This window comes from Serratia proteamaculans (genome assembly GCF_004684015.1).
GTDB lineage: Bacteria > Pseudomonadota > Gammaproteobacteria > Enterobacterales > Enterobacteriaceae > Serratia > Serratia proteamaculans_F.
The window spans coordinates 287,561-343,687 of the sequence record NZ_SRIA01000019.1 but is presented as its reverse complement, the minus strand read 5'-3'; the positions used below and the strand labels follow the sequence as shown (position 1 = coordinate 343,687).

At 55.9% G+C, this 56,127-nt stretch carries 57 protein-coding genes (2 of these 57 only partly in view); 43 read left to right on the top strand and 14 right to left on the bottom strand.

The window, feature by feature from the left end:
• The 5 genes from aroC to E5C26_RS17240 form a co-directional block, all read left to right on the top strand.
• On the top strand, positions 1–700 hold the 3' portion of the coding sequence (aroC, locus tag E5C26_RS17260; RefSeq protein WP_135317406.1) for a chorismate synthase. 386 nt of this gene lie to the left of the window's left edge; only the last 700 of its 1,086 coding nucleotides appear in the window; its start codon lies beyond the left edge, outside the window; its stop codon occupies positions 698–700.
• Between the two features lie 5 nt (positions 701–705).
• The gene (gene mepA, locus E5C26_RS17255) at positions 706–1,533 is read left to right on the top strand and encodes a penicillin-insensitive murein endopeptidase (RefSeq protein WP_135317405.1); all 828 of its coding nucleotides are present in this window, start codon (positions 706–708) and stop codon (positions 1,531–1,533) included.
• Between the two features lie 3 nt (positions 1,534–1,536).
• Complete coding sequence (locus E5C26_RS17250; protein ID WP_135317404.1) at positions 1,537–2,337, top strand: sulfite exporter TauE/SafE family protein; 801 nt, start codon at positions 1,537–1,539, stop codon at positions 2,335–2,337.
• 64 nt (positions 2,338–2,401) lie between these two features.
• Complete coding sequence (locus E5C26_RS17245) at positions 2,402–2,959, top strand: elongation factor P hydroxylase (RefSeq protein WP_135317403.1); 558 nt, start codon at positions 2,402–2,404, stop codon at positions 2,957–2,959.
• A gap of 31 nt (positions 2,960–2,990) precedes the next feature.
• Positions 2,991–3,272, top strand: coding sequence for a YfcL family protein (locus tag E5C26_RS17240; RefSeq protein WP_135317402.1), 282 nt, complete (start codon positions 2,991–2,993; stop codon positions 3,270–3,272).
• 47 nt (positions 3,273–3,319) lie between these two features.
• Here E5C26_RS17240 and mnmC read toward each other — a convergent pair whose 3' ends face one another.
• A complete protein-coding gene (gene mnmC, locus E5C26_RS17235; RefSeq protein ID WP_135317401.1) occupies positions 3,320–5,341 on the bottom strand; it encodes a bifunctional tRNA (5-methylaminomethyl-2-thiouridine)(34)-methyltransferase MnmD/FAD-dependent 5-carboxymethylaminomethyl-2-thiouridine(34) oxidoreductase MnmC in 2,022 nt (673 codons plus the stop codon).
• A gap of 170 nt (positions 5,342–5,511) precedes the next feature.
• On the opposite strand from mnmC, the gene fabB reads away from it, so the two are divergent.
• The 7 genes from fabB to E5C26_RS17200 all read left to right on the top strand — a co-directional run bounded on the left by fabB (position 5,512) and on the right by E5C26_RS17200 (position 14,010).
• Positions 5,512–6,726 (top strand): beta-ketoacyl-ACP synthase I, encoded by a 1,215-nt coding sequence (gene fabB / locus E5C26_RS17230; RefSeq protein ID WP_012146081.1) that lies wholly within the window; start codon positions 5,512–5,514, stop codon positions 6,724–6,726.
• Between the two features lie 211 nt (positions 6,727–6,937).
• The gene (locus E5C26_RS17225) at positions 6,938–7,159 is read left to right on the top strand and encodes a hypothetical protein (RefSeq protein WP_004947462.1); all 222 of its coding nucleotides are present in this window, start codon (positions 6,938–6,940) and stop codon (positions 7,157–7,159) included.
• A 202-nt stretch (positions 7,160–7,361) separates the two neighbouring features.
• Positions 7,362–7,784: a hypothetical protein gene (locus E5C26_RS17220; RefSeq protein WP_135317400.1), complete on the top strand. Its 423-nt coding sequence runs from the start codon at positions 7,362–7,364 to the stop codon at positions 7,782–7,784.
• 68 nt (positions 7,785–7,852) lie between these two features.
• Complete coding sequence (locus E5C26_RS17215; protein WP_135317399.1) at positions 7,853–8,176, top strand: copper-binding protein; 324 nt, start codon at positions 7,853–7,855, stop codon at positions 8,174–8,176.
• Positions 8,177–8,186: 10 nt separating this feature from the next.
• Positions 8,187–9,443: a TolC family protein gene (locus E5C26_RS17210; protein ID WP_135317398.1), complete on the top strand. Its 1,257-nt coding sequence runs from the start codon at positions 8,187–8,189 to the stop codon at positions 9,441–9,443.
• Positions 9,443–10,894, top strand: coding sequence for an efflux RND transporter periplasmic adaptor subunit (locus E5C26_RS17205; RefSeq protein WP_135317397.1), 1,452 nt, complete (start codon positions 9,443–9,445; stop codon positions 10,892–10,894). The genes E5C26_RS17210 and E5C26_RS17205 overlap by 1 nt, the downstream gene beginning before the upstream one ends.
• Positions 10,891–14,010 carry an efflux RND transporter permease subunit gene (locus tag E5C26_RS17200; RefSeq protein ID WP_135317396.1) on the top strand — a complete coding sequence of 1,040 codons (3,120 nt, stop codon included), beginning with the start codon at positions 10,891–10,893 and terminating at the stop codon, positions 14,008–14,010. The genes E5C26_RS17205 and E5C26_RS17200 overlap by 4 nt, the downstream gene beginning before the upstream one ends.
• A 49-nt stretch (positions 14,011–14,059) precedes the next feature.
• Here the strand turns inward: E5C26_RS17200 and apbE are convergent, their stop codons facing one another.
• Positions 14,060–15,091, bottom strand: coding sequence for an FAD:protein FMN transferase ApbE (apbE, locus tag E5C26_RS17195; RefSeq protein WP_135317395.1), 1,032 nt, complete (start codon positions 15,089–15,091; stop codon positions 14,060–14,062).
• Between the two features lie 155 nt (positions 15,092–15,246).
• Here apbE and E5C26_RS17190 point away from each other — a divergent pair, with 155 nt between their 5' ends.
• Positions 15,247–16,359, top strand: coding sequence for an SLC13 family permease (locus E5C26_RS17190; RefSeq protein ID WP_135317394.1), 1,113 nt, complete (start codon positions 15,247–15,249; stop codon positions 16,357–16,359).
• A gap of 45 nt (positions 16,360–16,404) precedes the next feature.
• On the opposite strand, the gene pepT is transcribed toward E5C26_RS17190, so the two are convergent.
• Complete coding sequence (pepT, locus tag E5C26_RS17185; protein ID WP_135317393.1) at positions 16,405–17,637, bottom strand: peptidase T; 1,233 nt, start codon at positions 17,635–17,637, stop codon at positions 16,405–16,407.
• A gap of 214 nt (positions 17,638–17,851) precedes the next feature.
• Between pepT and E5C26_RS17180 the strand changes: the two genes are divergently transcribed.
• Entirely contained in the window at positions 17,852–18,748 is an 897-nt protein-coding gene (locus E5C26_RS17180) for an endonuclease/exonuclease/phosphatase family protein (protein WP_135317392.1), read from the top strand.
• Positions 18,749–18,773: 25 nt separating this feature from the next.
• Here the strand turns inward: E5C26_RS17180 and pdxR (E5C26_RS17175) are convergent, their stop codons facing one another.
• Positions 18,774–20,207 (bottom strand): MocR-like pyridoxine biosynthesis transcription factor PdxR, encoded by a 1,434-nt coding sequence (gene pdxR, locus E5C26_RS17175; RefSeq protein ID WP_409513910.1) that lies wholly within the window; start codon positions 20,205–20,207, stop codon positions 18,774–18,776.
• A 93-nt stretch (positions 20,208–20,300) separates the two neighbouring features.
• Between pdxR (E5C26_RS17175) and E5C26_RS17170 the strand changes: the two genes are divergently transcribed.
• Complete coding sequence (locus tag E5C26_RS17170) at positions 20,301–20,756, top strand: rhodanese-like domain-containing protein (protein WP_135317390.1); 456 nt, start codon at positions 20,301–20,303, stop codon at positions 20,754–20,756.
• Positions 20,757–20,760: 4 nt separating this feature from the next.
• Here the strand turns inward: E5C26_RS17170 and flk are convergent, their stop codons facing one another.
• Positions 20,761–21,789 carry a flagella biosynthesis regulator Flk gene (flk, locus tag E5C26_RS17165; RefSeq protein WP_135317389.1) on the bottom strand — a complete coding sequence of 343 codons (1,029 nt, stop codon included), beginning with the start codon at positions 21,787–21,789 and terminating at the stop codon, positions 20,761–20,763.
• Positions 21,790–21,968: 179 nt separating this feature from the next.
• Between flk and E5C26_RS17160 the strand changes: the two genes are divergently transcribed.
• The 4 genes from E5C26_RS17160 to E5C26_RS17145 are packed head-to-tail and all read left to right on the top strand — an operon-like array spanning position 21,969 to position 25,627.
• Positions 21,969–22,334, top strand: a complete 366-nt coding sequence (locus tag E5C26_RS17160; RefSeq protein WP_135317388.1) for a copper resistance protein — start codon at positions 21,969–21,971, stop codon at positions 22,332–22,334.
• Between the two features lie 50 nt (positions 22,335–22,384).
• On the top strand, positions 22,385–24,421 hold the full coding sequence (locus E5C26_RS17155) for a protein-disulfide reductase DsbD family protein (protein ID WP_135317387.1): 2,037 nt from the start codon (positions 22,385–22,387) through the stop codon (positions 24,419–24,421).
• Positions 24,418–25,134: a DsbA family protein gene (locus E5C26_RS17150; protein ID WP_135317386.1), complete on the top strand. Its 717-nt coding sequence runs from the start codon at positions 24,418–24,420 to the stop codon at positions 25,132–25,134. The genes E5C26_RS17155 and E5C26_RS17150 overlap by 4 nt, the downstream gene beginning before the upstream one ends.
• On the top strand, positions 25,127–25,627 hold the full coding sequence (locus E5C26_RS17145; protein ID WP_135317385.1) for a protein disulfide oxidoreductase: 501 nt from the start codon (positions 25,127–25,129) through the stop codon (positions 25,625–25,627). The genes E5C26_RS17150 and E5C26_RS17145 overlap by 8 nt, the downstream gene beginning before the upstream one ends.
• Before the next feature lie 8 nt (positions 25,628–25,635).
• Here E5C26_RS17145 and pdxR (E5C26_RS17140) read toward each other — a convergent pair whose 3' ends face one another.
• Positions 25,636–27,093, bottom strand: a complete 1,458-nt coding sequence (gene pdxR / locus E5C26_RS17140; protein ID WP_135317384.1) for a MocR-like pyridoxine biosynthesis transcription factor PdxR — start codon at positions 27,091–27,093, stop codon at positions 25,636–25,638.
• Positions 27,094–27,264: 171 nt separating this feature from the next.
• Here pdxR (E5C26_RS17140) and E5C26_RS17135 point away from each other — a divergent pair, with 171 nt between their 5' ends.
• Positions 27,265–28,260, top strand: a complete 996-nt coding sequence (locus tag E5C26_RS17135) for a DMT family transporter (RefSeq protein ID WP_135317383.1) — start codon at positions 27,265–27,267, stop codon at positions 28,258–28,260.
• A gap of 159 nt (positions 28,261–28,419) precedes the next feature.
• Complete coding sequence (locus E5C26_RS17130) at positions 28,420–29,049, top strand: CatB-related O-acetyltransferase (RefSeq protein ID WP_135317382.1); 630 nt, start codon at positions 28,420–28,422, stop codon at positions 29,047–29,049.
• A 33-nt stretch (positions 29,050–29,082) separates the two neighbouring features.
• Here the strand turns inward: E5C26_RS17130 and E5C26_RS17125 are convergent, their stop codons facing one another.
• From E5C26_RS17125 to E5C26_RS17115, 3 genes are read right to left on the bottom strand one after another with little or no spacing between them, the layout of a single operon-like run.
• Positions 29,083–30,600 (bottom strand): tripartite tricarboxylate transporter permease, encoded by a 1,518-nt coding sequence (locus E5C26_RS17125; protein WP_135317381.1) that lies wholly within the window; start codon positions 30,598–30,600, stop codon positions 29,083–29,085.
• Between the two features lie 11 nt (positions 30,601–30,611).
• Positions 30,612–31,043 (bottom strand): tripartite tricarboxylate transporter TctB family protein, encoded by a 432-nt coding sequence (locus tag E5C26_RS17120; RefSeq protein WP_135317380.1) that lies wholly within the window; start codon positions 31,041–31,043, stop codon positions 30,612–30,614.
• A 12-nt stretch (positions 31,044–31,055) separates the two neighbouring features.
• The gene (locus tag E5C26_RS17115) at positions 31,056–32,036 is read right to left on the bottom strand and encodes a Bug family tripartite tricarboxylate transporter substrate binding protein (RefSeq protein ID WP_135317379.1); all 981 of its coding nucleotides are present in this window, start codon (positions 32,034–32,036) and stop codon (positions 31,056–31,058) included.
• A gap of 299 nt (positions 32,037–32,335) precedes the next feature.
• On the opposite strand from E5C26_RS17115, the gene E5C26_RS17110 reads away from it, so the two are divergent.
• The 3 genes from E5C26_RS17110 (at position 32,336) to E5C26_RS17100 (ending at position 34,955) form a co-directional block, all read left to right on the top strand.
• Complete coding sequence (locus E5C26_RS17110; RefSeq protein WP_135317378.1) at positions 32,336–32,656, top strand: hypothetical protein; 321 nt, start codon at positions 32,336–32,338, stop codon at positions 32,654–32,656.
• 219 nt (positions 32,657–32,875) lie between these two features.
• A complete protein-coding gene (gene tctD, locus E5C26_RS17105; protein ID WP_017893510.1) occupies positions 32,876–33,550 on the top strand; it encodes a transcriptional regulator TctD in 675 nt (224 codons plus the stop codon).
• Complete coding sequence (locus tag E5C26_RS17100; protein ID WP_135317377.1) at positions 33,537–34,955, top strand: sensor histidine kinase; 1,419 nt, start codon at positions 33,537–33,539, stop codon at positions 34,953–34,955. Before tctD ends, E5C26_RS17100 begins: the two co-directional genes overlap by 14 nt.
• Before the next feature lie 157 nt (positions 34,956–35,112).
• Here E5C26_RS17100 and E5C26_RS17090 read toward each other — a convergent pair whose 3' ends face one another.
• A complete protein-coding gene (locus E5C26_RS17090; RefSeq protein WP_240776058.1) occupies positions 35,113–35,871 on the bottom strand; it encodes a hypothetical protein in 759 nt (252 codons plus the stop codon).
• Positions 35,872–35,990: 119 nt separating this feature from the next.
• A complete protein-coding gene (locus E5C26_RS17085) occupies positions 35,991–36,905 on the bottom strand; it encodes a DMT family transporter (protein WP_135317375.1) in 915 nt (304 codons plus the stop codon).
• Positions 36,906–37,022: 117 nt separating this feature from the next.
• On the opposite strand from E5C26_RS17085, the gene E5C26_RS17080 reads away from it, so the two are divergent.
• From E5C26_RS17080 to hisP, 15 genes are all read left to right on the top strand, one after another.
• A complete protein-coding gene (locus E5C26_RS17080) occupies positions 37,023–37,796 on the top strand; it encodes an AraC family transcriptional regulator (RefSeq protein WP_012146051.1) in 774 nt (257 codons plus the stop codon).
• 53 nt (positions 37,797–37,849) lie between these two features.
• On the top strand, positions 37,850–38,971 hold the full coding sequence (pdxB, locus tag E5C26_RS17075) for a 4-phosphoerythronate dehydrogenase PdxB (protein ID WP_135317374.1): 1,122 nt from the start codon (positions 37,850–37,852) through the stop codon (positions 38,969–38,971).
• Positions 38,972–39,058: 87 nt separating this feature from the next.
• On the top strand, positions 39,059–40,069 hold the full coding sequence (locus tag E5C26_RS17070; RefSeq protein WP_135317373.1) for an aspartate-semialdehyde dehydrogenase: 1,011 nt from the start codon (positions 39,059–39,061) through the stop codon (positions 40,067–40,069).
• Positions 40,069–40,890 (top strand): tRNA pseudouridine(38-40) synthase TruA, encoded by an 822-nt coding sequence (gene truA, locus E5C26_RS17065; protein ID WP_135317372.1) that lies wholly within the window; start codon positions 40,069–40,071, stop codon positions 40,888–40,890. Before E5C26_RS17070 ends, truA begins: the two co-directional genes overlap by 1 nt.
• 75 nt (positions 40,891–40,965) lie before the next feature.
• Positions 40,966–41,628 carry a DedA family protein gene (locus tag E5C26_RS17060; protein WP_135317371.1) on the top strand — a complete coding sequence of 221 codons (663 nt, stop codon included), beginning with the start codon at positions 40,966–40,968 and terminating at the stop codon, positions 41,626–41,628.
• Between the two features lie 230 nt (positions 41,629–41,858).
• Positions 41,859–42,767 carry an acetyl-CoA carboxylase, carboxyltransferase subunit beta gene (accD, locus tag E5C26_RS17055; RefSeq protein ID WP_135317370.1) on the top strand — a complete coding sequence of 303 codons (909 nt, stop codon included), beginning with the start codon at positions 41,859–41,861 and terminating at the stop codon, positions 42,765–42,767.
• Positions 42,768–42,918: 151 nt separating this feature from the next.
• Complete coding sequence (gene folC / locus E5C26_RS17050) at positions 42,919–44,181, top strand: bifunctional tetrahydrofolate synthase/dihydrofolate synthase (protein ID WP_135317369.1); 1,263 nt, start codon at positions 42,919–42,921, stop codon at positions 44,179–44,181.
• On the top strand, positions 44,182–44,931 hold the full coding sequence (gene dedD, locus E5C26_RS17045; protein ID WP_135317368.1) for a cell division protein DedD: 750 nt from the start codon (positions 44,182–44,184) through the stop codon (positions 44,929–44,931).
• 232 nt (positions 44,932–45,163) lie between these two features.
• Positions 45,164–45,664 (top strand): colicin V production protein, encoded by a 501-nt coding sequence (gene cvpA / locus E5C26_RS17040; protein WP_012146043.1) that lies wholly within the window; start codon positions 45,164–45,166, stop codon positions 45,662–45,664.
• Between the two features lie 21 nt (positions 45,665–45,685).
• Positions 45,686–47,203, top strand: coding sequence for an amidophosphoribosyltransferase (purF, locus tag E5C26_RS17035; RefSeq protein WP_135317367.1), 1,518 nt, complete (start codon positions 45,686–45,688; stop codon positions 47,201–47,203).
• A 131-nt stretch (positions 47,204–47,334) separates the two neighbouring features.
• Entirely contained in the window at positions 47,335–47,907 is a 573-nt protein-coding gene (locus E5C26_RS17030) for a UbiX family flavin prenyltransferase (RefSeq protein WP_012146041.1), read from the top strand.
• A 301-nt stretch (positions 47,908–48,208) separates the two neighbouring features.
• Positions 48,209–48,991: a histidine ABC transporter substrate-binding protein HisJ gene (hisJ, locus tag E5C26_RS17025; protein WP_135317366.1), complete on the top strand. Its 783-nt coding sequence runs from the start codon at positions 48,209–48,211 to the stop codon at positions 48,989–48,991.
• Between the two features lie 85 nt (positions 48,992–49,076).
• On the top strand, positions 49,077–49,763 hold the full coding sequence (locus E5C26_RS17020; protein WP_135317365.1) for a histidine ABC transporter permease HisQ: 687 nt from the start codon (positions 49,077–49,079) through the stop codon (positions 49,761–49,763).
• Positions 49,760–50,464 (top strand): ABC transporter permease, encoded by a 705-nt coding sequence (locus E5C26_RS17015; RefSeq protein ID WP_012146038.1) that lies wholly within the window; start codon positions 49,760–49,762, stop codon positions 50,462–50,464. The genes E5C26_RS17020 and E5C26_RS17015 overlap by 4 nt, the downstream gene beginning before the upstream one ends.
• A gap of 18 nt (positions 50,465–50,482) precedes the next feature.
• Positions 50,483–51,256 carry a histidine ABC transporter ATP-binding protein HisP gene (gene hisP / locus E5C26_RS17010; RefSeq protein ID WP_012146037.1) on the top strand — a complete coding sequence of 258 codons (774 nt, stop codon included), beginning with the start codon at positions 50,483–50,485 and terminating at the stop codon, positions 51,254–51,256.
• Positions 51,257–51,297: 41 nt separating this feature from the next.
• Here the strand turns inward: hisP and E5C26_RS17005 are convergent, their stop codons facing one another.
• The 3 genes from E5C26_RS17005 to yfcG all read right to left on the bottom strand — a co-directional run bounded on the left by E5C26_RS17005 (position 51,298) and on the right by yfcG (position 53,345).
• Positions 51,298–52,212, bottom strand: coding sequence for a TIGR01777 family oxidoreductase (locus E5C26_RS17005; RefSeq protein WP_135317364.1), 915 nt, complete (start codon positions 52,210–52,212; stop codon positions 51,298–51,300).
• A gap of 27 nt (positions 52,213–52,239) precedes the next feature.
• Positions 52,240–52,611: a dihydroneopterin triphosphate 2'-epimerase gene (gene folX / locus E5C26_RS17000; RefSeq protein ID WP_012146035.1), complete on the bottom strand. Its 372-nt coding sequence runs from the start codon at positions 52,609–52,611 to the stop codon at positions 52,240–52,242.
• A 104-nt stretch (positions 52,612–52,715) separates the two neighbouring features.
• Entirely contained in the window at positions 52,716–53,345 is a 630-nt protein-coding gene (yfcG, locus tag E5C26_RS16995; protein ID WP_135317363.1) for a GSH-dependent disulfide bond oxidoreductase, read from the bottom strand.
• A gap of 65 nt (positions 53,346–53,410) precedes the next feature.
• Between yfcG and E5C26_RS16990 the strand changes: the two genes are divergently transcribed.
• The 4 genes from E5C26_RS16990 to E5C26_RS16980 form a co-directional block, all read left to right on the top strand.
• A complete protein-coding gene (locus tag E5C26_RS16990) occupies positions 53,411–55,105 on the top strand; it encodes a recombinase zinc beta ribbon domain-containing protein (RefSeq protein WP_135317362.1) in 1,695 nt (564 codons plus the stop codon).
• Between the two features lie 266 nt (positions 55,106–55,371).
• Positions 55,372–55,659: a hypothetical protein gene (locus E5C26_RS16985; protein WP_135317361.1), complete on the top strand. Its 288-nt coding sequence runs from the start codon at positions 55,372–55,374 to the stop codon at positions 55,657–55,659.
• A 93-nt stretch (positions 55,660–55,752) separates the two neighbouring features.
• Positions 55,753–55,902 (top strand): ribbon-helix-helix domain-containing protein, encoded by a 150-nt coding sequence (locus tag E5C26_RS24655; RefSeq protein WP_167796667.1) that lies wholly within the window; start codon positions 55,753–55,755, stop codon positions 55,900–55,902.
• A 72-nt stretch (positions 55,903–55,974) separates the two neighbouring features.
• Positions 55,975–56,127, top strand: the beginning of a protein-coding gene (locus tag E5C26_RS16980) for a hypothetical protein (protein ID WP_135317360.1). 318 nt of this gene lie beyond the right edge of the window; the window shows 153 of its 471 coding nt (coding positions 1–153); it begins with the start codon at positions 55,975–55,977; its stop codon lies beyond the right edge, outside the window.

The window sequence follows — 56,127 nt, the reverse complement described above, 5'->3', positions numbered from 1 at the left end:
TGAAACCGCCATGCGCGTTGCGGCGGGGGCGATTGCCAAGAAATACCTGCAGCAGAAATTTGGCGTACAGGTGCGTGGCTACCTGGCGCAGATCGGCGACGTGGTCTGTGAGTTGAAAGACTGGGAGCAGGTCGAACAGAACCCGTTCTTCTGTCCTGATCCAGACAAGCTGGAAGCCCTGGACGAATTGATGCGCGCGCTGAAGAAAGAGGGCGACTCCATTGGCGCCAAGGTCAGCGTAGTGGCAGAAAACGTGCCGGTCGGCCTTGGCGAACCGGTGTTTGACCGCCTTGACGCGGATTTGGCGCATGCGCTGATGAGCATCAATGCGGTAAAAGGCGTGGAAATTGGCGACGGCTTTAGCGTTGTGACCAAGCGCGGCAGCGAAAACCGCGATGAAATCACCCCGCAAGGCTTCCAGAGCAACCATGCGGGCGGCATCCTCGGCGGTATCAGCAGCGGGCAGGCGGTGATCGCCCATCTGGCGCTGAAACCGACCTCCAGCATTATGGTGCCGGGCAAAACCATCAATCGCCAGGGCGAAGCGGTGGAGATGGTCACCCGTGGCCGCCATGACCCTTGCGTAGGCATCCGTGCAGTACCGATTGCCGAAGCAATGATGGCGATTGTGCTGATGGATCACCTGTTGCGCCAACGTGCGCAAAACGGTGATGTGGTTTCTAACGTTCCACGCTGGTAATCACCATGAAAAACTGGATGTTGGGCATCCTTGCCCTGATGGCTTCTGGCTCCGCCATGGCCTTGACGCCGTGGCAGAAAATCGGGAGTCCGGTGGCCGGTGCGCCGCAGGCGGTGGGCGGTTTTGCCAATGGTTGCATTATCGGTGCCCAGCCGCTGCCGCTGAACTCGCCGGATTATCAGGTGATGCGTCCCGATCAACGCCGCTACTTCGGTCACCCGGATCTGCTGGCGTTTATCCAGCGCCTGAGCAGCAAGGCGAGCCAAAAAAACCTCGGTACGGTATTGATCGGCGATATGGCGATGCCGGCCGGCGGGCGTTTTAGCAGCGGTCATGCCAGCCATCAATCCGGGCTGGATGTCGATATCTGGCTACAGTTGCCGCGTCAACGCTGGAGTGCGCAGCAACTACTGAAGCCGCAGCCGATCGATTTGGTTTCCAGTGACGGCAAGCAGGTGGTTGCACGTCAGTGGCAGCCACAGATTGAAACCTTGATTAAAGCGGCGGCGCAGGATCAGGACGTGACGCGTATCTTCGTCAATCCGGCGATCAAGCAGCGCCTGTGCCTGGATGCCGGTGCCGATCGTGACTGGTTACACAAGGTGCGGCCGTGGTTTGGGCATCGTGCGCACATGCATGTGCGCCTGCGTTGTCCGGCCGGTAGCCTGGAATGTAAAGAACAGGATACCCCACCGCCGGGTGACGGTTGCGGTGCCGAACTGGCAAGCTGGTTCGTCCCGCATCAGCCAAGTGCCAAGCCGGGTAAACCGGTGCCACCGCCATTACCGCCTACCTGTCAGGCTTTGCTGAATAACCATTTCGCTGCGGAATAATAAATGGATTGGTTCGTCGTTGGCCCCGAGATGCTCGGGGTTTTGTTTGCGGTGGCATTGTTGGCGGGCTTTATCGACTCGATTGCCGGTGGGGGCGGGTTGTTGACCGTACCGGCGCTGCTGGCAGTGGGGGTTCCCCCGGCGCAGGCGCTGGCGACCAATAAACTGCAGTCGGTGGGCGGTTCCTTATCCGCCAGCCTGTACTTCATCCGCCGACGAGCTGTTGATCTCAACGATCAAAAACTGACTATCCTGCTGGCGCTGATCGGCTCTGTCGCCGGGGCGATCCTGGTGCAGCACATGCGCGCCGATCTGCTGCGGCAAATGCTGCCGTTACTGGTGATCGGCATCGGCCTGTACTTCCTACTGACTCCGCGTCTGGGGGAAAGTGACCGACAGCGCCGTTTGGGCGCCTTGCCGTTCGGGTTGGTGGCCGGGGGCTGCGTGGGCTTTTACGACGGCTTCTTCGGCCCTGGTGCCGGTTCCTTCTATGCGCTGGCCTATGTGACGCTGTGTGGCTTTAACCTGGCCAAATCCACTGCCCACGCCAAGGTGCTGAACTTCACTTCCAATTTTGGCAGCCTGGTGTTGTTTATCATCGGCGGCAAGGTGGTGTGGAGCATCGGTCTGGTGATGTTGGTAGGGCAGGTGCTGGGGGCACGTCTCGGGGCGCATATGGTGATGACCCGTGGGCAAAAGCTGATCCGCCCGATGATCGTCATCGTTTCGCTGGTGATGAGCTGCAAGCTGTTGTACGACAATCACGGTACGGAAATTCAGCAGTGGCTGGCATTGCATATTTAGCATGCCAAGCGAGCGCTAAAGTGAAATAATTGCCGCTTTATTTTTGTGGTTATTGGATTTATTTATGTCAGACACACAGGCTACCCATCAATACGAACAGCTGATTGATATCTTCAATCAGTGCTTCAGTGATGATTACAACACCCGGCTGGTTAAAGGCGACGATGAGCCGATTTATTTGCCGGCCGACGACGAGTTGCCTTACCACCGCATTGTCTTTGCCCACGGCTATTACGCCAGCGGCATGCATGAGATTTCTCACTGGTGCATTGCCGGTGAACAGCGCCGCAAACTGGTCGACTTCGGTTACTGGTACTGCCCGGACGGGCGCGACGCACAGACGCAAAGCGAATTCGAAGCGGTGGAAATTAAACCGCAGTCGCTGGAGTGGATGTTCTGCGTGGCGGCCGGTTTCCCGTTCAATGTCAGCTGTGACAACCTGAACGGAGACTGCGAACCGGATCGCATTGCCTTCCAACGTAAGGTGCGCGAACGGGTACTGTTACTGTTGGAACAGGGAATACCCACAAGACCTGCGCGCTTTATTCAGGCGTTACAATCGTTTTACAATACGCCACCGCTGACGGCGGAGCTTTTCCCCTATCCGGAAGATCTCAACTGACCGTCAGTTTGTTATTTAATGAGGAAATTTGATGATCGCAGAATTCGAAGCGCGCATTTTGGCGCTGATTGATGACATGGTAGAGCACGCCAGCGATGATGAACTGTTTGCCGGTGGCTACCTGCGCGGTCATCTGACGCTGGCGGTTGCCGAAGTGGAAGAACAGGGCGATCACACCGCTGAAGCGTTGAAGGCACAAGTAGAAAATAGCCTGCATAAAGCCATTGCTGCCGGTGAGCTGTCGCCGCCAGACCAGGTGTTGGTGTATGGCATGTGGGAAAACCTGTACCAAACCGCACTGCCGACCGCCTGATCCGTTTAACCGGGCGCAGTTCATAACAGCGCCCGGTTACATTCGCCTTAAACCGCACGTCCCTTCAGCAGTTTTCTTACCCACATCCGGTTCGGATTCAATGCCGCCAACATTTCTGCGTCGCCCGGCAAGGGTTCGCCGAACAGCTGCGCCGCCAAAATTTCTGCCGCCAGTGGTGCCGAGCACAACCCACGTGAACCTAATGCGCCAATCACAAACAGATTTGGGTAGCCTGGCGCATCGGCGATAGCCTCGCCGCGTTGATGCTGGCGTTGCAGATGCTGATATTGCGTCAGCGTAGCCTGATAGTCTGGCACCGCGCCAATCATCGGCAGGTGATCGCGGGTGGCGCTGCGCACGCCGCAACGGGCCTGCTGACCACTGACATCAACCTGGGGTGGCCAGGCCTGGTCCGGCAGGCAACGCAGCAGGCGAGCACGATTGTCCTGCTGTTCTTCCTCGCGGTATTCGGTGGAGGTTTCGCCGCGCTGGTAGCTGGCACCGATACAGTGCTGTTGGTTGTTGGCATTGACCGGCGTCAGGTAGCCGTCGTAACACAGTACCTGCTTCAATTCGCTCAGCGCTGGGGTGGTGGGAATATGGGAGACTTGCCCGCGCACGGCATAAACCGGTAGCGCTTCACTGGGCGCCAGTTCACCAAGCCGGTGGCCGTTGGCCAGGATCACCGTCGCATGCTGTCGGGTTTCATCCTGGCCGAGACTGAGCTGCCAGCCGCTGTCGGTGGCGGTCAGGGCCTTGACGTCTGCCTCATAGTGACAGTTCAACCCCTGACGCTGTGCCTGGGCAATCGCATTGCGCGTCAGCTCGGCCGGGCACAGCCAGCCACCCTGTGGGTAGTTGATGCCGCCAAAACCGCTGTCGATGCCGCACAGGGCGCTGAGCGTGGCGCGATCGGCCGCCACGGCCAGTGACTGCGGCCATTCAACCGCCAGCATGTTGGCAATCTTCCCGGCACTTTTTTCATCATAGGCCAGTTGGCTGACGCCACACCACTGATGGTCAAACGCCACGCCCTGTTTGACCAGCGCGTCGTACTGGCGGCGGGCAAAAAGGAAAGCGGCGCTGAAGAAGTTTTCCAGTGCATCACCGCGGCCGTTTAACAACGGGTAGAGCGCTCCCTGACGGTTGCCCGATGCCCCTTCGGCCGGTTGCGGATCGGCACAGTACAGTGTGACTTTCGCACCACGGCGCAACAGGGCGAGGGCGGTCAAGGCGCTGGCAACACCGCCGCCGATGATAGCGATATCGTCGGTATTGTCTGCTGCCGGGCGCAGTAACCAGGGCGTGGGGTGGGCAACCGCTGGCGCATCGGCAGGCAACTCGCCAATCAGCATTTCACGTTTCTGGCCGAAACCTTTGCTTTTTATGACTTCAAATCCGGCCTGCTGCAACCCGCGCCGTACAAAACCGGCGGCGGTGAAGGTGGCCAGGCTGCCCCCCGGCCGGGCAAAGCGCGCCATGGCGGCGAACAGCTGTTCGGTCCACATATCCGGATTTTTCGACGGGGCGAAGCCGTCGAGGAACCAGGCGTCGATTTGGCGGTGCATGCTGGCGTCGAAGTGCGGTAGCAACTCGTTCACGTCACCGAACCACAGATCCAGCGTAATGCGGCCTTCTGCCAGCAACAGGCGGTGGCAGCCCGGCAACGGCAACGGCCATTGGGCGCGTAACTCGTCGGCATAGGGTGCCAGCTCCGGCCAACGGGCATGTGCCGCCGCCAGATCGGCCTGCAGCAGCGGGAATTTTTCAAAGCTGATAAAGTGCAGCCGCTGCAGCGTGGCATCCGGCGTGGTGGTATGAAAAGCGGTAAGGGCCTGCCACAGGGTTAAAAAATTAAGTCCGGTGCCGAAGCCGGTTTCCGCCACGATAAACAGCGGACGAGGGTGCTCGGCAAAACGCAGCGGCAGTCGGTTGCCCTTGAGAAACACATAGCGGGTTTCTTCCAGCCCATCCTGATTGGAAAAGTAGACGTCATCAAACTGTTTCGAAACAGGTGTACCCTGTTCATTCCAGGATAACGCTGCGGTTTGGATCGGGGCGTGGCTCACGGTGGGTTGCTCGTAACTCAAGGGGTGACGGGATTCTAACGGCGCTGGCGCTATGGCGCAAACTGGATAAGAATAAAGCTGAAAAACGCTGATCGGACTTGTTCGGCGTACATCTGTACGCTAAAGTGCGATGCAAAATCCCGAATGTAAAATTGTGGAAGAGGTACTGAATGAAACGTGCAGTGATTACTGGCCTGGGAATCGTCTCCAGCATTGGTAACAACCAGCAGGAGGTCCTGGCGAGCCTGCAGGAAGGACGTTCTGGGATCACTTTCTCCCAGGAGCTGAAAGATTCCGGCATGCGTAGTCACGTATGGGGCGATGTTAAACTGGACACCACCGGTCTGATCGACCGTAAAGTGATGCGCTTTATGAGCGATGCGTCCGTTTATGCCTATCTTTCCATGGAAGAAGCCATCAAAGACTCAGGTCTGGCTGCCGATCAGGTTTCCAACGATCGCACCGGTCTGGTAGTTGGCTCAGGTGGCGGCTCACCGCGCAACCAGGTTGCCGGATCCGACGGCATGCGTGCCAAAGGCCTGCGCGGCGTTGGCCCGTACATGGTGACCAAGGCTATGGCTTCAGGCGTTTCCGCCTGCCTGGCAACCCCGTTCAAAATTCGTGGCGTTAACTATTCCATCAGCTCTGCCTGCGCAACCTCTGCACACTGCATTGGCCACGCGGTTGAACTGATCCAACTGGGCAAGCAGGACGTAGTCTTTGCCGGCGGCGGTGAAGAACTGTGCTGGGAAATGGCCTGTGAGTTCGATGCGATGGGCGCTCTGTCCACCAGCTACAACGACACCCCGGAAAAAGCTTCCCGTACCTATGACGCAGCGCGTGACGGTTTCGTCATCGCCGGCGGCGGCGGTATGGTGGTGGTAGAAGAGCTGGAGCATGCTCTGGCGCGTGGCGCACACATCTATGCTGAGATCATCGGCTACGGTGCGACCTCCGACGGTGCCGATATGGTTGCGCCATCAGGCGAAGGCGCAGTGCGTTGCATGAAGATGGCAATGCAGGGCGTTGACACCCCAATCGACTACATGAACGTGCACGGGACTTCTACGCCGGTTGGCGATGTGAAAGAACTGGGCGCTATCCGTGAAGTGTTTGGCGACAACACCCCGGCCATCTCCTCCACCAAGGCCATGACCGGTCACTCACTGGGCGCCGCCGGCGTGCAGGAAGCGATCTACAGTCTGCTGATGGTTGAGCACGGCTTTATTGCGCCGAGCATCAACATCGAAAACCTGGATGAGAAAGCCGCAGGCATGAACATCGTGACTCAGCCGACTCAACGTGAGCTGACTACCGTGATGTCCAACAGCTTCGGTTTTGGCGGCACCAACGCCACGCTGGTGATGCGTAAGCTGCAGAAGTAATTCCGGCCTCAAGGTTCTGGAATAAAGCCCGCGTTTTCGCGGGCTTTTTAATGCCTGTCGATCCTGCGGGAAGGCCGTTCAGAGTTATCCCAAATTACATCTTCTGACGGATCATTAACGCTTCGTTCAGCCTTTTGCGCATACAATGGCTCAATAGCGCGAATATCACTCGGCGTAGCATTTCAGAGTGATCGAACATTGAGGCAATAGTATGAAAAAGTTAATTGCAGTTGGGCTGCTGTCGGTATTTCTGGCTGGGTGCGCGACTGAATCACCTTGTGTCCCGGTCTATGACGATCAGGGTCGTTTGGTGCACACCAACACCTGTATGAAAGGCACCACTCAGGATAACTGGGAAACCGCAGGCGCCATCGCCGGTGGTGCCGCTGCGGTTGCCGGTCTGACGCTGGGTATTATCGCGTTAACCAAATAACCTTCCGTCGGTGAGTTTCCCGTATAAAGCCCAGCTTTCGCTGGGCTTTTTCTTTGGCTGAAACACCGCCGGTTGATTGATATCAAAGTATTTTTATTTCCAGGCGCCTGGCAAAGACGACTTTGTCAGCGGGTGTAAATTCCATTCCTGCGCAAGCACTTGGCCGATATACTCCGGCTATCCCACACTCTGGAATCCCCTGATGTCGGCTTTGGCGTCCATCTCTTTATCCATGCACCGTTTGCGCTTCGCTAAAAAGCGGGCCTGTGCATGGCTATTGGTCGTCAGTTGGTTGCTGTTGAATACCCAATTGGCGCTGGCCAGCCATAATTGCAATTTGCAGTTCAGCGGTGAAGCACCGATGGCCCAGCATATGATGCATATGCAAAACAGCCTGCCGTCGTCAGATCAGATGCAAACCCAAGGGCCGTTGTGCGAGAAGCATTGTGTCCCTGAGTCTGCCCAACAGGATCATGCCAGCCTGACGTTAGCCGCCTTACCGGTCAGCAGCGAGTTGGCCGTTATTACTCCTTCTCCGTCACTTTCTATCCCACTTAACACCTGGCAAACGCCACCGATAACAGGCCCGCCGACAGAAATTGTTTTCTGCCGGTTCCGTGAATAGCTCTGACAACCGCTTTGCCGTCTCTGACGGCCACCCGTGTTTGTTAACTATTTAATGGAGTACCCGTTATGCGTAATTTATTTGCCGTTGTCTTGATCACCCTGTTTTTCTCCTCTGCCGTCAGCGCCGCCGATATGGCGATGCAACATTCTGCCGTAAAACCTACCGTCGAAATCCATAGCCAGGGCGTCATCAAGGCCTGGGATGAGCGCAAGGTGTCCATCGTGCACCAGGCCATACCGGCACTCAACTGGCCGCCGATGACCATGAGTTTCCAGCTTCCCTCATCGCCATCGTTCACTGCATTGCCAGTGGGAACGGCGGTGGATTTCAGCTTCCTGCCGGTCGATGGCGGTTACCGACTGATGGCTATCGCAGCCGCTCGGCAATAACGGAGGCGTCATGACCATTATCCTTTCTCACCCTTTACGGGTGGGCTGGCTGCTGCTTGCCTGTTGGGCACCGGCCACCCTGGCCGCGGAGCTGACGCTGCAACAATCGCTGACGGCGGCAGAACATTATTCGGCGGAGCTTTCGGCCAATCGGCATCAGGTGAATGCCCTGGAAAACATGGCGGATTCGGCGATGCAATTGCCCGATCCCAAGTTGAAGTTCGGTATCGAAAACGTGCCGGTTCAGGGGGGCAACGCCCGGCGCTTCACCCGCGAAGGCATGACGATGGGGCGGGTCGGCATCATGCAGGATTACGTCAGCAGCACCAAACGCCAGCGCAAGGCGGAGACCCTACGTGCTGAAGCCAGCCAGACGGATGCCGGCAGTGCCACTATTCGTGCCCGTTTGCAGCAGCAAACCGCGCAGGCGTGGCTGGAACTGGCGCTGAGCCGGCAAACCTTGCATGACGCCACCGCACTGGTTACGGAGAGTGAGCGGCAAATTGCCACTCAGCATGCCGGTGTGGCCGCTGGCGGCACTCCTGCCAGCGGCGTGCTGGACGCCAGACTGACGCTACTGACCATGCAGGACCGCATCAGTGAGGCACAGCGTGACGTTGCGGTAGCGCAGGCACGCCTGACTCAACTGACCGGCCAGGCAACCACGGATACTGCCGGGGCGATGCCACGCTTTGAACGTTTACCGGCCGACAGCGACGTCTTGCGACAGGCGATCAAACAACATCCTGAGGTGCTGCAGGCCAGTCGTGAGGCCGACGTGGCCAAGGCGCGTTCGGCACAATCAGAGGTGGCGGCCATACCGGACGTGGGGGTTGAGGTGTATTACGGCAAGCGCGCCGACGACTACGAGGATCTGGCTGGGGTGATGTTTACCGTCGATCTACCGCTGTTCCGTTCGCAGCGGCAGGATAAGGACTATGCCGCAGACGTATCCCGCAACATGGAGGCTAACGATCGACTGACGTTACTGATCCGCGATCATCAGGCCCAGCTCGACACGCTGTTGGCACAGTATCAGGCGGCGCAGGAGCAATGGCAGCGTCAGCAGCAACAGGCGATCCCGCTGCAGCAACAGCGGGTGACTTTGCTATTGGCGCAATACCGCAGTGGCAAAAGTGATCTGTCTGCGTTGCTGGAGGCTCGGCGGGCGCTGCTCGACAGCCGCCTCAGCGCAGGTAAAGCCGCACGTGATCTGGCACAGCTTTGGGCCGCCATCCGCTATCTCACCCCTCAGGAGGCAATGTAATGAAAATGCCATTTAAGCTGGCGCTGTTAGCGGCGTTAATCGGCGGTGGGCTGGCCGGATACTGGTTTGGCGCGTCGGGTGAAACCGTGCCGCAGGCAGGCAAAACTGAACGACAGGTACTGTATTGGTACGATCCGATGATGCCTGCCCAGCGCTTTGATAAACCGGGGAAATCGCCCTTTATGGATATGCAACTGGTGCCGCGCTATGCCGATGAAGCCGAAACGCAGGGCGGTGTGACCATCAGCGCACGCCAGCAGCAGAATCTGGGGGTACGTATCGAGACCGCCCAGTTGCGCCCGTTGGATCAGCAGCTTGACGCTTTCGGCAGCGTAGCCATCGATGAACGTGGGGTGCAGATCATTGCCGCCCGCGCCAATGGGCTGGTGGAAAAACTCTATGTCCGTGCCAGTCAACAGCAGGTGAAAAAAGGCCAGGCGCTGGCACAGTTGTGGATCCCGGAGTGGAGCGCGGCACAGCAGGAGTATTTGGCGATACGTCAACTGGGCGACCGCGCATTGACCGCCGCCGCCCGTCAGCGGTTGCAGTTGTTATTTATGCCCGAGGCGGTGATACGGCAGGTGGAGCGCACGGGCAAACCCGAGCCACGTATCAAGATAGTGGCGCCGGAGAGCGGTTATGTGAACAAGCTAAGCGTGCTTGAAGGCGCTCAGGTGACCGCGGCGCAGGGGTTGTTTGAGCTGGCCAGCCTGGATCCGGTGTGGATCGTGGCCGATTATCCGCAGGCGCAAGCCGGGTTACTCAAGGTGGGCGACAAGGTGCAGGCCGCCTCTGCCAGCTGGCCGGGGGAAAGGTTTGAAGGTGAGGTGAGCGAGCTGCTGGCCAATGTTGATCCGCTGACCCGCACCTTCAAGGCGCGGATCCTGTTAAAAAATCCTCAGCAAAAGCTGCGGCCGGGCATGTACCTGCAACTGACGCTATTGCAGAACGCCGTCGGCAAACCGGTACTGGCCATCCCGCAGGAGGCACTGATAGATAACGGCGATCGTAACCGGGTATTGGTTGCCGAGGGTAACGGCCATTTCTCTCCGGTGGAGGTGGTGGCCGGGCGCGCACAGGATGGTTGGGTGGAGATCAAACGCGGCCTGAACGTCGGGCAACAGGTCGTGACCTCCGGTCAGTTCCTGATCGACTCCGAGGCCAGTATGCGCAGTGCCTTGCCGCAGATGGTGACGCAAACCGAAGTTAAGCAGTATCAGGCTGAAGGGGTGATTGAGGCACTCAATGGCGACACCATGACGTTGTCCCACGGGCCGGTGCCTGAATTGCAGTGGCCGGCGATGACCATGGATTTTGCTCTGCCGCCGGGGGGATTACCGGCAGGTATCAAGTCTGGCGACCGGGTGAAAATTCACTTTAGCGTTGACGATAGCGGTTCACATATCAGCCAGGTTCTGCCGATGAATGCCGGGCACGGAGGCCACTTATGATTGCATTCGTGATCCGCTGGTCGCTGCGCAACCGGCTGCTGGTGTTATTGGCCTCGGTATTGTTGGCCGGCTGGGGTGTTTGGGCCCTGCAGAAAGCACCGCTGGATGCGCTGCCGGACTTGTCTGACGTTCAGGTCATCGTCCGTGCCACTTACCCTGGCAAGGCACCGCAGGTGATTGAAGATCAGGTCACCTATCCGCTGACCACCACCTTGTTGACGGTGCCGGGAGCCAAAACGGTGCGTGGTTTTTCCATGTTTGGCGATGCCTACGTCTACGTGTTGTTTGAGGATGGCACCGATCTTTACTGGGCGCGTTCACGGGTGCTGGAATCGCTGAGTCAGGTGCAATCCTCATTGCCTGAGCAGGTGAAGGTGGCGCTGGGGCCGGATGCCACCGGCGTGGGTTGGGTTTATGAATATGCCCTGGTGGATAAAACGGGCAAGCACAGCCTGGCCGACCTGCGCGCGCTACAAGACTGGACGTTGAAGTTTGAGCTTAAAACCGTCCCCAACGTGGCGGAAGTGGCCAGCGTCGGCGGTATGGTTCGTCAGTATCAGGTGGTGCTGGACTCGCAAAGCCTGCGTGCGCTGAATATCACCCATCAACAGGTGGTGACTGCGATTCAGGACGCCAACCAGGAAGGCGGCGGTGCGCTGCTGGAAATGGGCGAGGCGGAGTACATGGTGCGTACCTCGGGTTACCTGAAGAAACTGAATGATTTTGCCAATGTGGTGATCACCGTGCGCGATGGCGTGCCGATCTTGCTGTCACAGGTGGCGACGCTGCGTGAAGGGCCGGAGATCCGCCGGGGTGTGGCAGAGCTGAACGGTGAAGGGGAAGTGGCGGGCGGCATAGTGGTGATGCGCTACGGTAAAAATGCGCTGGAAACCATTAACGCGCTGAAGGTGAAGCTGCATGAAATTCAGCGGACGCTGCCGCCGGGAGTCGAAATCGTTACGGTTTACGACCGCTCTCAGCTGATTGAACACGCCATCGAAACCCTGTCCCACAAGCTGCTGGAAGAGTTTATCGTAGTAGCACTGGTCTGTACCTTGTTCCTGTTCCATTTCCGTTCGGCACTGGTGGCGATGATCACGCTGCCGCTGGGTATTCTCGGTGCCTTTGTGGTGATGCATTATCAGGGGGTGAACGCCAATATCATGTCGCTGGGTGGGATCGCCATTGCGATAGGCGCGATGGTGGATGCGGCGATCGTGATGATCGAGAACATGCATAAGGTGCTGGAACAGTGGCGACAGCGTCATCCAGGGCAGCAGCCAACGTCAACGGATTACTGGCGCATTTCGGAGCAGGCGGCGGTGGAAGTGGGGCCGGCGCTGTTTTGCAGTTTGCTGATTATCACGCTGTCCTTCATTCCGGTGTTCACCCTGCAAGCGCAGGAAGGGCGGATGTTCTCTCCGCTGGCCTACACCAAAACCTACGCCATGGCGGTGGCTGCCGGGCTGGGTATTACGTTGGTGCCGGTATTGATGGGTTACTTCATCCGGGGCCGCATTCCCGATGAGCATGCCAACCCGATCAATCGCTGGCTGATCCGTCTGTATCAGCCGGTGCTGGCGGCGGTGTTGGCGCGCCCGAAAACCACGCTTGGGGTTTCGTTGCTGCTGCTGTTGTTAACCCTGTATCCGCTTAGCCGATTGGGCAGCGAATTTATGCCGCAGCTTGACGAAGGTGACCTGTTGTATATGCCATCGTCATTGCCGGGTATGTCGGCGCGCGAGGCCGGCAGGCTGCTGCAATTGACCGACCGGTTGATCAAAACCGTGCCGGAGGTGGCGACGGTATTCGGTAAGGCGGGGCGGGCGGAAACCGCCACCGACCCGGCACCGCTGACCATGCTGGAAACCACCATTCGCTTCAAGCCGCGTGACCAATGGCGGCCAGGCATGACCATGGACAAACTGGTGGCGGAGCTCGATAGCGTGGTCAAGGTGCCGGGCATCGCCAACGTTTGGGTTCCACCGATCCGCAATCGGCTGGATATGTTGGCCACCGGCATAAAAAGCCCGGTCGGCATCAAGGTCAACGGCAATAACATGGCCGATATCGAACGGATTTCCGGGCAGATTGAGCAGGTGGTGAAGCGGGTGCCGGGTGTCACCTCGGCATTGGCAGAGCGCATCACCGGGGGGCGCTATGTGGATATTGATATCGACCGTCAGCGGGCTGCGCGTTATGGCGTTTCGGTGAAGGAGCTGCACTCGATGGTGGCGACGCTGGTGGGGGGGGAAAACATTGGCGAAACCATTGAGGGGCGGGCGCGTTATCCGATCAATGTGCGTTACCCGCGCGAAATCCGTGATTCGGTGCAACAACTGCAGACATTACCGGTACTCACGGCCAATGGGAGTCAGGTGCCGTTGTCGATGTTGGCGGATATTCGGATCACTGAAGGGCCGCCAATGTTGAAAAGTGAAAACGCACGGCTCTCCAATTGGATTTATGTCGATCTGCGCGGACGCGATCTCAAATCGGCGGTGGAGGAAATGCAGCAGGCGGTCGCGCAACAGGTCAGGTTACCGGCCGGTGTCTCTTTGAGCTGGTCCGGACAGTTTGAATATCTGGAACGTGCCAGCGCCCAGTTGAAAATCGTGTTGCCGGTAACGCTGGCGATCATTTTCGTGCTGCTGTTTGTCACCTTCAGCAGCGTGCGCGATGCGCTGTTGATCATGGCGACGTTGCCTTTTGCGCTGATCGGCGGCGTGTGGCTGCTGTACCTGCTGAACTACAACCTTTCGGTGGCCGGGGCCGTCGGTTTTATTGCTCTGTCGGGCGTGGCGGCGGAGTTCGGCGTGATCATGGTGCTGTATTTGAACCATGCGCTGGAAAAACACCGTCAGCCGGGGCAACCGTTAACCCAACAACAGCTGATGGCGGCCATCAGCGAGGGCGCGGTACTGCGCGTGCGGCCGAAAGTGATGACCGTCGCGACCATTATGGCCGGGTTATTACCCATTATGTGGGGCGATGGGGCTGGTTCTGAGGTAATGCGGCGCATTGCGGCACCGATGATTGGCGGCATGGTCAGTGCACCGCTGCTGTCGATGCTGGTGGTTCCGGTAGTGTATTTATTGTTGCACCGTAAAGGATGATGGAGCGGGGCGCGGTATTGAACTGCGCCCCTTAATACCGAACCAGAAATTACTTCACCAGAAACGCTTTAAACTGCGGCGTCATCACGGCGCTGAAGCCGTCGTCGGTTTTACTGATCAGATACACTGCCAACCCTTTTTCTTCCGCCAGTTTCAGGGCTTTTTCTGTCCCCAGCACCATCAGCCCGGTATCCCAGCCATCGGCCTCCAGCGCGGTCGGGGCAATTACCGTGGCGGAAACCAGGCGATGGGTAATCGGCCGACCGGTGGTGGGATCGATCACATGTGAGTAGCGCTGGCCATCCTGTTCGAAATAGTTGCGGTAGCTACCGGCGGTGCTAATGCCATAGCCCTGTAAATCCACCAAAGCCTGTACCGCATTTTCGCGGTCGGTCGGTTTTTGGATCGCCACCCGCCACGGCTTGCCCTGGCCGTTAACGCCGCGGGAAGAAACCGCACCGCCAACCGACACCAGATAGTTGGTGATGCCGTTGCGTGCCATCAACTGTACCAACTGGTCAGCGCCGTAGCCTTCGCCCAGCGTGGAGAGATCGACATACATCTCCGGCAGGTCTTTTTGCAGCCACTCACCACGGCTGTCGCTGATTAACTTGAGATGCTGCAGGCCGACATTTTTTTGCGCTGCTTCTATTTGCTGCTGGCTCGGTACCTTGACCACCCGCTTATCCGGGCCAAAACCCCACAAATTGACCAGCGGCCCGACGGTGATATTCATTGCACCCTGAGTATCGCGGCCGATGCGTTGGGCCATCAGGATAATGTCTGCCATGCCGCGTGGGATCAATTGGGGGTCAGCGCTCCGGCTCTGATTAAAGCGCGACAGCACCGAATCATTGCGGTAGGTGGAGATATCGTCGTTGGCGCGTTCCAGCACGGCGTCGATCTGCTGCTGTAACTGCTGTTTATTGATGGCCACATCACCGCTGACCTTGACGCTGTAGAAGGTGCCCATGGTTTTGCCGTCGATATCCATCTGCGGGCGGGTATTCTGGTCATTACAGGCGGTCAGCAAGCTGAGCGTCATGCTCAGTAACAGCCCTTTGGCGAAAACGTTAGCCATAAAAAATCCTTCAAAACGGGGAAAGGCGTTACAAATAAAGCAAAGTGCAGCGAATGAAAAGCAGTTAAGGGTAAAAGAGCATTTTACTGGCGTTGCCGCCGCGCTTGGGCTAACGTCTGGCTCCTGATCCCTGGTTGTTTTTTGAAGCGCTCAACATGAGTTCAAATGCCGTTGCCCGGCTGTTCCAGCCGTTTCTGAAAGATCGCTTTTTGCATATTCTGCTGCTGGCCGGTGTGTCGATGGCCGCCTTCAACCCGCAACAACTGCCTGCGCTCAGCGGTTTTATCGACTGGCGCACCATAATTACCCTGCTGGGACTGATGCTGCTGACCAAAGGGGTTGAGGTCAGCGGCTATTTTGACTTTATTGGCCGCAAGATAGTCAATACGCTGCACAGTGAACGGCGGCTGGCACTGTTTCTGGTATTTGCTGCCGCTCTGTTGTCGTCATTCCTGACCAACGACGTGGCGCTGTTTATCGTTATTCCGCTGACGATCACGCTAAAAAAACTCTCTTCGCTGCCAATTAGTCGGTTAATTATCTTCCAGGCGCTGGCGGTCAATGCCGGCTCGCTGCTGACGCCAATTGGTAACCCGCAGAACATTTTGCTGTGGAGCAAATCCTCGCTGTCTTTCCTGGCTTTCATTGCCCAGATGGTGCCCTTTGGCGCAGCGATGCTGGCCAGCCTGCTACTGTTAACCTGGTTCAGTTTCCCGGCGCGGGAGATCGTTAAAGCCCCCCATACCGAAGGCTACCCTTATCAGCGACGCCTGTTGCTGAGCTGCGTGGCACTGTACATGATTTTTCTGCTGTGTCTGGATATCGATCTGCCACTGTATGGCCTGTTGGCGGTATTTGCCGGTTTTTTACTGTTGGCACGCCGGGTGTTGTTGCAGATTGACTGGAGCCTGATTTTTGTCTTTATCGCCATGTTTATCGACGTGGGGTTATTCACCCGCCTCGAGGCGGTTCAGCCCTGGTTCGCGGATATTGCCAGGCTGGGCGAGGGCGGTATTTATGCCCTGGGGATCGGCCTGTCGCAGGTGATCAGCAACGTACCGGCGACCATTTTACTGCTTAACTACGTGCCTTCCAGCCAACTGCTGGCCTATGCGGTCAACGCCGGTGGCTTTGGCTTGGCGATAGGCTCATTAGCGAACCTGATTGCACTGCGGATGGCAGGCGAGCGAAAAATCTGGCTGAAATTCCATTACTACTCGCTGCCATTGCTGGCATGGAGTGGTTTGCTCGGCTGGTTGCTGGCTTAAGAGCGATATTTCTACTTGAAATACCGCTCTCCTTTGGAGCAGCCGTTAGCCGCGTGCGGCCAGCAAACAGATGCTGCGGGTGACCTGATAGGACTTCACAAAGGCGCTGACCGGCAGAAATTCAAAGCGCGAATGGAAATTGTGCGCACCGGTGAAGTAGTTGGGAGTCACCAGCCCGCGGCTGGATAACGCCGCACCGTCGGTACCCCCGCGCATAGGGATTACCTTTGGCGGAATACCGTGGGCGGCGAGTGCGCCGAAAATCAGTTCGATGGCGCGTTGGTCTTCGCCGATAGAGTTGCTGATATTGCTGTAGATATCCGTGACGCTGCAGCTGACCTTGGCACGCGGATAGTTTGCCGCCACCTGCTGCACCACTTCCTGAATGCGCTCTTTACGCGCATTGAAACTCGCCAAATCAAAATCACGGACTGACACTTTCAACGTGGCGAGGTTGGCGTTGGCCGTCAGGTCGTTGAACCAGAAGTAGCCTTCACGTCCCTCGGTATGTTCCGGCGTATCCCGGCTGTCGAACTGATTGATGATGTCGTTGGCGATGCGAATCGGGTTGATCAGCACATTCTTGGCCGACATAGGGTGCGCAGTCACCCCCTCAATGCGGATTTCCGCTGCCGCGGCGTTGAAGTTTTCATACACCACTTCGCCCAGTTCACAGCAGTCGATGGTATAGGCGAAGTCTGCGTCAAAGCGTGCCAGATCCAGTGCCTTGGCACCGCGCAGGCCAATTTCTTCATCCGGCACAAAGGCCACCAGGATATCGCCGTGACGGTCGGTGGCACTCAGGTTAGCCAGCAGGGTCATCACTACCGTCACCGCCGCCTTGTTATCGGCGCCGAGTACGCTGGTCCCGTCGCTGAAAATAATCTCTTCATTCGGGTAGGCCAGGATCTCCGGGTGCTCGGCGGTGCGTAGCCAGATGTCATGCTCTGCGTTCAGGCACAGATCCTGGCCGCTAAAGTGCAGGCGCTGCGGGTGAATATCTGCCGCCAGACCCACATCAACGGTATCGATATGGGTAATAAAACCGATACGCGGCGCGCCGGGCTGGTTGCCGGGTTTACGTGCGGTTACGGTGGCGTGCTCATCAATTTGCACGTCAGTCATCCCCAACTCGCGCAGTTCGGCTGCCAGCAGTTTGGCCATATCATGCTGGCCCGGCGTGCTGGGCAGGGTTGTGGCGGCGGCATCGCTCTGGCTGGTTACCGCCAGATAGCGGAAGAAACGTTCGGTGAGCTGTTCGGCTATGGCGCTGGTCATGCGGGTTCCTCTCGGTAAGCGGTCTATCGGTTTTAAAGCTAAATCAGCCGGTTGTCCAATGGTGCAATGTTTTCGCCGTCGGAATGCGAGACGCCGCGCAGAATAAAAAAATAGCAGGGCAACTAGGAAATAGTCGCGGGTAACTGCGGCAAAATCGTTGTTAGCTCTGGGGTGCGGATGCCCCAACAAAAATCTGAACGCTAAAGGAGAATTCATGCGCTCACGTCATGCTTTGCTTATTACTTTGTTATCCCTGGGAATATCTCAGACTGCCTGGTCTTCTAGCGACACTGGCCATGCCAACAGCAACGCCAACAGTCGCGAAGTGGCCAGCGCGCTTGGCGGCCTGAAGAACAAAACCTATAGCCTGGAGCAGGCACCGAAGATCCGCGTCGCCAGCTTCAATATTGCCGCCGGCAAGGTCAGTGACATGACGGCCATCGCTAAGGCTATCAAGGCCATGAACGTTGACGTGGTGGCGCTGCAGGAAGTGGACAAGCTGACCGGCCGCAGCGGCAAATTGGATCAGGCTGAAGAACTGGCCAAGCTGACCGGTATGCACGTGGTCTTTGGCCGCGCGATTGATTTTGACGGCGGTGAATATGGTCTGGCGTTCCTGTCAAAATATCCGCTGCATGACAGCAAGATTTACCCGCTGCCTTCCGGTCAGCGCGAACAACGCATTGCCTTCAGCGCCCAGACCGACGTGCCCGAGTTCCCGGCACCGATTACGCTGATCAACACCCATCTGGACACTAAAGAAGATCCGGCCATGCGTTTGGATCAGGTGCGCGAGTTGAACGATCGCACCATCGAGATGCGCGGTATCAAGCTGTTGTTTGGCGACATGAACGACGTCCCGGGCAGTGTCACCTGGACCGAACTGAGCCGTTACTGGAACGACATCATGCCCAGTGCGCAAGATGGCCGCAGCTGGCCAGCGGAAAACGCCGAAATCAAGGTCGACTATATCTTTAGCGGCAATGCCCAGCGCTGGCACCTGGACAGCCTGACGGTACCGAACGCCAGCGGCGACTGGAATGGCATTCACTGGCCGGCGGTTAGCGATCACCTGCCGGTAGTTGCCGAGCTGCGCTTGACCGAGCAGTAATTTAATAAAAAGCAGTATTGTCAGCTTAAGCAGGGGCAATCCGTGCCAGCCGTTCGACGGCGGCGCGGATTTCCCCTGGTGTCAGGGCCGAAAAACCCAACAGCCAACCGTCGCGCCGCCTGGCTGGTGTTAGATACTGCGCTGCCAGCCCTGGCGTCACGACGCCCAGACGCTGCGCCTGACGGGAGAGAGCCTCCTCCTGACCTGACGGCAACCAAACGCCGAGTTGCAATCCGCCACCTGCCGGTTGTGGGGTGGCAAAATGCCCCAGTTTTTCCTGCACCTCCTCCAATAACCGGTCACGGCGGCTACGGTATAACTGGCGCATATAGCGGATATGGGCGGCAAAGTGCCCCTGCTGAATAAACTCGGCGGTCACCGCCTGCATCAATTGGGCGTTGTGGCCGTCGTAAACCGTACGGGCAGTGGTAAAAGCAGCCACCAGCATCGGGGGAACGATCAAATAGGCCAGTCGCAACGAAGGAAACAACGCCTTGGAAAAGGTGCCCAGATAGAGCACGTTACCGTGTCGGTCCAGCCCTTGCATCGCCGGCATGGGCTGGCCGTCATAGTGAAACTCGCTGTCGTAATCATCTTCAATAATCCAGGCTCGCTGCCGTTGAGCCAAAGCCAGCAATTCGAGCCTGCGTGCCAGACTGAGCGCCACTCCGGTGGGATATTGGTGTGATGGTGTCAGGTAAATCAGTCGCGGTGCGGGCAGTTGTTCATCCGGCCGGATCCCAACTTCGTCAACATTGACCGCTACCAGCTCGGCACCGGCGCTGCTAAAGGCGTTTCTGGCTCCGCGATAACCGGGTTCTTCCATCCAAACCTTGTCGCCGTTATCCAACAGCAGGGTGGCGATCAACTGCAAGGCCTGCTGTGAGCTGGTCAACACTACTACCTGTTGTTCATCACAGTTGACGCCGCGGCTCTGGCTGACATAGCCGGCAATCGCCTCGCGCAGTGGCAGATAACCTTGTGGATCACCATAGCGCATCAGGGCTTCTCCCCGCAGGCGTAATTGCTGGGCGGTGAGCTGTTTCCACAGCTTTAGCGGGAAGGCGCGCAAATCTGGTGAGCCGGCGGCAAAGGGCAGCGGTTGTTGTGGATCGCGACAGCCCCCGGTTTGAATTATTTGTCGGCCACGCAGTGACAGGCGTGGCTGACCGGTAACCTTGCTGACAGTAGGTGATTTACCTATGCGTATCGCCACAAAGGTGCCCTGACCCACCCGACGCTGCAGGTAGCCCTCTGCCTCCAGTTGACCGTAGGCCGCCTCGGCTGTGACCCGCGATACACCCAAATCTTCGGCCAATATGCGCGATGAGGGTAAACGTTGTCCGCAGCGCAACGTTCCGGCATGAATAGCTCGACGCAGCGTGCTGCACACGCGATCACGCAAGGTACCGCCGGCATGTTCCGGCAGGTGAAAAAGGGTGAGCAGTGCGTTGGCCATAATGGGACTTGTCAATGGGTGAAAATGGGTATCAATCATAAGACCAAAATCAGGCAATATTGTCATCAGTCTTTAGCAACAGGAGTGAATTTTATGGCGGTACTTTCATCGGTTTTGGCCTTTCCACCGGGGACGGCAGCGCAGAGTCTGGATTATCTGGCCACGAAGTTGAGTTATTACGCAGACGCATGGGACGTGGCGGAAGACCTGCGCAACGGCGTCAGTGAGATCCTGGTGATCGACACACGTGCAGAAGCCCTGTACGCAGCCGGGCATATTCCTGGCGCTATCAGTTTGCCGCATCGGCTGATGGACGAGGCGGGTACGGCACATCTGGCGCGCGACAAAGTCTATGTCACTTATTGTGATGGTATTGGCTGTAACGGCTCCACCAAGGGCGCATACAAACTGGCGCAACAGGGGTTCCGGGTGAAAGAGCTGATTGGCGGGTTGGACTTCTGGCTACGCGATGGCCATCCATTGGCCACCGGTGAACAGCCGGGCTCGCTGTTGGGAAGTGCTATTGGAGAAGACTGCGGCTGTGCCTGAGGGGTTAAAACACCAGCACCAATACCAGGGCCAGCACAAGAATAAACAGGATAAAGGCCACGGCCGGTTTGCTCAGCGCTTTTTGCAGCGGTTGGGGCAGGGCGGCAATCAGTGGGTTGAGCAACGGCTGCGGTTCGGCGTGGCTGATGGACAGCGGCTGTGCCGGGCCGGTTTTTTCCAGACGGCGCGCAAACAGCTGGTTGATCAGGTCGCTCATCTGCGGATGGGTCAGCGGTGCGCTGGCATTGCAGTGAAAACGTGACTGACAGTAGTCATTCAACTGTTGCTGCTCCTGCGGATCCGCAGGGTGTTTAAGTGCGGCCAACAGGTTGTTCAGCGTCGGTGCGGTTTGTGGACTCAGCGCTACCTTCACCTGCAAAAACTGGTTCAGCAGTTGGAAATGGCGAGCCGGCAGCGGATCGTTGGTTTTGACCCCGCTGAGATCAAACAGCGTCTGCCAAATTTTGACCGGTGATTCGCCGGTGGCGGCGCTCAGCTTGGTCACCTGCAGTTGCAGGCTCTGGTGTTCGGCAGGCAGCAGCGGACGATCGCTGGTGGTGGTTTGTTGCGGCTGCGGGATGGTCAGGCTGCCGGTCTGCAACAGGTTCAGTACCTGCTGCAACTGTGGGTGGCTCAATTGACTCAGCACCGTATGGCCAAACTGCTGGCGAATAAAGTCGCTGACGGCCTGGCGATTATTGCCCTGCGGCAACAGATCGGTGAGTTGCTGCAACAATTGGCGATTGGCATGGCTCTGTTGCACCTGCGCCAGACGGTTTTGCAACAGTTGCTCGGCCGGTTGGAAATGGCGTGCCAGTAGCTCACTGTTGTTGTCTGTTTGCAGGTCATGGCGCAGCGTGACCCAAATCTCTGCGGACTTGGCCGGGCTGAGCGCCATGATCTTGACGACCAGTTTCTCCAGCGTTGTGCGTTGTGCCGGGGAGAGCGGGCTACCGTCAGTGGTTGTGGTTTTGTCCGGGCTAGGGGAACGATCGCTGGCGATCGGGGTGCCCGGTCCACTCAAAGGTTGCATATCACCTGTCCTTCGCTGTGTAGAATAATCGTCGTACCCGGCGAAAAGCGCAGGATTGTACTTATGATACCTGTAAACGGCCGCGACCAATACCGTCCTCAGACATTTCTTTACAGGCAAAACATTGCTAAAAGCGTCTGCGCCGCTAAGATAAGCGCAGACTTGGAATTGAGGGTGGCATGGTTAAACAGCAGCGGATTGCGAAATGGTTCTTATGCCTGGCTTGCCTGGTCGTATTGACCTGCATGACTCAGCGCATGGCGAGCCTGCATGCGTTGCAGCAAGTGATGGGCCTGCCTGTCGCCAGCACTCTCACCTCTGCCACCGATGACGCCGCTGAACTGCAACCCACGCCCTGCGAACTGAGTGCCAAATCCTTGTTGGCCTCGCCGCCGGTGATGTTCGAAACCCTGTTGTTCGGTCTTGGCCTGTTACTGGTGTTATTGGCCCCCACGGTGGCCGCGCGTCTGCGAATTCCCCCTCCCAGAGTTATTTCCCCCACCACCCTCAGGGTACATCTGCGATTATGCGTGTTCCGTGAATGAGTTCATCACCCGTCTGTTTTGGTTGATTGATTCATTTATGGAGAATAAACATGTTGAATATCATCAGGTCGGCATTAGCCTGCCTGTTACTGCTGTGGCTACCTGCTTTGCAGGCGGCGGACAGCGGCTGGCTACAAAGTCCGACTAACGATCACGCCAAGGTGCGGCTGCGCGCCGATACCTCGCACAGTGGGGAAACCCGTTTGCTGCTGGGCATAGAGCTGCAAAAAGGCTGGAAAACCTACTGGCGTTCACCGGGGGAAGGCGGGATTGCGCCGACCATCGCCTGGCAGGGTAATCCACCGCCGGCAACCTGGTACTGGCCAACGCCGCAGCGTTTTGACGTTGCCGGTATTTCCACCCAGGGTTATCACGACCGGGTTGAGCTACCGATGGTGATCAAAGGCGCAGTACCACGTCAGCTGGCGGGTACGCTGACGCTGTCTACCTGCAGTAACGTCTGCATTTTGACCGACTACCCGTTCAGTCTGGATCTGGATGCGCCGTCCGACGCGCAGTTTACCCATGACTTTGCCCAGGCCATGGGGCAGGTACCTATTGCCGATGGGCTGGTGGAGAGCATTAAAGCCGGTTATCAGAACGGGGAACTGCAGATCAGCGCCGAGCGAGCCGCCGGTTGGCAGCAGCCTGAGCTGTTCTTCGATACGCTGGAGGATGCTGATCTCGGCAAGCCGAAGGTCAGCAGTGACGGAACCCGGATGTTCGCGCGGGTGCCGGTCAGTGATGGCTGGGGTGATAGCGCGCCGGATCTGCGTGGCAAAACCTTGACGTTGGTGATCGGTGACGGCGGCGTGGCGCAACAGGTGACGTTACCTATTGAAGGGCCACTGGCTTCACCGGTTGCGGCGAGTTTCTCGTTGTTGCAGGCGGTGCTGATGGCGCTGGCCGGTGGCTTTATCCTCAACCTGATGCCGTGCGTGCTGCCGGTATTGGGTATCAAACTGGGCTCGATTTTGCAGGTCGAACAGCGTGACCGGCACAGTATTCGGCTGCAGTTCCTGGCCTCGTCGCTGGGCATTGTGGCGTCGTTTATGGCGCTGGCGTTGCTGATGACGCTGCTGCGACTGAGCAATCAGGCGCTGGGCTGGGGCATTCAGTTCCAAAACCCGTGGTTTATCGGTTTTATGGTGCTGGTGACGCTGTTATTCAGCGCTAACCTGTTCGGTCTGTTCCATCTGCAGCTTTCCTCTTCGCTGAACACCAAACTGGCGACCCATAACGGTCGTGGCCTGAGTGGGCATTTCTGGCAGGGCGCTTTCGCTACCTTGCTGGCGACGCCATGCTCCGCACCTTTCCTGGGTACCGCGGTGGCCTTTGCTCTGGCGGCACCACTGCCGGTGCTGTGGGGCATGTTTGTCGCGCTGGGCATTGGCATGAGTCTGCCCTGGCTGTTGATTGCCGCCTGGCCGGCGCTGGCACTGCGCTTACCTCGTCCGGGGCGCTGGATGAACAGCCTGCGGCTGGTGATGGGGCTGCTGATGCTGGCTTCTTCGTTGTGGTTGCTAAGCCTGATGGCTAACCATATCGGTGACGTCCCGACGCTGGTGGTGGGGGCTATCGCGCTGCTGGCCCTGTTGCTGGCGGTCGGTTGGCAACATGGGGTTCGCCTGGCGGCCAAGCTGGCAGCCGGTACCCTGGTGCTGGTTGGGGTGGTGCTATTGGCCGGTTCGCTGACTGCCGGGCTGTGGCGTCAGCCACTGCATGACAATGTGGCCTGGCAACCGCTGAGCGAGGAGGCGATCACTCAGGCGCTGGCCCAGAACAAACGGGTGTTTGTCGACGTCACCGCTGACTGGTGCGTCACCTGTAAAGCCAACAAATTCAATGTACTGCTGCGCGATGACGTGCAAAAAGCGCTGAGCGCTGAGGACGTTGTCGCCCTGCGGGGAGACTGGAGCCGCCCATCGGCAGAAATTAGCGCCTTCCTGCAACAACGCGGCAGCGTCGCCGTGCCTTTTAACCAAATTTATGGCCCCGGCAGCCGCGACGGCGTGGTGTTGTCCCCACTGTTAACCCGCGATGCCGTATTGCAAACCCTGTCCGCCGCCAAAGGAAATTCACAATGAAAAAATTAATGATTTTACTGATGTTGATCGTTACCCCTGTCTGGGCCGCCGCTCCCTTTACCCCGGAGCAGGAAGTGCGCATTAAAGAGCTGATCCGCGAAACGCTGGTGTCGAACCCGGATATTCTGGCGCAGGCGGTGGATGCCTGGCAGCAGCAAACCTCCAGCCAGCAAATCAGCCAGGCAATCAAGCAAAATGCCAAAGCCCTGTATGAAGACCCGGCCAGCCCGCGTCTGGGGGCGGCTAACGCCAAACTGACGCTGGTGACCTTTACCGATTACAACTGTCCGTACTGCAAACGTTTTGATCCAATGCTGGAAAAAATCGTTAAAGAGAACCCGGATGTGGCGTTGGTGGTGAAACTGTTGCCGTTCAAAGGCGAAAGCTCGGTCAGTTCGGCGCGGGTGGCATTGACTGCCTGGCAGCAGCATCCGGACCAGTTTTGGGCGTTGCACCAGCGGCTGATGGCGAAAAAAGGTTTCCATGACACTGCCAGCATTAGCGCGGCACAGCAGAAAACCGGGGTGAAAGAAGTGGCACCGAGTGAGCTGAGCATGACTACGTTGCGCACCAATATGGAGTTGGCAGAAAAATTGGGTGTGCAGGGGACACCGGCGACGCTGATCGGCGATCAGATGCTGCCAGGGGCGGTGTCTTACGAGGAGCTGGAAGCGATGGTGAAACAGCAATTGGCGAAGGTTAAAAATGGCTAGATTACGGCGTTGGGCGCGGGAACTGCTGGTCCTGTTGCTGATCGTCCTGGTGGCTGCGTTTGGCATGGACTGGCTGCGCGCCCCAAAGGCTCCGGCAGCCTTCGATTCGCAAGTCCTGACGACGCTGAACGGTGAGCAGGTGTCACTGGCGCAGCTCAGTCAGGACAAACCCTTGCTGGTTTATTTCTGGGCCAGTTGGTGCGGAGTTTGCCGCTTCACTACGCCCTATGTCGCCAGGCTGGTGGGCGAGGGCGATAACGTGCTCAGCGTGGCGCTGCGCTCCGGCGATGATGCTCAGGTGGCGCAGTGGCTGGCCGCTAAAAGGGTGACTTTGCCGGTGGTTAACGATCCGCGCGGCGCACTGTCGGCGCAGTGGCAAATCGGCGTGACCCCAACGCTGGTGATCATTTCCAAAGGCCAGGTAGTACAGAGCACCACCGGCTGGACCAGCTATTGGGGCATGAAGCTGCGGCTGTGGTGGGCCGGGCTGTAATCACCGGTTTATTCGACCGCTATCACCTGACTAATCGCCCGGCACAGCCGGGCGATACCTTCTTCAATCAGCGGCGGCGTGTTGGCGGCGAAATTCAATCGCAGGCCGTGTGCGCCACGCTGTTCCTCGGCATAAAAACACTCTCCGCGTGCAAAAGTTACGCCTTCTCGCCAGGCTACCGGCATCAGTGCTTCGGTGCTGACGGCGGCAGGCAGCATCAGCCAGATAAACAGCCCGCCCTCCGGGGTTTCAAACCGGCAGCCTGGTGGCAGTTGTTGCTGCAATGCGGTGACCATCACATCCCGGTGCTGGCGATAGATCCGCCCGGCACGCCGCAGTTGCTTGTCGTAGCGACCGATGGTGACGAAGGCGTCCAACGCACGCTGGATCAAATTGGAACTGGTAAAACTGTCGACGTGTTTCAGTCGGGCGATGCGTTGATAGTGTTCGCTGTCCGCCACCAGATAGCCAATGCGCATGCTGGGCAACAGCATTTTGGAAAAGGTGCTGACATAAATCACCGCCCCCGGCTGCGCCAGCGCCCGCAGCGAGGGCAATTGCTTGCCGTTGTAGCGCAAATCACCGACAAAATCGTCCTCGAGGATCACCACTCCGGCATGCTGAGCCAGTGCCAACAGGCGACGCCGCCGGGCTTCACTCATGCAGCGCCCGGTGGGGTTATGGAAATTGGGAATGGTGTAAATCAGCTTCGGCCGGTGTTTTTCCAGCAATGCGGGCAGTTGTTCAACCAGCATGCCGTGCCGATCGCTGGGAATGGTGACGATATTGATGCGGTGCAGACGTAGCAGCCCCAGGGCTTCGGCGTAGGTCGGCTGTTCAACGATCACCGTATCGCCCGGCTCCAGCAGGCTTTGCACAATCAGGCTGATGGCGTGTTGTGAACCATTGGTGATCAGCACCTGTTCCGCATGGGTCGGGATGCCCTGCGCGGTGAGGATCCTTCCCAACGTATCGCGCAACGGGTAGTAACCGCAGTATTCACCATAGCTGAAGGCCTCTTCCGCATGGCGGCTGAGCACTGACAGCAAGATCTTGCGGAACTCTTCCTGCGGGAAAACTTTCGGACTGCCGACACCGGCAGCAAAGTTGATGATGTTGTCCGGCAGCGGGATATCGGGGTAACCATCCAGCCGTGAGGTCAGGGTGGTAAAACGTTCCGCCGGGAAAGGGGCATCGGTTGCCGGTTGTGGTTGTGCGGGCTGTGCCAGCGGGTGCTGGACATAGGCACCGCTGCCGCGCCGCTGGCGTAAAAAGCCTTTGGCTGCCAGTTCGGCATAGGCGTTATCCACCGTTAGTCGGCTAACGGCCAGTTCGCCTGCCAACTGGCGTGTGGAGGGCAGTTTATCGCCATCGACAAATGCGCCGCTCAGGATTGCCCGCCGCAACGCCTCCTCAATTTGCAGATACAGTGGAACATCCTGTTGGCGGTCTAACGGAATATGCATGCGTAATTGGCTCGGTTAGCGTTGGGGATTTTTACTATACCCCATAGCAACAAGCCTTCAAGCGGATAAAAGTGGCCTGCCCAACATCGGGGAAAAGTGGCTCTGGCGGCAAAATTGCGCGGCGTTAGAATCTCTGCCTGAGTCTATTACCGCCGTTTTTTTGAGGGTGTCATGTCATTACCATCGGGTGTTTCAGCCAGGCCGATTTTCCCCGGCGCGCGCATTTTACAGGGCAGCAGTCAGGGCTATGTGATTGCTATTATCAGCGCCATGTTGCTGGCTTTTACCGCCATTATTATCCGCGTGCTGACGGAGTATTATCACCTGCCGACCTTTGTGCTGGCTTTTTGGCGAGCGGCGCTGGTGGCCCTGGTCCTCTTGCCGGCATTGTTGCTGTTCAAGCCTGAGTGGGCACGTTTACGGCGTTCCCAGATCCCGTTTTATGCCTGTTATGGCCTGCTGCTGGCGGTGTTCAACAGCTTGTGGACGTTGTCGGTGGCGCTGAACGGCGCGTCGGTGGCGACGATCCTGACATACTGCTCGGTGGGCTTTACCGTTTTTCTCGGCTGGATGATCTACAGCGAACGCCTGAACCTGCGCCAGCTGCTGGTGATTGTGGTCAGCCTGGGCGGCTGTTTTCTGGTCAGCAACGGTGACAGCATGGGCAACAGCCATTTTAACCTGCTGGGGCTGTTGGTCGGTATGCTGTCCGGTATTGGCTATACCCTCTACACGCTGGGCGGGCGGGTGGCGACTGAACGCCATTATCCGGTGTGGAATACCATTTTGTACGTGTTCGGTTTTTCGGCCGTTTACCAGTGGCTGTTCAACGCTGCGTTGACGTTTTACCCGCTGGCGGCTTTTCATGGCATGACCGGTTCTTTGTGGTTCCTTTCCGAGGGCGTTCAGGGCATCGAGTGGCGCGGTTGGTTGTTGTTGCTGACGCTGGCCGCCGGCCCGACGCTGTTGGGCTTTGGTCTGTACAACATCAGTCTGAAAACCTTGCCGCTGGCGGTGGCGAACCTGATTTTGTCGCTGGAGTTGGTGTTTACGGCGGTTATCGCCTATTTCCTGCTGGGGGAAAACATGAACCAGTTGCAGCTGCTGGGCAGTGCGCTGGTGCTGGGCGGGGTGCTGATGTTGAAGAACAAGACGGCTGAGGCGTGATTTGTTACCCTTATGGCGCCAAAATTTGGAGGCGACAATGACCCATAACCCAAGATTAAAACGGGCGTTAATCGCTTAATTCGGCAGTGTTTTGCGACCAAAAAACACTGCCACAGACTTTAGGCTGTGGCTCTTGCAATAGATAAAAGAGAAACTGCCATGACTGAAAAACACTGGTCAAAAACAGAGTTACTGCACCAAACGGTGACCAATCCCAATATTATCGTCAAGGGAACCCATAGCTATTACAGCGACTGTTGGGATCACGGCTTTGAACGCTCGGTGGTGCGCTACTTGCAGGGCGATGCGATCAGCCAACAGTGGCCTGCGCTGGGTTTGATAGACCAATTGCTGATCGGTGATTACGTCTGTATCGGTGCCGAGGCGGTGATCCTGATGGGCGGCAATCATACTCATCGAATCGACTGGCTGTGTCTGTATCCGTTTATGGCAAGCATCGAGGCGGCTTATCAGCCGAAAGGAGATACCCGTCTCGGGGACGGTTGCTGGATAGGAATGCGGGCGATGCTGATGCCGGGCGTGACCGTTGGGGAAGGGGTGATAGTGGCTGCAGGCAGCATTGTGACGGCGGATGTTGAACCTTACACTATCGTCGGCGGTAATCCGGCGCGGCCAATCAAGCGGCGGTTTAGCCCGCAGACCATCGCCCGGTTACTGGCTTTGCGTATTTATGATTTGTCGGCGGAGGATTTTACCCGCGTGCAGCCTTTGCTGTCCGATGATGATATTGCGGCCCTCGAGCGGGCGGTAGCTGAAATTAAGCGTTAAATAAAAAGGGCGGGGATCACCCCGCCCTTGAATTTACTCGGCCTTGGCCGCTTCTGCCGTTTGGCGACGTTTGCGTACAATGCGCAGCACCAGCGGCAGTACCAGAACGGCCACCGCCAGCACCAGTAAGGTTTGCGCGATGCTGCTGCTCCACAGAATGCCAAACTCCCCGTTGCTGATTGACAGCGCGCGACGCAGGTTCTGCTCCAGCATCTCTCCCAACACGAAGCCCAAAATCAGTGGCGACATCGGGAAGTGCATTTTTCTCAGGATATAGCCAAACACCCCCAGTCCGACCATTAACAGCAGATCAAAGGTGGTGCTGTGCACCGCATAAACGCCAACCGCAGACACCGCGGCAATCGCCGGTACCAGGAACCACAGCGGAATGGTCAGCATGCGGGTGAACAGACCCACCAGCGGCAGGTTCATGATCAACAGAATTACGTTGGCAATCAGCAGTGCGGCGATCAGCCCCCAGACAATATCCGGCTGTTCGGTGAACATCGCCGGGCCAGGTGTGATGTTGTACAGCGTCAGTGCGCCCATCATCACCGCCGTGGTACCGGAACCCGGCACGCCCAGCGTCAGCATCGGAATGAACGAGCCGCAGGCCGAGGCGTTATTGGCCGCCTCTGGGGCCGCTACGCCACGGATATCACCTTTACCGAAGGTGTCGCTGTTGCCGCTGATTTTCTTTTCGGTCATATAGGTCAGCGCACTGGCGATAGTGGCACCCGCGCCCGGCAGAATGCCGACGAAGAAACCTACCACCGAGGAACGCAGCGTTGGGCCAACGCACTGAGCGGCTTCCTTACGGTTGAACAGCAGGCGGCCAGTTTTGCGCACCAATTTTTGTCCGCCGCTGGTGCTTTCCAGCATCAACAGGATTTCACTGACTGAGAACAGGCCGATCACCACCACGATAAACTGTACGCCGTCGGAGAGGTGCACACTGTCGAAGGTGAAGCGGTACACGCCGGTGTTGGCATCGACCCCGACCGTTGCCAGCCCCAAACCAATCAGCGCCGCCAGCAGCGACTTCAGTGGGTTCTGGCTCATCATGCTGCCCAGGCAGGCGATGGCGAACACCATCAGGGCAAAATATTCCGCCGGGCCGAATGCCAGTGACCAGCGTGCCAGCAGTGGGGCGAACAGAATAATGCCCCCGATGGCAATGATCGAACCGGTGAACGAGCTGACCGCCGAGATTGACAGCGCCACACCGGCACGGCCCTGCTGCGCCATCGGATAGCCGTCCAGCGCCGTCATGATAGCCGCTGCGTCACCCGGCACGTTGAGCAGTATCGAGGAGATACGACCGCCGTACTCGCAACCGATATACACCGTTGCCAGCAGGATCAGCGCAGACTCGGCCGGCAGTTTGAGAGCGAATGCCAGTGGCAGCAAAATAGCCACGCCGTTGATCGGCCCCAACCCCGGCAGCAGGCCGACAATGGTGCCAACGAAGCAGCCGATCAGGGCGATAATCAGGTTCTGTGGCACTAACGCCACCTCAAACCCTTGAGACAAATACATCCAGGTTTCCATTTTCGCCCCCGTTAGCTCAGCCAAACGCCGAGTGGCAATGTCACATCAAGTAAGCGATCAAAGGCGTAATACAGCGCTACACCCATCACCACGCCGGACACCAATGCCGCTTTCAGGCTGGCATGGAACAGCAGGCCAATGCTGAAGGTCAGTAATGTCGTCGCCAGCGGGAAGCCCAGCCACTCGAAGCCCCAGGCGTACAGCACCAGCGTAATCACCAGCACCAGCAGGCGTTGCATTACCTTGTTATGCGGCCATTCAACCACCTGAGGCTTGTTGAGCAGCAGTAACGCTGCACACAGTGCCATCAGGCTGAGAATCGCCAGCGGGAAGGGGCGAGGCCCCAGTGGTTCGTAGCTGTATTCGCTCTGAATGCCCCAGCCGATAAACAGGCCACCGATACACAGCAGCAGCCAAAAACCGGCGAAAATGCGATCGCTCATGGTTGCCCCCGGTTACTTGGCCAGGCCGAAAACTTTGGCCTGTTCGCGGTACTGATTGACCTGGTTTTTCACGTAGGCATCCAGTTCCTTGCCGCTCAGGTTAAATTCAAACAGACCACGCAGATCGCGCTGCTTTTTGAACTCGTCGGTCGCCATCATTTTCTTGAAGGTGTCGAGCCACCACTGGTACTCCTCTTCGCTGACCTTCGGGCCAACGTAGAAACCGCGGATAATCGGCCATACCAGATTGAAGCCTTGTTCTTTGGCGGTGGGTACATTGGCTAACTGGCCAGGCAGGCGTTGATCGGCATATACCGCCAGCACGCGGATTTTGTCGCCTTGCAGGTAAGGCACCATTTCGCTCAGATCGCCAGAAACAGCCTGAATGTGATTGCCGAGCAGCGCGGTAACCGGCTCGCCGCCGCCTTCAAAGGCTACGTAACGCATCTTGTGAGGGTCGATCCCGACTTCACGGGCCAGCAGGGCGGTTTTCATCCAGTCCTGGCTGCCGATAGAGGCACCGGCACCGAATACCACGCTGTTTGGATCTTTCTTGAAGGCATCCATCAGGTCTTTCAGGGTTTTGTATGGTGAGTCGGCACGGACGGCAATCATGCCGTAGTCGGTACCGACGGCGGCCAGCCATTTCACGTCGTCCACGTTGTAGCGGCCGAACTTCCCTTGTGACAGGTTCAGCAACGAGCCGCCGGAGAAGGCGACCACCGTGCCGAACTCTGCCGGACGTTGGGCAACGATGGCATTGTAGGCAACGGCGCCAACACCGCCGGGCATGTAGGTAACACGCATCGGTTTATCGATGGCTTTGGTTTCCTGCAGCGAGACCTGAATCAGCTTGCAGGTCAGGTCAAACCCACCGCCGGGCTTGGCAGGGGCGATACATTCGGTGCGTTTCGGTGCTTCCACGGCAAAGGCCTGATTGGCTGCCAGCAGCAGGGCGGTAGCGGTCAGAGTGCGGGTGATTATTTTTTTCATTGCTTTCCCCAAGGTTTTTTTCAGTCGGTGTCGATCCCCGCCGATACGGGTTGCTGAATTGTTAAATCAACAACCTTTCATTTACCTTTCAACCGGCGGAAAAGTTTCAGGGATGTGATATGCATCTCCTGTTAGCGCCAATAGCACCACGATCGCTGGCCAAATTGGCTGCCGCGCTAGCACATACTCTTGGGTAATAACAGCCCATAAACCTTGCTTAAAGCCTGCGTAATATCAGTTTTGTCGTCTGCGGCTTGAGATAAAATAGCCAAAATTAAAATTATTACAGGTGCAGGGTTATGTTTTCATTAGGGAAGTTATTTGGTGGCAGGGACAGCGATAAAGTCAAAGCTATCAAAATGTTGCCGTCGGCATATGCCGACCTTTCCGGGGAGGAAGGTGAGTGTCGGCTGAAACGCCTGCGCCCGGACATCGGCGTTTTTGAACTGCATTTCGCTACAGCAAAAGGTGATAAGTACGTTTGCCCTATGACGGCCTGTATTACCGGTATTGATCTTGTTTTTGCCGCCAATAATCGCTCGGTATTGGTTTCTCCTCCGTTCACGCCAGCCAAATTGCAGCCGGTGTTGGATATCGCCCTGGCCGACAGAGAAAAATAATAGCCTGCCCACTGAATAGACGGCTGCGCCGGCGGCCAGAGTTTATTCAGTGTCACAATTGTGCCCCAGCTCCCAAAACTGGCCCGGCATAACGCTTCTATCCCCCTGTCTTCCGTGCCATCCTTCGGTTATCAAAATGTTAATTCACAACAGGCCGGATCTGGGCACCATCACGCAGTATTCGGTCTGCAGGTATAGATAAATCAATGGAATGGAAACATGCGTCTGTTATTGGTTGAAGACCATCCCGAGCTATCCCACTGGCTGCAAAAGGCGCTGACCGGCGTCGGTTTTGCCGTTGACGTTGCGCCGGACGGGTTGGCGGCCGACCACCTGTTGTTAAACGAGACCTATGCGCTGGTGGTGCTGGATGTAGCGCTGCCGCGGCTTAATGGCCTGGAACTGCTGGCCCGGCTGCGTAAGCGCGGGCAGGATTTGCCGGTGCTGTTGCTGACGGCCAGAACCGACGTTGCCGATCGCGTTAAAGGGCTGAATCTGGGGGCCGACGACTACCTGACCAAGCCGTTTGAGCTCGATGAGCTGGAAGCGCGCATTCGGGCATTGCTGCGCCGCAGCGTCGGCGTCACCCAACAGGCGCTGCAGTATGGTGCGCTGACCTATCACGATGAAGGTTATTTCCAACTCGATGACAAACCGCTGCAGTTGACGCCCCGAGAATTGGCGGTGCTGACCGCCTTGATCCACCGGCGTGGCCGCCCGGTTGCCAAACAGCAGCTGTTTGAGCAGGTATTTACCCTGTCTGATGAGGCCAACCCGGAAAGCATCGAGCTGTACGTTCATCGGCTGCGGAAAAAACTGCAGGGCAGTAATGTAGCGATCATCACCCTGCGTGGTCTGGGCTACAGCCTGGAGCTTTGCAATGAGGTGGTTTAACGCGCCACGCTCACTGTTTTATCAACTGTTGTTGTTCTTTGGCTTACCCCTGTTGGTGCTGGGCAGCATCTCGATATATACCCACTATTTCAGCGCGATGAATGCCGCTACGTTGGCCTACGATCGCACGCTGCTGGCGTCGGCACGTACCGTGGCGGAACGGCTGGTGGTACGCAATGGCCGGCTGGAGGCGGACGTGCCCTATATCGTGCTCGACAGCTTCGAGCGCAACATGAACGATCAGCTTTATTACGAAGTGATCTCCCCGCAGGGCGACAGTATTTCAGGCTATAACGACCTGCCGCCGATGCCGCCTCATATCCTGCGTTCCAGTCTGTATCCGGCTCTGGTGCATTTTTATGATGCCCAATATCGCGGCCGACCGATTCGCGTGGCTGCGCTGTTTCAGCCGATCAACGAATCCGGCGTAATGGGCATGGCGACCATTCTGGTCGCGGAAACGCTGGAATCGCGCCGTTATCTGGCGCGGCAAATGATGCTTTCCGCCTTGCTCAGCCAGGGAACGGTGGTGGTTTTGACCATGATCCTGGCCTTCGCGCTACTCAAGCGGGTGCTGAAACCGATGCGCAAACTTTCCGGCATTATGTTACGGCGTGACCCGGGTGAACTGACGCCGTTGCCGATGGTGTTGCCCTGGTCGGAAATGCAGCCGCTGTTGCTGGCATTCAACCGTTATATTGAACGGCTGCGGCTGATGGTAGCGCGTCAGGAACGTTTCAGTGCCGACGCTTCGCACCAACTTCGCACGCCGTTAACCGTACTGAAAACTCAGGTGGGGGTAGCGCTGGCCAGCGATCAACCGCAGCAGTGGCGGGAAAGCCTGATAGCGATGAGCGCTACACTGGATAACACCGTGGCGCTGACCGATCGTCTGCTTTACCTTTCCAGACTCAAAGCCCATGAACACCATGCCGATCACCAGTTACAGCCGGTGAATCTGGCGCAGGTGCTGCGCGATGCCTGTTTTTCACGGCTGCCGCAGGCGCGCAGTAAGCGCATTGATCTGGGGTATGAGGGAGAATCCGTATGTTGGGTCGGCGGGGAGGCGTTGCTGCTGACCGAACTGTGCGCCAATCTGCTGGATAATGCGCTGAAATACACCCCGAATCAGGGCACGGTCACGGCACGACTAACCCTGGATAAGTTGGCTGGAGAGTGCGTGCTGGAAATTGAAGACAGCGGCCCGGGGATTGCCGAACAGGATACGGCACAGGCGCTGCAGCCGTTTCATCGGCTGGATAACGTGGGCAATCAGCCCGGTGCCGGTTTGGGGCTGGCGCTGGTCAGCGACATCACCCGTTATCACGGCACCCGCCCGGAGCTGTTGACCTCGGCCTCCCTGGGGGGCCTGCTGGTACGGGTGCGTTTTCAACTGCTGCCTTAACACTAAAGCCACAAACTCTCGGCCAAATAGATGTCGAGCCAGGAAAGATAATTTCACTACGCTGAAAGAAGGATAAGTTTGGGGTTAATCGATGCAAAAAAGCCCCTTTCGGGGCTTTTTTAGATTTCCTGGAGCTCTCGTTCGAGAGTTGTCTGATTCAACTTTCGGCGTAGCAACGTGGCAGAGGATTTTTTCTGCCTATCCTGAAAGTCATGACGGAAGACATCGCTTGCCCCTTGAATACTAACAGTAGACAGAACATCAGCAGAGACGGTCGCAGCAAGTCCTTGCAGCAATCGTTTCTCGTCATTTTCTGCTTGCAAGTACATGGTTTTACGGCGTAACGACATAATAAGCCCTCCCGGTCGAATCGTTTTTGAAAGCTTTCAAGTAATCTGGCAGTAGCTTTCTGGGTTTCCCTTTTGGTAAACCTGTTTTTTTTATTGTATCGCTGTTCGTCTTTTAACCCAGGAATATAATCGTACGTCTCTTCGAGCGATATACTTCTTCCAAAATCGGCAATGGCACCACCCGCCGCCTGAAATACAAAACCACCTATGGTAAAGGTTTGATAGTGCTGGAGCATAGCCAATGCAACCTGCTCTAACACAACACCGCCAGCAAGGCCTTTAAATTTGACATGCCGGAAGTCACCAAAAGACTCTCTATCTGTCCAGAGGTCAAAGTAAACTTCAGACATACCATTTTGTGGAAAAGGGATATTTAACGGCATCGTGTAGCCAATGTCCGTAAATTTCTGCAGTTCCTTCAAGCTGCCAAAAACTACAGTGTAAAGCTTACCGCCAGCGATAAAAATGTAACTATGATGGACTCGCCTATCGTAGGTAAATCTTTTGCGCCGAAACCCTGATTCATCCAGGCGAATATCTTCTTCTATTGGCAGTTGAAAACTCATGGGCACCTTCCTTGGTTGATGGACAGTTATTGTCCTACATAGACAACCTTTTAAAGGAGTGTGCCCGTTTCCCGGAATTCAAGCGTAAGCACGGAGAATTCCGGCGGTGCGGCTGAGCATCACTTTTTGCACGGTGCTACTGTGGGGGCAGGGACTGGTGCCTTACGGCCCAACGGTGTGCGCAGACGTTGCGACAGGATCACCCCCAACAGAGTGATGCCGCCGCCGATCAAGTGGTAGCTGTGCAGATGTTCATGCAGGAACACTACCGCAATGATGGCGGTAAATACCGGAGCCAGATTCATAAAGATCGACGCGGTATTGGCGCCCAGACGCATCACGCCATGGATCCACAAGTAAGGCGCGATGATTGACGCCGGGATACCGGCGAACAGTACCAATGGGATGTTCTGACTGGTCAGCGCGACGTCCTGCGCCATCAGGAAATTAGGCAGCAGTAACACCACGCCGAAGACTATCTGTACATACAATGATTGCCAGTTCGGCAGCGCAATCGCCCAGCGCTTGGTCAGTACGCCGTACAGCGCATAGGCAGCGGTGGCGGCAAACATCATCAACTCGCCTTTGCCGATGCCATGTTGCAGCAATTCGGCCGGGTTACCGGCGCTCACCAGCCAAATCAAACCGGCCAGCGACAACAGGCTGCCGATCGCGATGCCCACCGTCGGTGCTACCCGCAATAACACAATACTGATCAAAATGGTCAGTAGCGGGATCAGGGAAACAATAATGCCCATAAACAGCGCGCTGACGCTGTGCGCCGCGTAGTAGGCCAGGCTTTGATACAGCACCATCCCCAGCATGCCGAGGACCAGCAACTTCCACCAGTTGGCGCGTATTGCCACCCAGTGGCGGATCACCCCAGGCAGGACGAAAGGCGTCAGCGTGATCAGCGCCAGCAGCCAGCGGTAGAAGGAGATAGCGGCCGGATCGATGGCGGTAGCGGAGAGCTTACTGACCACGGCATTGATTGACCAAATCAACACCGCCAGCAGAGGGAACAGCATATTCATGATAATTATTCTCATTAACGACGGACATACTGGCTAGTTTACCCGTGTCCGGTTTATTATATATAGCGATATCCAGACAACATTTGCCCTAAACAAGACAAGTCACGGGACGAAACCATGCCAGAAATCCGTCATTACCCCGAAGCACTGATCCCGGCGCCACGACCGGTGCAGTTCCGCTGCGAGGAATTCAATGCTCGCACGGAGTTTCAGCCGCACCGGCACAGCTGGGGGCAACTGATGTGGGTCAAGGCCGGTGTTATGGTGCTGCGCATTGGCGGTCAACGTTTTCTGGCGCCGCCGGAGTTTGTGCTGTGGGCGCCTGCGGAAATTGAACACTCTTGTTATAACCAGCGGCTGGCGCAGTGCCGCATGGTCGATATTGCCTTGCCGTTGTGCGCCGGGATGCCGGTCGACCCTTGCCTGGTCAGCGTGACGCCTATTTTCCGCGCCATTGCCGAAGATTTTTATGCACGCAAACAATATATCCCGCAGAGCAAACAGGACCTGCGCCTGTGTCGGGCGCTGATCGACCAACTGCATCTGTCGCCGGTTCAACAAACCTACCTGCCGTCATCCGAAGACAAATTCCTGGCACCGGTGCTGGAGGCGCTGGAACACTGTCCTTCGGACAATACGTCGCTCGCCGCCTGGGCCGCCCGGGTCTATACCACCGAACGTACGCTGTCGCGCCGTTGCCAGCAGGATCTGGGCATGTCATTTAGCGAATGGCGCCAGCGTTTGCGTTTCCTGCATGCCGTATCCTTGCTGGAACAGGGCAAAACCGTGCAGGAAGTGGCGCTGGAGGTAGGGTACAGCTCGGCCTCGGCGTTTATTGTCATGTTCCAGCAAATCGCCGGTACCACCCCCGAGCGCTTTCGCCGGGCCTGATTCAGTGGCACACTATTTCCCAGCGAAATAGCCGTAAACCGTCGGAGCAATAAGTGAAAATCCTGGTTGATGAAAATATGCCGTACGCGACTGAGTTGTTCAGTCGTTTGGGGAATGTACAGGCGGTACCTGGCCGCCCGATCCCAAGTGCTGCGCTGGCCGATGCCGATGCGCTGATGGTGCGTTCGGTGACTAAAGTGAATGAAGCGCTGCTGGCCGGCACCCGTATTGGTTTTGTCGGCACAGCAACTGCCGGTACCGACCACGTAGATGACGTCTGGCTGCAACAGCAGGGCATCGGTTTTTCTGCGGCACCGGGCTGCAACGCCATCGCGGTAGTGGAATATGTGTTCTCCGCACTGATGCTGCTGGCCGAACGCGACGGTTTCCAACTGCGCGATAAAACCGTCGGCATTATCGGTGTCGGTAACGTGGGTTCGCGTCTGGATGCCCGCCTGAAGGCCCTGGGGGTACGGACTTTATTGTGCGATCCGCCGCGTGCTGAACGCGGTGATGCCGGCGAGTTCTGGCCGTTGGAAAAGCTGGTGGCGGAAGCCGACGTGCTTACTTTCCATACGCCATTGAATAAATCCGGCTCTTATAACTCGCTGCATCTGGTGGACGCTGAACTGCTGGCGGCGCTGCCGGACAATCGAATTCTGATCAACGCCTGCCGTGGTGCGGTGGTGGACAATGCTGCGCTGTTGCAGGCGCTGGAAAAAGGCAAAAAGCTGAGTACCGTGCTGGACGTCTGGGAACCGGAACCGGAGCTTTCCCTGCCGTTGCTGGCGCGGGTGGATATCGGTACCGCGCATATTGCCGGTTACACGCTGGAAGGCAAGGCGCGGGGGACCACTCAGGTGTTCGAGGCCTTCAGCCGTCACCTGGGCCAGCCACAGCAAATCGAACTGGCCTCGCTGTTGCCTGTGCCCGAATTCAGCCAGATCCAACTCAATGGGCCGCTGGACGAAGGCAAATTAAAACGATTGATGCACTTGGTGTATGATGTGCGCCGCGATGATGCGCCGCTGCGCAAAGTGGCCGGGCAACCGGGCGAGTTTGATCGTCTGCGCAAGCATTACCAGGAACGCCGCGAATGGTCTTCATTACGCGTCCAGTGCGATGACAGCGCCAGTGCGGAGCTGTTGCACAAGCTGGGTTTCCTGACGGCATAAGGCTTTCTTAAGCCACAGCGACTAATTTTGTTATCAGGGCGGCGGATTGCCGCCCATCTGCATTTGAATAAACTCTGGAGAAACCCAATGTCTGACGGCTGGAATATCGCTCTGCTTGGCGCCACTGGCGCGGTAGGTGAAGCGTTGCTGGAATTATTACAGGAACGCCAGTTCCCGGTGGGCGAACTCTATCCATTGGCAAGTGTTCGTAGCGCCGGTGCCACGGTGCGCTTCAACGGCAAATCGGTACTGGTGCAAAACGCGGAAGAATTTGACTGGTCACAGGCGCAGTTGGCTTTCTTCGTCGCCGGTACCGAAGCCTCGGCCCGCTACGCGGAAGAAGCTGGCAACATGGGCTGCCTGGTGATCGACACCAGCGGCCTGTTTGCGCTGGAACCGGACGTGCCGTTGGTGGTGCCTGGGGTGAACCCCCAGGTGCTGGCGGATTACCGTAACCGCAATATCGTTGCCGTGGCCGACAGCATGGTCAGCCAACTGCTGACCGCCATCAAACCGCTGACCGAACAGGCCGGGCTTTCCCGTTTGCATGTCACCACCCTGATGTCGGTATCGGCACGCGGCAAAGTGGCGGTCGACGATTTGGCTGGCCAAAGTGCGCGCCTGCTGAATGGCATTCCGGCTGAAGCGGGCGTTTTCGCCAAGCAGTTGGCGTTCAACCTGTTGCCGTTGCTGGCCGACGAACAGGGCAGCGTGCGTGAAGAGCGTTTGATTGTCGATCAGGTACGTAAAGTGCTGCAGGACGAAGGACTGCCGATTTCTGTCAGCTGTGTGCAGTCGCCAGTATTCTACGGCCATGCGCAGGTGGTTCACCTGGAAGCGTTGCGCCCGATGTCAGCAGAAGAAGCGCGCAGCGAGCTGGAACAGATGGATGATATCCAACTGAGCGAAGAAGACGACTACCCGACTCAGGTGACGGAAGCCTCTGGCAGCGATGCGTTGAGCGTCGGCTGTTTGCGTAATGACTACGGTATTCCGGAAGTCCTGCAGTTCTGGTCGGTGGCCGACAACGTGCGTTTCGGCGGCGCGCTGATGGCGATCGAAACCGCAGAGCGTCTGGTGCAGGAGCAGATGTACTGATGTCTGAAGTTGTCTTACCCACCCAGCCGACTTTGAAAATCGCGCTGGGGATTGAATATGACGGCAGCCAGTATTACGGCTGGCAGCGTCAACAGGAAGTTGCCAGCGTGCAGGCCTGTCTGGAACAGGCGTTGAGCAAGGTAGCGGATGCGCCGATCAACGTATTGTGCGCCGGGCGTACCGACGCCGGGGTGCATGCCACCGGTCAGGTGGTGCATTTTGAAACCACCGCGCAACGCAAGGACGCGGCCTGGACGATGGGCGTCAATACTCATTTGCCGCCGGATATTGCTGTGCGGTGGGTGACTGGCGTGAGTGAAGATTTTCATGCGCGTTTCAGCGCGACTGCGCGCCGTTACCGCTACATTATTTATAACCACCGCTACCGCCCGGCGGTATTGCAGCAGGGGATGACCCATTTTTATCACCCGCTGGATGCCGAACGGATGGAAAGGGCGGCGCAGGCGCTGTTGGGCGAGAACGACTTTACTTCGTTCCGCGCCGTGCAATGCCAGTCGCGCACGCCGTGGCGTAACGTAAAGCACGTTAAAGTTACGCGCTACGGTGAGTATATTGTGGTAGATATCAAGGCGAATGCCTTTGTACATCATATGGTTCGCAATATTGTCGGTAGCCTGATGGAAATTGGCTGCGGCAATCAGGATGAGAACTGGATGGCCGAGTTACTGGCACTGAAGGATCGTAATCTGGCTGCGGCGACGGCGCGGGCCGACGGGTTATACCTGGTTAGCGTTGATTACCCTGAGCACTTTGCCCTACCCCGGCCGCCAATGGGGCCACTGTTTTTACCCGACGATTAAACGCCGGCGCGCCTGACGCGTTGTTCCCTTGTGTACCTGCCGGGTGGGTGAGACACCCGGTAAAAGAGAGAACCTATGGACATCATCAAGTTTGTAATTGATTTTATTCTGCATATTGACGTGCATCTGGCCGAACTGGTCGCGCAATACGGTATGTGGGTGTACGCCATTTTGTTCCTGATCCTGTTTTGCGAAACCGGACTGGTGGTGACACCTTTCCTGCCGGGTGATTCTCTGTTGTTTGTTGCCGGTGCGCTGGCGGCATTGCCGACCAACGATCTGAATGTACATACCATGGTCGCGTTGATGATCGGCGCGGCGATACTGGGTGATGCGGTGAACTACACCATTGGCCGGTTGTTCGGGGATAAGCTGTTCAGTAACCCGAATTCGAAAATTTTCCGCCGCAGCTATCTGGATAAAACCCACCAGTTTTATGAAAAACACGGTGGAAAAACGATTATTCTGGCGCGATTTGTGCCGATCGTGCGTACTTTTGCGCCGTTCGTCGCCGGTATGGGGCATATGTCCTATCGCCATTTCGCCGCCTACAACGTGATTGGTGCACTGGTTTGGGTGCTGCTCTTCACTTATGCTGGCTACCTCTTCGGCGATCTGCCGATCGTGCAGGAAAACCTGAAACTGTTGATCGTGGGTATCATCATTGTTTCAATTCTGCCGGGTGTCATTGAAATTTGGCGCCATAAGCGTGCGGCTGCCCGCCAGCAAAAACAGTAAAAACATCGCTTAACCTGTCGGTTCGACCAGTTTTTTGTCCACAGAGTCGGGCCGATATGGTTTAATGAGCGACATTTATGGTCTGTTCCTGTTAACAACCTTGAAACCTGTGCCTTGCTTGCGCGCATGCCGCGTTTTGCTCAGGCATTTTTTCATTGGTGTTCTCGGGGGGATTGTTAAAGCATGAACAGCGGACTGGCGTCTGCCAGGTTCAAACAGAAAGGTCATCGATGAGCTGGATTGAACGAATTCTTAACAAGAGCAATATCACCCAAACCCGTAAGGCGAGTATTCCTGAAGGGGTGTGGACCAAATGCGATAGCTGCGGTCAGGTTCTCTACCGCGCCGAGCTGGAGCGTAATCTGGAAGTGTGCCCGAAATGCGACCACCACATGCGCATGACTGCGCGTATGCGTCTGCATACCCTGCTCGATGAAGGCAGTGAAGTGGAGCTGGGCAGCGAACTGGAGCCGAAAGACGTTCTGAAGTTCAAGGATTCCAAAAAGTATAAAGACCGCCTGGTTGCCGCACAGAAAGCGACCGGTGAAAAAGACGCGCTGGTCGTGATGAAGGGCACGCTGTACGGCATGCCGATTGTCGCCGCTTCGTTCGAATTCGCCTTTATCGGCGGTTCCATGTCGTCCGTGGTCGGCGCGCGTTTTGTACGTGCGGTTGAGCAGGCGCTGGAAGACAACTGTCCGCTGGTGTGTTTCTCAGCCAGTGGCGGTGCCCGTATGCAGGAAGCGCTGATGTCGCTGATGCAGATGGCGAAAACCAGTGCAGCGCTGGCCAAATTGCAGGAACGTGGTCTGCCGTACATTTCGGTACTGACCGACCCGACCATGGGTGGCGTTTCCGCCAGTCTGGCGATGCTGGGTGATATCAATATCGCCGAGCCGAAAGCGCTGATCGGCTTTGCCGGCCCACGCGTTATCGAGCAGACGGTGCGTGAAAAGCTGCCGCCGGGCTTCCAGCGCAGTGAGTTCCTGATTGAAAAAGGCGCGATCGACATGATCGTACGCCGTCCGGAAATGCGTCAGACTCTGGCGAGTATCCTTTCCAAGCTGACCAACCAGCCGCAGCCGCATTTCGATGAAGCCGCGCCGTTGTCCGAGCAGGAAAATCAGGCCGACGCCTGAGATCAATAGGTCCCCGCGCCGGTAGCCATCGGCGCGGGGATCAGCCGCCATTTTGTGGCTAAATGACGGCTGATAACGGAGAGCATCGCCTTTACCGCGGTGAGGGTGGTGCCCTGATGGATTAATGAACCCAAGTTCAGTGACGGGACTCATGCAAAACCACCAAATTCCCCAAGCCACGTCGCCATTGAGCTCGTGGCTTTTCTATCTGGAACGTCTGCACAGCCAGGCGATCGAACTCGGCCTGGAACGCGTACAGCGCGTTGCGGCGCATCTTGATTTACTCTCTCCTGCACCGACGGTATTTACCGTAGCCGGTACCAATGGTAAAGGCACCACCTGTCGCACCCTGGAAACCATCCTGATGGCGGCCGGTTTGCGCGTTGGCGTCTACAGCTCGCCGCACCTGGTGCATTATACCGAGCGGGTCCGTATTCAGGGCGATGAACTGAGTGAGGCCGAACATTGCCGCTCGTTCGCCGCTATTGAAGCGGGCCGGGGTGAAACTTCGCTGACCTATTTCGAATTCGGCACCTTGTCGGCGCTGCAGCTGTTCAAACAGGCTAAGCTTGACGTGGTGATCCTGGAAGTCGGGCTCGGCGGCCGCCTGGATGCGACCAATATCGTCGATCCGAGCGTGGCGGTAGTGACCAGCATCGCGTTGGATCATACCGACTGGCTGGGCAACGATCGCGAAAGCATTGGCCGTGAAAAAGCCGGGATCTTCCGTAGCGGTAAACCGGCGGTGGTGGGGGAACCGGATATGCCGGCTACCATTGAGCAGGTCGCACAAACGCTGGGTGCCCAATTGTATCGCCGTGGCGATGCCTGGACTTTCAGCGAACAGGGCGAACGCTGGCAGTGGCAGGGCGGTGGCACTTTGCTGACCGATTTGCCGATGCCCAACGTGCCGTTAGCCAATGCGGCGACGGCACTGGCTGCGCTGCATTTTTCTGCGTTGGAAATTGATGAGCGGGCGATTTTCACCGGCTTGCAGCAGGCGACATTGCCAGGACGATTCCAGATTGTGCGACGCGAACCGATGCTGATCCTCGACGTGGCGCATAACCCCCACGCGGCAGGTTACCTGGCCGGGCGTCTGGCGACCTTACCGCGCAATGGCGGCAAGGTGCGTGCGGTGGTGGGGATGTTGTCGGATAAAGACATCGCCGGTACCCTGGCCTGTCTGAGTGAGCAGGTCGATGAGTGGTATTGCGCGCCGCTGGACGGGCCGCGCGGGGCCAGCGTTGAACTGTTGGCGCAATATTTGACGGAACCGCGGCAGTTTGCCGATGTCGAAACTGCCTGGCGTCAGGCTATGCAGGACGCAGATATTCAGGATATTGTGATCGTCTGTGGATCGTTCCACACCGTTGCACAGGTTATGGCGGCGTTAGACGAGCGGGGAGTGTGAGTGGCAAGTAAATTTCAAAACCGATTGGTCGGTACCGTGATTTTGGTCGCGCTGGGGGTGATTATTCTGCCAGGGCTGCTGGACGGTAAAAAGAAACATTATGAGGACGAATTCGCCGCCATCCCATTGGTGCCGAAGGCCGGTGATGTGGAAGAAAACGACGTGGTGCCGCCGGTAAGCCAACCGCTGCCGGCACAGCCGCCGGAAGGAGCGGGCGCACTGGTTGAACAGCAGGCGGCCAATGAGGCCGCAGCGCAGCAGGCCGTTCGTCAACCGGCGCAGCAACCTACGTTGGTTACGCCGCCGGTCGAAAGCCGTCCACAACCGACGCCGCAGCCGACGCCACAGCCAAAACCGAAACCGGTAGAAACCAAACCGGTAGAAGTGAAGCCAAAACCGGTACCGAAACCGGTAGAGGTGAAGCCGGTGGTGAAACCTGAGCCAACGCCAGTACCCAAGCCTGAGCCTGCACCCGTGCAGAAACCGACGGAAGAGAAAGCGCCGGCAGGGCAGGCTTATGTAGTGCAGCTCGGTGCGCTGAAGAACGCCGCCAAGGTGAACGAGGTGGTGGCATCGCTCAGGCTGTCCGGTTACCGTGCCTTTACCGTGCCGTCAACGCCGGTACAGGGCCAGATCACCCGGATCTACGTCGGCCCGGATGCCTCAAAACAGAAGCTGCAGTCTTCTCTGTCCGCGTTGAACTCGATCAGTGGTTTGAGCGGTCAGGTGAAGCCGTACGGCGTACGTTAAGTTTATGGGGGGCAGCATGCTGTGCCCCATAATCGAGTCATGCCGATATAATCATTAAAAATAATGTGCCTTTCGTAGCTGAAATGGCCTATGTAGGCGCGGCGATTGAGAATTTTGTTATCGCCGTTTTTTATTTGTAGCGGGGCAGGAAAACCCCTACGCAAACGTTTACGTTTTCTGTTAGAATTCGCCGCGAAATGGATGCAGGGGCGATTCATCATTGGAATAGTTCATGGTCTGGATTGATTACGTCATTATAGCGGTGATTGGATTTTCGGCTCTGGTGAGCCTGATCCGAGGGTTTGTTCGCGAAGCATTGTCACTTGTGACATGGGGATGTGCGTTTTTTGTTGCCAGCCATTTCTACTCTTACCTTGCAGTCTACTTCACTCGTTTTGAAGATGAACTGGTGCGAAACGGCATCGCGATTGCCATCTTGTTTATCGCGACCCTGATCGTAGGCGCTATTGTTAACTATGTGATTAGTTCACTGGTAGAGAAAACCGGGTTATCAGGTACCGACCGGGTGCTGGGCGTCTGTTTCGGCGCACTGCGCGGCGTGTTGATCGTTTCGGCGATACTGTTTTTCCTGGATACCTTTACCGGTTTCTCACAAAGTACCGACTGGAAACAGTCGCAGCTGATCCCCCAGTTCAGTTACATCATCAGGTGGTTCTTTGACTACCTGCAGAGCACGTCGAGTTTCTTGCCGACCCATTTACCGGGGCGGTAGCGCTGATGAGGAAAAGACAACATGTGCGGTATTGTCGGTATCGCCGGTTTTATGCCGGTAAACCAGTCGATTTATGATGCGTTGATGGTGCTTCAGCACCGTGGCCAGGATGCCGCAGGCATCGTCACCATAGATGCCCACAATGGGTTCCGTCTGCGTAAGGCCAACGGTCTGGTGAAGGATGTGTTTGAGGCACGTCATATGCAGCGCTTGCAGGGCAACATGGGTATTGGCCATGTGCGCTACCCAACGGCTGGCAGCTCCAGTGCTTCAGAGGCTCAACCCTTCTATGTAAACTCGCCGTTCGGTCTGACGCTGGCACACAACGGCAACCTGACCAACGCCCATGAGCTGCGCCAAAAGCTGTTTGAAAGCGGCCGCCGCCATATCAACACCACCTCCGATTCCGAGATCCTGCTGAACGTACTGGCCAGTGAGCTGGACCGTTTCCAACATTATCCGCTGGAATCCGACAACATTTTCACCGCCGTTGCCGCCATGCATCAGCAACTGCGCGGCGCTTACGCCTGTGTAGCGATGATCATCGGTCACGGTCTGCTGGCGTTCCGTGATCCTAATGGTATCCGCCCGCTGGTGATCGGCAAGCGTCAGCTTGAAGATGGCCGCAATGAATATATGGTGGCTTCCGAGAGCGTGGCACTCGATACGCTGGGCTTCGAATTCCTGCGCGATGTGGCGCCGGGCGAAGCGGTGTATATCACCGAAAAGGGCCAACTGTTCACTCGCCAGTGTGCAGAGAACCCGAAAACCAACCCGTGCCTGTTCGAATACGTCTATTTCGCCCGCCCGGACTCCTTTATGGACAAGATTTCGGTCTACAGCGCACGCGTGCGCATGGGGCAGAAGTTGGGTGAGAAGATTGCCCGCGAGTGGGAAGATTTGGACATCGACGTGGTGATCCCCATCCCGGAAACCTCCTGTGATATCGCGTTGGAAATCGCGCGTATCCTGGATAAACCGTACCGTCAGGGGTTTGTGAAGAACCGCTATGTCGGCCGTACCTTTATTATGCCGGGCCAGCAGGCACGCCGTAAGTCGGTACGCCGCAAGCTGAACGCCAACCGTGCCGAGTTCCGCGACAAGAATGTGCTGTTGGTGGACGATTCCATCGTGCGCGGCACCACTTCCGAGCAGATCGTGGAGATGGCGCGTGACGCCGGGGCGAAACGAGTTTACCTGGCTTCCGCTGCGCCGGAAATTCGCTTCCCTAACGTCTACGGCATCGACATGCCGAGCGCCAATGAACTGATTGCCCACGGCCGTGAAGTGGATGAAATCCGCCAGATCATCGGTGCCGACGGTCTGATCTTCCAGGACCTGGACGATCTGATTGAAGCGGTACGTGAAGAGAACCCGGACATCACTCAGTTCGAATGCTCGGTATTCAACGGTATCTACGTCACCAAAGACGTCGACCAGAGCTACCTCGAGTATCTGGAATCGCTGCGCAATGACGACGCCAAAGAAATGCGTGGTCAGACCGAAGCGGAAAATCTGGAAATGCACAACGAAGGTTAAGTCTCGCCGTTGACCAAAACAGTGCACCGCGGCGTTCGCTGCGGTGCATTATCCCTCCCTGACTTGCTTATGTAGCCCCATTGCGGCAAAGTCTGCCTGATCCTATTTTTTCCTTGGCAGAGGCCAGCTTTATGAAACGACTCATCATCGGTATTTCCGGCGCCAGCGGCGCAATCTATGGCGTGCGCCTGTTGCAGGTATTGCGCGACGTCGCAGAGGTGGAAACCCATTTGGTGATGAGTAATGCGGCACGACAGACGCTTTCGCTGGAAACCGATCTCAGCCTGCGTGAAGTACAGGCGCTGGCCGATGTGGTGCATGACTCGCGCGATATCGGCGCCAGTATTTCTTCCGGCTCGTTCAAAACGGCCGGCATGGTGATTTTGCCTTGTTCAATCAAAACCTTATCCGGTATTGCCAATAGCTACAGTGACGGCCTGCTGACGCGTGCTGCCGACGTGGTGCTGAAAGAACGCCGCCGACTGGTGCTGTGCGTACGTGAAACCCCGTTGCATCTTGGCCATTTGCGTCTGATGACCCAGGCGGCGGAAATGGGCGCGGTGATTATGCCGCCAGTGCCGGCTTTTTATCATCGGCCTGCCAGCGTGGAAGACATCATCGATCAAACGGTAAACCGGGTAGTCGATCAGTTTGACATTGAATTACCGCAAGATTTATTTGCCCGCTGGCAAGGTGCTAATTAACAAATTCCTCCCTAATTTGGCACATTTGTGCAACACCGCACTGAATTAGGGCGGCGCATGCACCATAATGATCCCACTTCATCACGCTCACTGTTTCAAGGCTCTGGTATTTATCCATTGCCCGTGACGCGGCCAACACTGGCCGATTTAATTTTGCGGTTATCGTCCCAGGAAACAGTTTTGTGAAGGCCGGAGTCGTTCCCTCCGCCTACAGCAATAAATGTGGCACGATTACTGCAAATTGATTTGGTGGAAAAGTAATGCCCGCAGTGGCATCAAAAAATCAATTTGAGGGTGATTTATGAAAAAGCTGGTTAAGGTTCTTCCTTTAGTCTTGGCTTTAAGCGCGGCAAGCAGCGCATTTGCCGCAGTACCATCAACGCTGAAGATCGGCACCGATCCGACCTATGCACCCTTTGAATCCAAAAATGCCAAAGGCGAGTTGGTCGGTTTTGATATCGATCTGGCCAAAGAGCTGTGCAAACGCATAAATACCAAATGTACCTTTGTGGAAAGCGATTTTGACGCGCTGATCCCGTCCCTGAAGGCGAAGAAAATTGACGCCATCATCTCTTCTCTGTCGATCACCGAAAAACGCCAGCAGGAAATTGCCTTCACCGACAAGCTGTATGCCGCCAACGCCCGCCTCATCGCCCCGAAAGGTTCCAAGCTGCTGCCGACCATCGATGCGCTGAAAGGCAAGAGCGTCGGGGTGCTGCAGGGCACTACCCAGGAAGCCTATGCCAACGCCATGTGGCAGCCTAAGGGCATCACCGTGGTGCCTTATCAGAACCAGGATCTGGTGTACGCCGACCTGGCATCCGGCCGTATCGATGCCGCCTTCCAGGACGAAGTGGCAGGCAGCGATGGCTTCCTGAAACAGCCTCCAGGCAAGGATTATGCTTTTGCCGGTGAATCGGTGAAGGATGACAAATTCTTCGGCGTGGGGACCGGCATGGGCTTGCGCAAGAATGAGACCGAGCTGAAGGCGGCGCTGGATAAAGCCTTTGCCGAAATGCGCAAAGACGGCACTTACGACAAGTACGCGAAGAAATACTTCGACTTTGACGTCTACGGCGGCTAATGCCGTACACCGTTCCAGATTGTGACTTCGGGGCTGGCCTGCCGGCCCCGATGGTTCGGGATCCAATGACGACAGGGTGAAGTAAATGCTGCAAGGCTATTCCCAATTGATATTTGAGGGTGCTCTGGTGACGCTGGAGCTGGCCCTCAGTTCCGTACTGCTGGCGCTGGTCATCGGTTTGATCGGTGCCGGTGGCAAACTTTCCCATAATCGCCTGCTTTCTACCGTATTTGGCGCTTATACCACGCTGATCCGTGGCGTACCCGATCTGGTGCTGATGCTGCTGATTTTCTACGGCCTGCAAATTGCGCTCAACCACCTCACCGAACTGCTTGGCTTCTCGCAAATCGATATTGATCCGCTCAGTGCGGGCATTATCACCCTCGGGTTTATTTATGGCGCCTATTTCACTGAAACCTTTCGCGGTGCCTATATGGCGGTGTCGAAAGGGCAGATCGAAGCGGCAACCGCCTACGGCTTCACCGGTTCACAAATTTTCCGTCGCATTCTGTTCCCTGCGATGATGCGTTTTGCCCTGCCGGGCATTGGCAACAACTGGCAGGTGATCCTGAAGGCCACGGCGCTGGTGTCTATTCTGGGCCTCAATGACGTGGTGAAAGCCACTCAATTGGCCGGTAAAGGCACCTATCAGCCGTTCTTCTTTGCGATCGTGGCCGGTGTGGTTTATCTGATTTTCACTACCGTTTCCAATGGTGTGCTGCTGTGGCTTGAACGGCGTTATTCCCTGGGCGTCCGGAGGGCTGAGCTATGATCGAAATTTTACAACAGTACTGGCAATCGTTGCTGTGGAGCGACGGCTACCGTTTCACCGGGGTCGCCGTCACGCTGTGGCTACTGATTTCCTCGGTGGTGATGGGCGGTTTGCTGGCAATCCCGATGGCGGTGGCACGCGTTTCCTCCATCACCTGGGTGCGTTTCCCGGTCTGGCTCTACACCTATATATTCCGCGGTACACCGCTGTATGTGCAGTTGTTGGTGTTTTACTCCGGTATGTACAGCCTGGAAATCGTCCGCGGGACGGACTTCCTCAATGCCTTCTTCCGCAGCGGGCTCAATTGCACCATTTTGGCGCTAACACTGAACACCTGTGCCTACACCACCGAAATCTTCGCCGGGGCGATCCGCTCGGTGTCACACGGTGAAATCGAAGCGGCCAATGCTTACGGCTTCTCACGCTTCAAAATGTACCGCTGTATCATTTTGCCTTCTGCGCTTCGTACCGCGCTGCCGGCTTACAGCAATGAAGTGATCCTGATGCTGCACTCGACCGCGCTGGCGTTTACCGCCACCGTGCCGGACCTGCTGAAGATAGCGCGAGATATCAATGCGGCGACCTACCAGCCGTTCTATGCCTTTGGCATTGCCGCGGTGCTGTATCTGATCATCTCTTACGGGTTAATCAGCCTGTTCCGCAAGGCGGAAAAGCGCTGGATGGCACACGTTAATCACTGATAATGACGGGAACCTACTATGTCTGAGAATAAATTAGCCGTCACCGAACTGCATAAACGCTATGGCGAACACGAAGTGCTGAAAGGCGTCTCGCTGGCGGCCAACGCAGGGGATGTGATTAGCATCATCGGGTCTTCCGGCTCCGGTAAAAGTACCTTTTTGCGCTGTATTAACTTCCTGGAAAAGCCAAGTGAAGGCGCCATCAGTCTGAACAATGAAGATATCCGCATGGTGCGCGACAAGGACGGTCAGTTGAAGGTTTTCGACAAGAAGCAACTGCAGCTGCTGCGCACTCGCCTGACCATGGTGTTCCAGCATTTTAACCTGTGGAGCCACATGACGGTGCTGGAGAACGTGATGGAGGCACCGGTGCAGGTACTGGGGCTGAGCAAGACCGAAGCGCGTGAGCGCGCGATACGTTATCTGGATAAGGTGGGGATCGACGAGCGTGCCCGTGGAAAATACCCGGTGCACCTGTCTGGCGGCCAGCAACAGCGTGTGTCTATTGCGCGCGCTTTGGCGATGGAGCCAGAGGTTTTACTGTTCGATGAACCGACCTCGGCACTGGATCCGGAATTGGTTGGCGAAGTGTTGCGTATCATGCAGAAGCTGGCGGAAGAAGGTAAAACCATGGTGGTGGTGACGCATGAAATGGAGTTTGCACGCCATGTTTCCAGCCACGTGATCTTCCTGCACAAAGGGCTGATCGAAGAGCAGGGGCCACCGGCTGAACTGTTTGGCAATCCGAAAAGTCCTCGCCTGCAGCAGTTCCTTTCCGGCGCGTTAAAATAGCGGATTTTTGGGGCCAGATCTTCCTGGCCCCAAAAGGCTCTTCAGCGGGCCTGGTCCCGCTGATTAATCACATCATCCAACGCCTGTTCCAACTCCAAAAAGCGGAAGCTGAAACCGGCTTCTTCCAGCCTTTTCGGTACCGCTCGTTGCCCACCCAGCACCAATACCGCTGCTTCACCCATCAATAAACGCAGGGCAAAGGCCGGCACGCGTAAAAACGCCGGCCGGTCGAGCACGTTGGCGAGCTGAGCGGCAAACTGTTCGTTGTGAACCGGGTAGGGGGCAACCATATTGAACGGCCCTTGCAGGGTTTGGTGATCCAGTAAATAGACGATGCCATCAACCATGTCTTCCAGGTGGATCCACGGCAGATATTGGCGGCCGTCGCCTATGGGGCCGCCGAGCCCAAGGCGGAATGGCGGTAACATTTTCGCCAACGCGCCGCCTTTGGCCGCCAGCACCACGCCGGTACGAAGCAGACAGACGCGGGTGGCCTCGCTTTGCGCTTGCAGTGCCAGAGACTCCCAGCGTTGACAAAGCTGATGGGTGAATTCGTCGTGCGGGGCTTCGTCTTCGGTGACCACCGCCTGGCCCTGATCGCCATAGTAGCCAATCGCCGAACCGGAAATCAGTACGCCGGGCGGTGTGCTGCCGGCGTTAATCAGCTTGGCCAACTGTTCGGTCAGATCCCAGCGGCTGTGGCACAGGCGTTCTTTCTGCGCTTTGCTCCAGCGCTTGTCGGCGATAGGCTCACCGGCCAGGTTGATGACGGCGTCAAAACCGTCCAGCGAGGGCTGGTCCTGCAGCGTTGACCAATAGCTGACCTGCTCGCCAAAGCGATCCCGTGCGCGTTGCACGTTGCGGCTCAGCACCGTAATTTGATGAGAAAGGCCCAGCAGCCGTTGCGTCAGGCTGCTCCCTATCAATCCTGTGGCGCCGGTGATCAGGATCCGCATGGTCGATTCTCCCTGAAACGGTGGTTTTCAGGCCCGGCGATAGCTCATGGTCATCGAAACCGAATCGGCGTAGCGCAGGGCCAATAGTTTATCTATCTCCACTTCAGCATAGGTTACCCAGGCGTGTTGTTTCACGATATCGAGCACATCCTGAGTTAATTTTTCCAGCAGGGCGAAGCGGTTATCTTCCACGTGACGAATGATGGCCTTGGTGATGGTGCGGTAGTTGAGCGCGTCGTCGATGTTTTCGCTGTCGCGCGCCTTATCCGCCGGGTAGTGGATCACTACGTTAATCAGGATGTCCTGACGGTTGTTGATTTCTTCTTCCTTGATACCGATGAACGTACGCAACCGCAGATTTTTTATACGAATAATGGCGTCGGGTTGACTGAATGACATCAGAGAATCTCCACAGGTCTGATTATTGGTGCTCAGAATACACGGAAAGTAGGGAAATGATAACGAGCCGGGGGAAACTCCCCGGAGGCCGGGGAGCCGGAAAATTAACCCTGCTCAGCCAGCTTGTAGGCACGCTCGGTTGCCGGGCGGTTGCTGATGCGTTCGAACCAGTTGCGTATCGCCGGATAATCCGCCAGATCGATGCGCTGACGCGGGTGTGACACCACCCAGGGATAGGTGGCGATATCGGCAATGCTGTAGTTGTCACCGCCCAGATACGGATGCTTTTGCAGCTCGGCTTCCAGCACCGCATACAGACGTTTGGTTTCCAGGTGGTAACGTTCGATGGCGTAGGGCACCGGTTGCGGTGCGTAGTGGTTGAAGTGGTGGTTTTGCCCTAGCATCGGCCCAAAACCCGCCACCTGCCAGAACAGCCACTGTAGCGTGGCAGCGCGCTCGCGCAGGCCTTTGCTCAGCAGCTTGCCGGTTTTCTCCGCCAGATACAGCAGAATTTCGCCGGATTCGAACAGGCTGATTGGCGCACCGCCATCAACTGGCTGCTGGTCGACGATGGCCGGAATTTTGTTGTTGGGTGAAATGCTCAGAAAATCCGGCTTGAACTGATCGCCGGCGCTGATATTTACGCGGTGGATACGGTAGGGTAAGCCAACCTCCTCCAGAAACAGGGTAATTTTGTGACCATTGGGAGTAGGCGCGTAATACAGGTCAATCATATTATAATACTCCTTGTAAAACATCATGATAAAATGAAGCATGAACATTTAGCGTCGAGGGAACCATGAGAGCTTTCTTATATTGCCGTGTTAGTTCTAAACATCAAACAAAACAACAAGGTGGTACTGGGATCACAAGGCAAGAAGCTACCGTTATAGAGTACATCAATGGTTATAATCCTGATCCAAAATTAGGGTATCAGCTCAGCTTAGACGATCATGAGATGCTTGATCCAGATCTTGGAAAGTCGGCATATCATGGCTACAACTTCACCAAAGGGGCGTTAGGTGAGTTCAAACTGAAGGTATTGAGCCGGGAGATTAAAGAGGGGGCATTGATCATTGAGAACGTGGATAGATTCAGTCGCCTTCCCGAGCATGAAGCTATCAGAGAATTCAATGATTTGATTCTTGGCGGGATTGATATCCATGAGGTTGAAACAGGTATTGTTTACAGTAAAAAAATCCCCAATACACTTTCTAAATTGGCCCACTCGATCGAAAGAGCGTGGGGAGAAAGTGAACGAAAATCATCTATTGCAAAAAAGGTATGGAAAGCCCGTAGAGAAACAGTACTTGCTACAGGAAAACCATTACCTGCACGTACCCCAAAGTGGTTGAAAATAGTTAATAGCGAATATGTTATTGATAAAAAATATTCTGATGCTGTTAATACAATATTCAAATTATACACAGAAGGGTATGGTACTGCTTATATAGTAAAGCACCTTAATAATAACGATATGAAGATAGATGATCTTTCGTGGAGTACTGCCGCTTTGACGAAAATGTACTCTGATGAGAGATTGATTGGTTGGAAAAGCGGGATGAAGGTTTATCCAGAGTTAGTGGATGAAGAAGTTTTTAAAAGGGCAAAAGAAATAAAAAATTCCAAGGTTTTTCTTAATAAACAAAAAATAAATGGAGCACAGAGATCTATTTTTAACTCAATAGCCCGTTGTGGTAAATGTGGTGCTGCCATGTGCGTTAGCGTCAATGGACATAATAAGTTGTATTATTGGTGTTGGAAAAAACGTGGCACAAAAGAATGTGATTTATCAGGCTTCGTATATGCATATGTGGAGCTTGCGATTTTACAGCATATAAAAAATATAGAGTGGGATAAGGTTTATCTTGAAGGTGAACGAGGTAATGATCGGTCAGAAGAGTTAAGGTTAGAATTAACAGAGTTGTTAAGCTATAAGTTAGAGATAGAGGAAATATTAAAATCAACAGAAAGACCACCTACGGCTGTGTTACGAACATTGATTAATACAGAAGAGCAGATTGAAAAGTTAGAAGGTGAAATATCTTCTATGATATCGTCTGAATATGAGGTAAATTTTGATTTTAATATTGATGACATAATTAATCAGAATAATATAGAGTTACGTCAGAAGTGCAACATACAACTGAAAAAAAACATTAAGTCGATTGTTTTTAATAAGTATGATGGCTATGTCATTATTGATATTGAATATTTCACGGATGTGTTAAAACATGTACTAATAGTAAATAACAAAACTGGTGATGTGACTGGTGATGTTGTTATAAGAAGAAATGGTGAGAGTACTACATATGAAAGTCGAAGCGTTAAAATCATTAAGGATGAAGGTAGTGTATTCTCACTGGATTGTAACATAAGCGAAGTGGTATTGAATGATTATCTATTTTTGATGAACATCGTTGACTTTGTGGATTCAGAGGTAAAGGATTTCTTGAACCTTCATCTAAATGCAGTGTTGCAACAAGAAGGTTAACAAAAATGAGAGAATGAATAATTCTGGCTATAATATAGGTGGTCGCTTTTTTCGGCCGTCTGTGAAACAGGTATCCGTTTTGTGGTATAATTAAGGCATCTCCACTAAATAGTGATAGTAAAATATTATTGGAGATCCCCAGTTGAAACAACTCTTAAAAGACACAATCATATTCGGTACTGGTATTGTACTCGCAGTACTGACACTAGCACATCCAATAGTCATAATCTGGTTCGTTCTTCTTGTATGGGCACTGAGAGGTGAACATGAGGAAACTTAACATCATAAATGCATGTGGAATATTAAAACTAGCATTCGAGCTACCAGAACATTTATTACTGGTTAATAAAATGATTGGCTACTGCCGAGAACATGATTTAGTACTCGATGAAAATGATCTAGACGAATTTAACTCGGTGTTCTGGCCTGTGTTATTCAGTTTATATGACTGCAAACTACTAAATAGTAGTGCTGATACTGATAGTACAATAGCCTTTGTGATTCGCGATGAAAAGCTTGGAATTGCATATGGCAGTACTTTTTACTTTATCTGATAAATAATACAACAACAAATCTCCCAAGACAAAGTTACCCGTAGTGACATTCGGGTACTTTTTTGCATGGAAAAATAATAAAAGGTGCACAAGATGAAAGAAAAGAAAAATACATCATTCGGTATTAGGTTGAATGATGAACAAGTTAAGTACTTAGACGATCAGGTGAATCAAGGTAAGGCAAAAAATAGAAGTGAGGCAATACAAATTATGATTAACACGGCGAGAATTTTAGGCAAGTAATGGTTTTTGTACTTTCACACTAGAAAAGTACGGTGGTGACAGGATGTCACTTTGTAATCATGGATGGTTAAAATGGAAAAATATAATGATCTAAAAGGACAAAAAACAAAACATCATAAAAAAGCTTTGAATGCATGGCACAACATGCACCGTAGGGTGAGAAATGATCCATCATATTATAGTGTGACTATATGTGATGAATGGTACACCTACAGTAACTTTTAT

Excerpts from the sequence above, each read along its gene's own strand:
- mepA (WP_135317405.1), top strand. The coding sequence starts at position 706 with ATGAAAAACTGGATGTTGGGCATCCTTGCCCTGATGGCTTCTGGCTCC.
- E5C26_RS17250 (WP_135317404.1), top strand. The coding sequence starts at position 1,537 with ATGGATTGGTTCGTCGTTGGCCCCGAGATGCTCGGGGTTTTGTTTGCG.
- E5C26_RS17245 (WP_135317403.1), top strand. The coding sequence starts at position 2,402 with ATGTCAGACACACAGGCTACCCATCAATACGAACAGCTGATTGATATC.
- E5C26_RS17240 (WP_135317402.1), top strand. The coding sequence starts at position 2,991 with ATGATCGCAGAATTCGAAGCGCGCATTTTGGCGCTGATTGATGACATG.
- fabB (WP_012146081.1), top strand. The coding sequence starts at position 5,512 with ATGAAACGTGCAGTGATTACTGGCCTGGGAATCGTCTCCAGCATTGGT.
- E5C26_RS17225 (WP_004947462.1), top strand. The coding sequence starts at position 6,938 with ATGAAAAAGTTAATTGCAGTTGGGCTGCTGTCGGTATTTCTGGCTGGG.
- E5C26_RS17220 (WP_135317400.1), top strand. The coding sequence starts at position 7,362 with ATGTCGGCTTTGGCGTCCATCTCTTTATCCATGCACCGTTTGCGCTTC.
- E5C26_RS17215 (WP_135317399.1), top strand. The coding sequence starts at position 7,853 with ATGCGTAATTTATTTGCCGTTGTCTTGATCACCCTGTTTTTCTCCTCT.
- E5C26_RS17210 (WP_135317398.1), top strand. The coding sequence starts at position 8,187 with ATGACCATTATCCTTTCTCACCCTTTACGGGTGGGCTGGCTGCTGCTT.
- E5C26_RS17205 (WP_135317397.1), top strand. The coding sequence starts at position 9,443 with ATGAAAATGCCATTTAAGCTGGCGCTGTTAGCGGCGTTAATCGGCGGT.
- E5C26_RS17200 (WP_135317396.1), top strand. The coding sequence starts at position 10,891 with ATGATTGCATTCGTGATCCGCTGGTCGCTGCGCAACCGGCTGCTGGTG.
- apbE (WP_135317395.1), bottom strand. The coding sequence starts at position 15,091 with ATGGCTAACGTTTTCGCCAAAGGGCTGTTACTGAGCATGACGCTCAGC.
- E5C26_RS17190 (WP_135317394.1), top strand. The coding sequence starts at position 15,247 with ATGAGTTCAAATGCCGTTGCCCGGCTGTTCCAGCCGTTTCTGAAAGAT.
- pepT (WP_135317393.1), bottom strand. The coding sequence starts at position 17,637 with ATGACCAGCGCCATAGCCGAACAGCTCACCGAACGTTTCTTCCGCTAT.
- E5C26_RS17180 (WP_135317392.1), top strand. The coding sequence starts at position 17,852 with ATGCGCTCACGTCATGCTTTGCTTATTACTTTGTTATCCCTGGGAATA.
- pdxR (WP_409513910.1), bottom strand. The coding sequence starts at position 20,207 with ATGGCCAACGCACTGCTCACCCTTTTTCACCTGCCGGAACATGCCGGC.
- E5C26_RS17170 (WP_135317390.1), top strand. The coding sequence starts at position 20,301 with ATGGCGGTACTTTCATCGGTTTTGGCCTTTCCACCGGGGACGGCAGCG.
- flk (WP_135317389.1), bottom strand. The coding sequence starts at position 21,789 with ATGCAACCTTTGAGTGGACCGGGCACCCCGATCGCCAGCGATCGTTCC.
- E5C26_RS17160 (WP_135317388.1), top strand. The coding sequence starts at position 21,969 with ATGGTTAAACAGCAGCGGATTGCGAAATGGTTCTTATGCCTGGCTTGC.
- E5C26_RS17155 (WP_135317387.1), top strand. The coding sequence starts at position 22,385 with ATGTTGAATATCATCAGGTCGGCATTAGCCTGCCTGTTACTGCTGTGG.
- E5C26_RS17150 (WP_135317386.1), top strand. The coding sequence starts at position 24,418 with ATGAAAAAATTAATGATTTTACTGATGTTGATCGTTACCCCTGTCTGG.
- E5C26_RS17145 (WP_135317385.1), top strand. The coding sequence starts at position 25,127 with ATGGCTAGATTACGGCGTTGGGCGCGGGAACTGCTGGTCCTGTTGCTG.
- pdxR (WP_135317384.1), bottom strand. The coding sequence starts at position 27,093 with ATGCATATTCCGTTAGACCGCCAACAGGATGTTCCACTGTATCTGCAA.
- E5C26_RS17135 (WP_135317383.1), top strand. The coding sequence starts at position 27,265 with ATGTCATTACCATCGGGTGTTTCAGCCAGGCCGATTTTCCCCGGCGCG.
- E5C26_RS17130 (WP_135317382.1), top strand. The coding sequence starts at position 28,420 with ATGACTGAAAAACACTGGTCAAAAACAGAGTTACTGCACCAAACGGTG.
- E5C26_RS17125 (WP_135317381.1), bottom strand. The coding sequence starts at position 30,600 with ATGGAAACCTGGATGTATTTGTCTCAAGGGTTTGAGGTGGCGTTAGTG.
- E5C26_RS17120 (WP_135317380.1), bottom strand. The coding sequence starts at position 31,043 with ATGAGCGATCGCATTTTCGCCGGTTTTTGGCTGCTGCTGTGTATCGGT.
- E5C26_RS17115 (WP_135317379.1), bottom strand. The coding sequence starts at position 32,036 with ATGAAAAAAATAATCACCCGCACTCTGACCGCTACCGCCCTGCTGCTG.
- E5C26_RS17110 (WP_135317378.1), top strand. The coding sequence starts at position 32,336 with ATGTTTTCATTAGGGAAGTTATTTGGTGGCAGGGACAGCGATAAAGTC.
- tctD (WP_017893510.1), top strand. The coding sequence starts at position 32,876 with ATGCGTCTGTTATTGGTTGAAGACCATCCCGAGCTATCCCACTGGCTG.
- E5C26_RS17100 (WP_135317377.1), top strand. The coding sequence starts at position 33,537 with ATGAGGTGGTTTAACGCGCCACGCTCACTGTTTTATCAACTGTTGTTG.
- E5C26_RS17090 (WP_240776058.1), bottom strand. The coding sequence starts at position 35,871 with ATGAGTTTTCAACTGCCAATAGAAGAAGATATTCGCCTGGATGAATCA.
- E5C26_RS17085 (WP_135317375.1), bottom strand. The coding sequence starts at position 36,905 with ATGAATATGCTGTTCCCTCTGCTGGCGGTGTTGATTTGGTCAATCAAT.
- E5C26_RS17080 (WP_012146051.1), top strand. The coding sequence starts at position 37,023 with ATGCCAGAAATCCGTCATTACCCCGAAGCACTGATCCCGGCGCCACGA.
- E5C26_RS17070 (WP_135317373.1), top strand. The coding sequence starts at position 39,059 with ATGTCTGACGGCTGGAATATCGCTCTGCTTGGCGCCACTGGCGCGGTA.
- truA (WP_135317372.1), top strand. The coding sequence starts at position 40,069 with ATGTCTGAAGTTGTCTTACCCACCCAGCCGACTTTGAAAATCGCGCTG.
- E5C26_RS17060 (WP_135317371.1), top strand. The coding sequence starts at position 40,966 with ATGGACATCATCAAGTTTGTAATTGATTTTATTCTGCATATTGACGTG.
- accD (WP_135317370.1), top strand. The coding sequence starts at position 41,859 with ATGAGCTGGATTGAACGAATTCTTAACAAGAGCAATATCACCCAAACC.
- folC (WP_135317369.1), top strand. The coding sequence starts at position 42,919 with ATGCAAAACCACCAAATTCCCCAAGCCACGTCGCCATTGAGCTCGTGG.
- cvpA (WP_012146043.1), top strand. The coding sequence starts at position 45,164 with ATGGTCTGGATTGATTACGTCATTATAGCGGTGATTGGATTTTCGGCT.
- purF (WP_135317367.1), top strand. The coding sequence starts at position 45,686 with ATGTGCGGTATTGTCGGTATCGCCGGTTTTATGCCGGTAAACCAGTCG.
- E5C26_RS17030 (WP_012146041.1), top strand. The coding sequence starts at position 47,335 with ATGAAACGACTCATCATCGGTATTTCCGGCGCCAGCGGCGCAATCTAT.
- hisJ (WP_135317366.1), top strand. The coding sequence starts at position 48,209 with ATGAAAAAGCTGGTTAAGGTTCTTCCTTTAGTCTTGGCTTTAAGCGCG.
- E5C26_RS17020 (WP_135317365.1), top strand. The coding sequence starts at position 49,077 with ATGCTGCAAGGCTATTCCCAATTGATATTTGAGGGTGCTCTGGTGACG.
- E5C26_RS17015 (WP_012146038.1), top strand. The coding sequence starts at position 49,760 with ATGATCGAAATTTTACAACAGTACTGGCAATCGTTGCTGTGGAGCGAC.
- hisP (WP_012146037.1), top strand. The coding sequence starts at position 50,483 with ATGTCTGAGAATAAATTAGCCGTCACCGAACTGCATAAACGCTATGGC.
- E5C26_RS17005 (WP_135317364.1), bottom strand. The coding sequence starts at position 52,212 with ATGCGGATCCTGATCACCGGCGCCACAGGATTGATAGGGAGCAGCCTG.
- folX (WP_012146035.1), bottom strand. The coding sequence starts at position 52,611 with ATGTCATTCAGTCAACCCGACGCCATTATTCGTATAAAAAATCTGCGG.
- yfcG (WP_135317363.1), bottom strand. The coding sequence starts at position 53,345 with ATGATTGACCTGTATTACGCGCCTACTCCCAATGGTCACAAAATTACC.
- E5C26_RS16990 (WP_135317362.1), top strand. The coding sequence starts at position 53,411 with ATGAGAGCTTTCTTATATTGCCGTGTTAGTTCTAAACATCAAACAAAA.
- E5C26_RS16985 (WP_135317361.1), top strand. The coding sequence starts at position 55,372 with ATGAGGAAACTTAACATCATAAATGCATGTGGAATATTAAAACTAGCA.
- E5C26_RS24655 (WP_167796667.1), top strand. The coding sequence starts at position 55,753 with ATGAAAGAAAAGAAAAATACATCATTCGGTATTAGGTTGAATGATGAA.